The organism is Paenibacillus farraposensis (assembly GCF_020736845.1).
GTDB classification, from domain to species: domain Bacteria; phylum Bacillota; class Bacilli; order Paenibacillales; family Paenibacillaceae; genus Paenibacillus; species Paenibacillus farraposensis.
Genome location: NZ_JAFFQR010000095.1, coordinates 48731 through 104988, shown reverse-complemented (window position 1 = coordinate 104988; position 56258 = coordinate 48731). Strand labels below are relative to the sequence as shown.

At 42.5% G+C, this 56258-nt stretch carries 76 protein-coding genes (1 of these 76 cut by a window edge); 67 read left to right on the top strand and 9 right to left on the bottom strand.

Annotated features, from left to right (window positions below):
* From JO375_RS15475 to JO375_RS15465, 3 genes are all read left to right on the top strand, one after another.
* On the top strand, window positions 1-1912 hold the 3' portion of the coding sequence (locus JO375_RS15475) for a glycoside hydrolase family 48 protein (RefSeq protein ID WP_229525304.1). 1085 nt of this gene lie to the left of the window's left edge; 1912 of the gene's 2997 nt are visible here — the last part of the coding sequence; its start codon lies off the left edge, out of view; it ends in the stop codon at window positions 1910-1912.
* Window positions 1913-2152: 240 nt separating this feature from the next.
* Window positions 2153-2656, top strand: a complete 504-nt coding sequence (locus JO375_RS15470; protein ID WP_229525303.1) for a ferritin — start codon at window positions 2153-2155, stop codon at window positions 2654-2656.
* 106 nt (window positions 2657-2762) lie between these two features.
* Complete coding sequence (locus JO375_RS15465) at window positions 2763-3737, top strand: aldo/keto reductase (RefSeq protein ID WP_229525380.1); 975 nt, start codon at window positions 2763-2765, stop codon at window positions 3735-3737.
* Between the two features lie 267 nt (window positions 3738-4004).
* Here JO375_RS15465 and JO375_RS15460 read toward each other — a convergent pair whose 3' ends face one another.
* The 3 genes from JO375_RS15460 to JO375_RS15450 form a co-directional block, all read right to left on the bottom strand.
* Window positions 4005-5228 (bottom strand): tyrosine-type recombinase/integrase, encoded by a 1224-nt coding sequence (locus JO375_RS15460; RefSeq protein WP_229525302.1) that lies wholly within the window; start codon window positions 5226-5228, stop codon window positions 4005-4007.
* A 93-nt stretch (window positions 5229-5321) separates the two neighbouring features.
* Window positions 5322-5792: an ImmA/IrrE family metallo-endopeptidase gene (locus JO375_RS15455; protein ID WP_229525301.1), complete on the bottom strand. Its 471-nt coding sequence runs from the start codon at window positions 5790-5792 to the stop codon at window positions 5322-5324.
* 20 nt (window positions 5793-5812) lie between these two features.
* Window positions 5813-6157 carry a helix-turn-helix domain-containing protein gene (locus tag JO375_RS15450; RefSeq protein ID WP_229525300.1) on the bottom strand — a complete coding sequence of 115 codons (345 nt, stop codon included), beginning with the start codon at window positions 6155-6157 and terminating at the stop codon, window positions 5813-5815.
* Between the two features lie 444 nt (window positions 6158-6601).
* Between JO375_RS15450 and JO375_RS15445 the strand changes: the two genes are divergently transcribed.
* A complete protein-coding gene (locus JO375_RS15445; RefSeq protein ID WP_229525299.1) occupies window positions 6602-6892 on the top strand; it encodes a helix-turn-helix domain-containing protein in 291 nt (96 codons plus the stop codon).
* Window positions 6893-6906: 14 nt separating this feature from the next.
* On the top strand, window positions 6907-7374 hold the full coding sequence (locus JO375_RS15440) for a hypothetical protein (RefSeq protein ID WP_229525298.1): 468 nt from the start codon (window positions 6907-6909) through the stop codon (window positions 7372-7374).
* Here JO375_RS15440 and JO375_RS15435 read toward each other — a convergent pair.
* Window positions 7346-7717, bottom strand: coding sequence for a hypothetical protein (locus tag JO375_RS15435; RefSeq protein WP_229525297.1), 372 nt, complete (start codon window positions 7715-7717; stop codon window positions 7346-7348). The two genes, JO375_RS15440 and JO375_RS15435, sit on opposite strands and share 29 nt — an antisense overlap.
* 83 nt (window positions 7718-7800) lie before the next feature.
* On the opposite strand from JO375_RS15435, the gene JO375_RS15430 reads away from it, so the two are divergent.
* From JO375_RS15430 to JO375_RS15375, 12 genes are all read left to right on the top strand, one after another.
* Complete coding sequence (locus tag JO375_RS15430; protein WP_229525296.1) at window positions 7801-8940, top strand: ParB N-terminal domain-containing protein; 1140 nt, start codon at window positions 7801-7803, stop codon at window positions 8938-8940.
* Window positions 8921-9352 (top strand): ORF6C domain-containing protein, encoded by a 432-nt coding sequence (locus JO375_RS15425; protein WP_061829357.1) that lies wholly within the window; start codon window positions 8921-8923, stop codon window positions 9350-9352. The genes JO375_RS15430 and JO375_RS15425 overlap by 20 nt, the downstream gene beginning before the upstream one ends.
* A 105-nt stretch (window positions 9353-9457) precedes the next feature.
* Window positions 9458-9826, top strand: a complete 369-nt coding sequence (locus tag JO375_RS15420; protein WP_229525295.1) for a hypothetical protein — start codon at window positions 9458-9460, stop codon at window positions 9824-9826.
* 5 nt (window positions 9827-9831) lie between these two features.
* Window positions 9832-10215: a hypothetical protein gene (locus tag JO375_RS15415; protein ID WP_229525294.1), complete on the top strand. Its 384-nt coding sequence runs from the start codon at window positions 9832-9834 to the stop codon at window positions 10213-10215.
* Window positions 10216-10275: 60 nt separating this feature from the next.
* Window positions 10276-10947, top strand: a complete 672-nt coding sequence (locus JO375_RS15410; protein WP_229525293.1) for a hypothetical protein — start codon at window positions 10276-10278, stop codon at window positions 10945-10947.
* Window positions 10948-10969: 22 nt separating this feature from the next.
* Window positions 10970-11368 (top strand): hypothetical protein, encoded by a 399-nt coding sequence (locus tag JO375_RS15405; RefSeq protein WP_229525292.1) that lies wholly within the window; start codon window positions 10970-10972, stop codon window positions 11366-11368.
* 30 nt (window positions 11369-11398) lie between these two features.
* Window positions 11399-12406 (top strand): phage replisome organizer N-terminal domain-containing protein, encoded by a 1008-nt coding sequence (locus JO375_RS15400; RefSeq protein ID WP_229525291.1) that lies wholly within the window; start codon window positions 11399-11401, stop codon window positions 12404-12406.
* A gap of 4 nt (window positions 12407-12410) precedes the next feature.
* Window positions 12411-13367 carry a primosomal protein DnaI gene (dnaI, locus tag JO375_RS15395; RefSeq protein ID WP_229525290.1) on the top strand — a complete coding sequence of 319 codons (957 nt, stop codon included), beginning with the start codon at window positions 12411-12413 and terminating at the stop codon, window positions 13365-13367.
* Window positions 13368-13483: 116 nt separating this feature from the next.
* The gene (gene dnaN / locus JO375_RS15390; RefSeq protein ID WP_229525289.1) at window positions 13484-14617 is read left to right on the top strand and encodes a DNA polymerase III subunit beta; all 1134 of its coding nucleotides are present in this window, start codon (window positions 13484-13486) and stop codon (window positions 14615-14617) included.
* On the top strand, window positions 14614-15132 hold the full coding sequence (locus JO375_RS15385; protein WP_229525288.1) for a DUF1064 domain-containing protein: 519 nt from the start codon (window positions 14614-14616) through the stop codon (window positions 15130-15132). The genes dnaN and JO375_RS15385 overlap by 4 nt, the downstream gene beginning before the upstream one ends.
* Window positions 15083-15397, top strand: coding sequence for a hypothetical protein (locus tag JO375_RS15380; RefSeq protein WP_229525287.1), 315 nt, complete (start codon window positions 15083-15085; stop codon window positions 15395-15397). The genes JO375_RS15385 and JO375_RS15380 overlap by 50 nt, the downstream gene beginning before the upstream one ends.
* Window positions 15394-15621, top strand: coding sequence for a hypothetical protein (locus JO375_RS15375; protein ID WP_229525286.1), 228 nt, complete (start codon window positions 15394-15396; stop codon window positions 15619-15621). The genes JO375_RS15380 and JO375_RS15375 overlap by 4 nt, the downstream gene beginning before the upstream one ends.
* A 28-nt stretch (window positions 15622-15649) precedes the next feature.
* On the opposite strand, the gene JO375_RS15370 is transcribed toward JO375_RS15375, so the two are convergent.
* Window positions 15650-15832: a ribbon-helix-helix domain-containing protein gene (locus JO375_RS15370; RefSeq protein ID WP_229525285.1), complete on the bottom strand. Its 183-nt coding sequence runs from the start codon at window positions 15830-15832 to the stop codon at window positions 15650-15652.
* Window positions 15833-15980: 148 nt separating this feature from the next.
* Here JO375_RS15370 and JO375_RS15365 point away from each other — a divergent pair, with 148 nt between their 5' ends.
* The 7 genes from JO375_RS15365 (at window position 15981) to JO375_RS15335 (ending at window position 19712) form a co-directional block, all read left to right on the top strand.
* Window positions 15981-16304, top strand: a complete 324-nt coding sequence (locus JO375_RS15365; protein ID WP_229525284.1) for a hypothetical protein — start codon at window positions 15981-15983, stop codon at window positions 16302-16304.
* A gap of 71 nt (window positions 16305-16375) precedes the next feature.
* On the top strand, window positions 16376-16564 hold the full coding sequence (locus JO375_RS15360) for a hypothetical protein (RefSeq protein WP_229525283.1): 189 nt from the start codon (window positions 16376-16378) through the stop codon (window positions 16562-16564).
* Window positions 16561-16743, top strand: a complete 183-nt coding sequence (locus JO375_RS15355) for a hypothetical protein (protein WP_229525282.1) — start codon at window positions 16561-16563, stop codon at window positions 16741-16743. The genes JO375_RS15360 and JO375_RS15355 overlap by 4 nt, the downstream gene beginning before the upstream one ends.
* A gap of 62 nt (window positions 16744-16805) precedes the next feature.
* Window positions 16806-17477, top strand: coding sequence for an HNH endonuclease (locus tag JO375_RS15350; protein WP_229525281.1), 672 nt, complete (start codon window positions 16806-16808; stop codon window positions 17475-17477).
* Window positions 17478-17547: 70 nt separating this feature from the next.
* On the top strand, window positions 17548-18228 hold the full coding sequence (locus tag JO375_RS15345; protein ID WP_229525280.1) for a DNA-methyltransferase: 681 nt from the start codon (window positions 17548-17550) through the stop codon (window positions 18226-18228).
* A 33-nt stretch (window positions 18229-18261) separates the two neighbouring features.
* Entirely contained in the window at window positions 18262-19266 is a 1005-nt protein-coding gene (locus tag JO375_RS15340) for a DNA-methyltransferase (protein ID WP_229525279.1), read from the top strand.
* A 41-nt stretch (window positions 19267-19307) separates the two neighbouring features.
* Entirely contained in the window at window positions 19308-19712 is a 405-nt protein-coding gene (locus tag JO375_RS15335) for a hypothetical protein (protein WP_229525278.1), read from the top strand.
* 66 nt (window positions 19713-19778) lie between these two features.
* On the opposite strand, the gene JO375_RS15330 is transcribed toward JO375_RS15335, so the two are convergent.
* Window positions 19779-19979, bottom strand: coding sequence for a hypothetical protein (locus JO375_RS15330; protein WP_229525277.1), 201 nt, complete (start codon window positions 19977-19979; stop codon window positions 19779-19781).
* A gap of 167 nt (window positions 19980-20146) precedes the next feature.
* Here JO375_RS15330 and JO375_RS15325 point away from each other — a divergent pair, with 167 nt between their 5' ends.
* The 35 genes from JO375_RS15325 (at window position 20147) to JO375_RS15145 (ending at window position 48132) form a co-directional block, all read left to right on the top strand.
* Window positions 20147-20407, top strand: coding sequence for a hypothetical protein (locus tag JO375_RS15325; RefSeq protein ID WP_229525276.1), 261 nt, complete (start codon window positions 20147-20149; stop codon window positions 20405-20407).
* Entirely contained in the window at window positions 20385-20753 is a 369-nt protein-coding gene (locus tag JO375_RS15320; RefSeq protein WP_229525275.1) for a hypothetical protein, read from the top strand. Before JO375_RS15325 ends, JO375_RS15320 begins: the two co-directional genes overlap by 23 nt.
* Window positions 20754-20957 (top strand): hypothetical protein, encoded by a 204-nt coding sequence (locus JO375_RS15315; protein ID WP_229525274.1) that lies wholly within the window; start codon window positions 20754-20756, stop codon window positions 20955-20957. It abuts the gene before it with no gap.
* A complete protein-coding gene (locus JO375_RS15310; RefSeq protein ID WP_229525273.1) occupies window positions 20954-21148 on the top strand; it encodes a hypothetical protein in 195 nt (64 codons plus the stop codon). Before JO375_RS15315 ends, JO375_RS15310 begins: the two co-directional genes overlap by 4 nt.
* The gene (locus tag JO375_RS15305; protein WP_229525272.1) at window positions 21145-21453 is read left to right on the top strand and encodes a hypothetical protein; all 309 of its coding nucleotides are present in this window, start codon (window positions 21145-21147) and stop codon (window positions 21451-21453) included. The genes JO375_RS15310 and JO375_RS15305 overlap by 4 nt, the downstream gene beginning before the upstream one ends.
* Before the next feature lie 124 nt (window positions 21454-21577).
* On the top strand, window positions 21578-22216 hold the full coding sequence (locus tag JO375_RS15300) for a hypothetical protein (RefSeq protein ID WP_229525271.1): 639 nt from the start codon (window positions 21578-21580) through the stop codon (window positions 22214-22216).
* Window positions 22217-22531: 315 nt separating this feature from the next.
* The gene (locus JO375_RS15295; RefSeq protein ID WP_229525270.1) at window positions 22532-23011 is read left to right on the top strand and encodes a DUF2975 domain-containing protein; all 480 of its coding nucleotides are present in this window, start codon (window positions 22532-22534) and stop codon (window positions 23009-23011) included.
* 10 nt (window positions 23012-23021) lie between these two features.
* Window positions 23022-23240, top strand: a complete 219-nt coding sequence (locus tag JO375_RS15290; protein ID WP_025716897.1) for a helix-turn-helix domain-containing protein — start codon at window positions 23022-23024, stop codon at window positions 23238-23240.
* A gap of 359 nt (window positions 23241-23599) precedes the next feature.
* Window positions 23600-23854 carry a hypothetical protein gene (locus JO375_RS15285; protein WP_229525269.1) on the top strand — a complete coding sequence of 85 codons (255 nt, stop codon included), beginning with the start codon at window positions 23600-23602 and terminating at the stop codon, window positions 23852-23854.
* A 262-nt stretch (window positions 23855-24116) separates the two neighbouring features.
* Complete coding sequence (locus JO375_RS15280) at window positions 24117-24356, top strand: hypothetical protein (protein WP_229525268.1); 240 nt, start codon at window positions 24117-24119, stop codon at window positions 24354-24356.
* 73 nt (window positions 24357-24429) lie between these two features.
* Window positions 24430-25719 (top strand): terminase small subunit, encoded by a 1290-nt coding sequence (locus JO375_RS24815; protein WP_322098742.1) that lies wholly within the window; start codon window positions 24430-24432, stop codon window positions 25717-25719.
* A complete protein-coding gene (locus JO375_RS15260) occupies window positions 25655-27079 on the top strand; it encodes a DEAD/DEAH box helicase family protein (RefSeq protein WP_229525378.1) in 1425 nt (474 codons plus the stop codon). The genes JO375_RS24815 and JO375_RS15260 overlap by 65 nt, the downstream gene beginning before the upstream one ends.
* Before the next feature lie 67 nt (window positions 27080-27146).
* Window positions 27147-28079, top strand: coding sequence for a nucleotide-binding protein (locus JO375_RS15255; protein ID WP_229525267.1), 933 nt, complete (start codon window positions 27147-27149; stop codon window positions 28077-28079).
* 127 nt (window positions 28080-28206) lie between these two features.
* A complete protein-coding gene (locus JO375_RS15250) occupies window positions 28207-29562 on the top strand; it encodes a phage portal protein (RefSeq protein ID WP_229525266.1) in 1356 nt (451 codons plus the stop codon).
* Window positions 29563-29715: 153 nt separating this feature from the next.
* Window positions 29716-30771 (top strand): 3-oxoacyl-ACP reductase, encoded by a 1056-nt coding sequence (locus tag JO375_RS15245; protein WP_229525265.1) that lies wholly within the window; start codon window positions 29716-29718, stop codon window positions 30769-30771.
* Between the two features lie 3 nt (window positions 30772-30774).
* Window positions 30775-31776, top strand: a complete 1002-nt coding sequence (locus tag JO375_RS15240; protein WP_229525264.1) for a hypothetical protein — start codon at window positions 30775-30777, stop codon at window positions 31774-31776.
* A gap of 66 nt (window positions 31777-31842) precedes the next feature.
* Window positions 31843-32241, top strand: coding sequence for a hypothetical protein (locus JO375_RS15235; protein ID WP_229525263.1), 399 nt, complete (start codon window positions 31843-31845; stop codon window positions 32239-32241).
* Window positions 32238-32804, top strand: a complete 567-nt coding sequence (locus JO375_RS15230) for a hypothetical protein (protein WP_229525262.1) — start codon at window positions 32238-32240, stop codon at window positions 32802-32804. Before JO375_RS15235 ends, JO375_RS15230 begins: the two co-directional genes overlap by 4 nt.
* Window positions 32805-32814: 10 nt before the next feature.
* Window positions 32815-33390 (top strand): hypothetical protein, encoded by a 576-nt coding sequence (locus JO375_RS15225; RefSeq protein WP_229525261.1) that lies wholly within the window; start codon window positions 32815-32817, stop codon window positions 33388-33390.
* Window positions 33387-33965 (top strand): hypothetical protein, encoded by a 579-nt coding sequence (locus tag JO375_RS15220; RefSeq protein ID WP_229525260.1) that lies wholly within the window; start codon window positions 33387-33389, stop codon window positions 33963-33965. The genes JO375_RS15225 and JO375_RS15220 overlap by 4 nt, the downstream gene beginning before the upstream one ends.
* Window positions 33962-34396, top strand: coding sequence for a hypothetical protein (locus JO375_RS15215; protein WP_229525259.1), 435 nt, complete (start codon window positions 33962-33964; stop codon window positions 34394-34396). The genes JO375_RS15220 and JO375_RS15215 overlap by 4 nt, the downstream gene beginning before the upstream one ends.
* A 10-nt stretch (window positions 34397-34406) precedes the next feature.
* Window positions 34407-34637, top strand: a complete 231-nt coding sequence (locus JO375_RS15210; RefSeq protein WP_229525258.1) for a hypothetical protein — start codon at window positions 34407-34409, stop codon at window positions 34635-34637.
* Window positions 34638-34681: 44 nt separating this feature from the next.
* Entirely contained in the window at window positions 34682-35470 is a 789-nt protein-coding gene (locus JO375_RS15205) for a hypothetical protein (protein ID WP_229525257.1), read from the top strand.
* Between the two features lie 67 nt (window positions 35471-35537).
* Entirely contained in the window at window positions 35538-35876 is a 339-nt protein-coding gene (locus JO375_RS15200) for a hypothetical protein (RefSeq protein ID WP_229525256.1), read from the top strand.
* A 106-nt stretch (window positions 35877-35982) separates the two neighbouring features.
* Window positions 35983-36162 (top strand): hypothetical protein, encoded by a 180-nt coding sequence (locus JO375_RS15195; protein ID WP_014599919.1) that lies wholly within the window; start codon window positions 35983-35985, stop codon window positions 36160-36162.
* A gap of 89 nt (window positions 36163-36251) precedes the next feature.
* Window positions 36252-41654, top strand: coding sequence for a transglycosylase (locus tag JO375_RS15190; RefSeq protein ID WP_229525255.1), 5403 nt, complete (start codon window positions 36252-36254; stop codon window positions 41652-41654).
* The gene (locus JO375_RS15185; RefSeq protein WP_229525254.1) at window positions 41655-42209 is read left to right on the top strand and encodes a phage tail domain-containing protein; all 555 of its coding nucleotides are present in this window, start codon (window positions 41655-41657) and stop codon (window positions 42207-42209) included.
* 12 nt (window positions 42210-42221) lie between these two features.
* Complete coding sequence (locus JO375_RS15180; protein ID WP_229525253.1) at window positions 42222-42632, top strand: phage tail fiber protein; 411 nt, start codon at window positions 42222-42224, stop codon at window positions 42630-42632.
* An 18-nt stretch (window positions 42633-42650) separates the two neighbouring features.
* Window positions 42651-43790 carry a pyocin knob domain-containing protein gene (locus JO375_RS15175; RefSeq protein WP_229525252.1) on the top strand — a complete coding sequence of 380 codons (1140 nt, stop codon included), beginning with the start codon at window positions 42651-42653 and terminating at the stop codon, window positions 43788-43790.
* On the top strand, window positions 43787-44167 hold the full coding sequence (locus JO375_RS15170) for a hypothetical protein (protein ID WP_229525251.1): 381 nt from the start codon (window positions 43787-43789) through the stop codon (window positions 44165-44167). The genes JO375_RS15175 and JO375_RS15170 overlap by 4 nt, the downstream gene beginning before the upstream one ends.
* Window positions 44164-44304 carry an XkdX family protein gene (locus JO375_RS15165; RefSeq protein ID WP_229525250.1) on the top strand — a complete coding sequence of 47 codons (141 nt, stop codon included), beginning with the start codon at window positions 44164-44166 and terminating at the stop codon, window positions 44302-44304. The genes JO375_RS15170 and JO375_RS15165 overlap by 4 nt, the downstream gene beginning before the upstream one ends.
* A gap of 32 nt (window positions 44305-44336) precedes the next feature.
* A complete protein-coding gene (locus JO375_RS15160) occupies window positions 44337-44966 on the top strand; it encodes a phage distal tail protein (RefSeq protein WP_229525249.1) in 630 nt (209 codons plus the stop codon).
* 8 nt (window positions 44967-44974) lie between these two features.
* On the top strand, window positions 44975-47119 hold the full coding sequence (locus tag JO375_RS15155; RefSeq protein WP_229525248.1) for a phage tail protein: 2145 nt from the start codon (window positions 44975-44977) through the stop codon (window positions 47117-47119).
* Between the two features lie 64 nt (window positions 47120-47183).
* A complete protein-coding gene (locus JO375_RS15150) occupies window positions 47184-47780 on the top strand; it encodes a copper amine oxidase N-terminal domain-containing protein (protein ID WP_229525247.1) in 597 nt (198 codons plus the stop codon).
* A gap of 100 nt (window positions 47781-47880) precedes the next feature.
* The gene (locus tag JO375_RS15145; protein ID WP_229525246.1) at window positions 47881-48132 is read left to right on the top strand and encodes a hypothetical protein; all 252 of its coding nucleotides are present in this window, start codon (window positions 47881-47883) and stop codon (window positions 48130-48132) included.
* Here the strand turns inward: JO375_RS15145 and JO375_RS15140 are convergent, their stop codons facing one another.
* Entirely contained in the window at window positions 48133-48309 is a 177-nt protein-coding gene (locus tag JO375_RS15140) for a hypothetical protein (protein WP_229525245.1), read from the bottom strand.
* A 155-nt stretch (window positions 48310-48464) separates the two neighbouring features.
* Here JO375_RS15140 and JO375_RS15135 point away from each other — a divergent pair, with 155 nt between their 5' ends.
* The 5 genes from JO375_RS15135 to JO375_RS15115 are packed head-to-tail and all read left to right on the top strand — an operon-like array spanning window position 48465 to window position 51571.
* A complete protein-coding gene (locus JO375_RS15135; protein ID WP_229525244.1) occupies window positions 48465-49271 on the top strand; it encodes a BRO-N domain-containing protein in 807 nt (268 codons plus the stop codon).
* A 59-nt stretch (window positions 49272-49330) separates the two neighbouring features.
* The gene (locus JO375_RS15130) at window positions 49331-49552 is read left to right on the top strand and encodes a hypothetical protein (protein WP_229525243.1); all 222 of its coding nucleotides are present in this window, start codon (window positions 49331-49333) and stop codon (window positions 49550-49552) included.
* Window positions 49553-49573: 21 nt separating this feature from the next.
* Complete coding sequence (locus JO375_RS15125; protein WP_229525242.1) at window positions 49574-50050, top strand: phage holin family protein; 477 nt, start codon at window positions 49574-49576, stop codon at window positions 50048-50050.
* The gene (locus JO375_RS15120) at window positions 50028-51017 is read left to right on the top strand and encodes a GH25 family lysozyme (RefSeq protein WP_229525241.1); all 990 of its coding nucleotides are present in this window, start codon (window positions 50028-50030) and stop codon (window positions 51015-51017) included. The genes JO375_RS15125 and JO375_RS15120 overlap by 23 nt, the downstream gene beginning before the upstream one ends.
* 2 nt (window positions 51018-51019) lie before the next feature.
* On the top strand, window positions 51020-51571 hold the full coding sequence (locus JO375_RS15115) for a phage holin, LLH family (RefSeq protein ID WP_229525240.1): 552 nt from the start codon (window positions 51020-51022) through the stop codon (window positions 51569-51571).
* 388 nt (window positions 51572-51959) lie between these two features.
* Here the strand turns inward: JO375_RS15115 and JO375_RS15110 are convergent, their stop codons facing one another.
* Window positions 51960-52997 (bottom strand): restriction endonuclease, encoded by a 1038-nt coding sequence (locus JO375_RS15110; protein ID WP_229525239.1) that lies wholly within the window; start codon window positions 52995-52997, stop codon window positions 51960-51962.
* 250 nt (window positions 52998-53247) lie between these two features.
* Between JO375_RS15110 and JO375_RS15105 the strand changes: the two genes are divergently transcribed.
* The gene (locus tag JO375_RS15105) at window positions 53248-53481 is read left to right on the top strand and encodes a hypothetical protein (protein ID WP_229525238.1); all 234 of its coding nucleotides are present in this window, start codon (window positions 53248-53250) and stop codon (window positions 53479-53481) included.
* Between the two features lie 20 nt (window positions 53482-53501).
* Here JO375_RS15105 and JO375_RS15100 read toward each other — a convergent pair whose 3' ends face one another.
* The gene (locus tag JO375_RS15100) at window positions 53502-54707 is read right to left on the bottom strand and encodes a hypothetical protein (RefSeq protein ID WP_229525237.1); all 1206 of its coding nucleotides are present in this window, start codon (window positions 54705-54707) and stop codon (window positions 53502-53504) included.
* Between the two features lie 254 nt (window positions 54708-54961).
* Between JO375_RS15100 and JO375_RS15095 the strand changes: the two genes are divergently transcribed.
* Complete coding sequence (locus JO375_RS15095) at window positions 54962-55390, top strand: NucA/NucB deoxyribonuclease domain-containing protein (RefSeq protein WP_229525236.1); 429 nt, start codon at window positions 54962-54964, stop codon at window positions 55388-55390.
* A gap of 172 nt (window positions 55391-55562) precedes the next feature.
* Window positions 55563-56258: Kelch repeat-containing protein (locus tag JO375_RS15090; RefSeq protein WP_322098741.1), on the top strand; the 696-nt coding region annotated here is incomplete at its 3' end.

Genomic DNA, 56258 nt, shown 5'->3' with positions numbered 1-56258 from the left:
CCAAGGCTACCAGAACGTGGTGGCGGCATACGCATTATCCGACAAGGATGGCGGTTTGGTTCCAAAATCACCAACTGCAGGACAGGATTGGGGCACCTCGCTGCAACGCCAGCTGGAGTTCTACACTTGGCTGCAATCCGATGAGGGAGCAATTGCAGGCGGAGCGACGAACAGCTGGGATGGTGCCTATAAAGCATATCCTGCTGGCACAAGCACTTTCTATAACATGGCTTATGTATCAGCTCCTGTATATCATGATCCGCCGTCCAACAACTGGTTCGGCATGCAGACTTGGCCTATGGAGCGTGTTGCGGAGCTGTATTACATTTTAGCGAAAAAAGGCGACACTTCTTCCGAGCAGTTCAAGATGGCCAAACAAGCTACGGAAAAATGGGTTAAATGGTCCAAGGACTATGCATTTGTCAATGAACGCCCTATGACTGATGCCCAAGGCTACTATCTGGATGCACAAGGCAAACGTATTCAGAGCAGCAAAAATGTAAAAGTCGCTACCAAGAAAGCCCAAGGCGAATTCTGGCTCCCAAGCAACCTCGAATGGAGCGGACAGCCGGATAAATGGAACGGCTTTGCTAAATATAAAGGCAACAGTGGACTACATGTAGTAACCAAAAATCCGGTACAAGATGTCGGGGTATTGGGTAGCTATGTGAAGGCACTCACTTTCTTTGCTGCCGCAACCAAGGCCGAAAATGGAGACTTTACTGAATTGGGCAAAGAAGCGAAGGGTCTGTCCAAGTCCTTGCTGGATGCCGCATGGAACTATAATGACGGCGTAGGTATTGCGACGAAGGAAACACGTGAAGAATACTACCGCTACTTTACCAAAGAAAACTACATTCCAAACGGCTGGAGCGGTAAAACAGGACAGGGCAACACCATTCCTGGCAAAGATACAGTACCTTCCGATCCTTCCAAGGGCGGCAACGGTACGTATTCCAGCTATGCAGATATCCGTCCTAACATTGTGAAGGACCCTATGTGGTCCTATGTCAAGAATAAATATGAAAACTCATGGAACAAAGAAACGAAGAAATGGGATAACGGCGTGCCTGAATTCACTTATCACCGCTTCTGGTCCCAAGTTGATATGGCAACTGCTTATGCTGAATATGATCGACTAATTAATGGCGGCGGAACTACTGAACCAACGGCTCCTAAAGCTCCGAAGAATCTGAAGGCAACCGGTGGCGATGCTGAAGTTACACTGAACTGGAGCAAAACGTTTGGCGCAGAGAGCTACACACTCAAACGTTCCACTACAAGCGGTGGACCTTATGAAACAGTAGCAACGGTGACAGATGTCACTTACAAGGATACAAATGTAGTGAATGATACAACCTATTATTATGTAGTCAGTGCAACAAATTCCTTGGGTACCAGTGAGGATTCCCAAGAAGTTAGCATCACTCCAACTGCAGCACCTGTACCAGCTACAGGAGATTTGGTGGCAATGTACCGAGTGGGCGATACCAATGCAGGCGACAATCACATTCGTTCAAGCTTCCGTATTGTGAACAAGGGCGAGGAAGCTGTCGATTTGCAAAATGTCAAGCTGCGGTATTATTACACGATCGATGGCGATAAAGCACAGGAATTCCATTGTGACTATGCACAGATGGGCAGCGGCAACGTCACAGCCAAGTTTGTGAAGTTGGATACGCCTGTGGCCGGTGCGGATTATTACATGGAAGTCTCCTTTGGCCCCGGTGCGGGAAGTCTGGCGCCAGGACAGGATACTGGAGAGATTCAAACACGTGTAAACAAATCGGATTGGAGCAATTATAACGAAAGTGACGATTTCTCTTATGATCCGACCAAATCGTCTTATACAGAATGGGAGAAAGCGCCTTTGTATGTTAATGGTAAGCTCGTTTGGGGCTTGCAGCCTTAATATTGGTATGATCGTTCTGTGAAGAGTGGCCTACTTTTTTCATCGCAGAGATGTAAAAATGAACCAGCAAGCTCCGACCCTCCGGAGGCTTGCTGGTTTCTATTTTGGGCCGGTTATGGGCTTGCGGCAATTGGACCGTCATTTTCCCTGTCATTTCTCAGGCAGCGTGTATTCCCGTAGGCACTCTTGTGTTACACTAAGTACGCTACATATCAAATAATGACCGAGGTGACCTGAGACATGAATGACAATTTGGTACAGGCTCTGAATGAGCAAATGAACTTTGAATTTTACTCCGCTCATGTGTATCTGGCGATGGCCGCTTATTGCTCCAGTGAAAGTCTGGATGGATTCGCAAACTTCTTCCTGGTACAAGCGGAGGAGGAACGGTTTCATGCGATGAAGCTGTACAAATATATTAATGACCGCAGAGGGCGAGTTACGTTGGCAGCATTACCTGAGCCTAAAAATAGCTACGAGTCCATGTTGGACGTATTTGAGCACGGCTACAAGCATGAACAGCAAAACACACAGAAATTTTACCATTTGGCCGATTTGGCTCTGGATGCGCGAGAGCATGCAACGATCCATTTCCTGAAATGGTTTATCGATGAACAAGTTGAAGAGGAAGCTCTGTTCGATGGGGTTATCCAAAAGCTCAAGCGTATTGAACGAGACAGCAACGCTTTTTACATGCTGGACAGTGAGTTTGCCAAACGCAGCTTTACAGCCCCTGCGGAATAACAGAGCCTGTACAAGTTTTATTTAAATTTGTACAGTTTCCCAAAGAGTATGAATGCCGTTTACAGCCAAGGTACAACGATCCACAGGAAAAGGACTGATGAACAGGGTGAAATATAATCGCTTGGGAAACAGTAGGCTTCAGGTGTCCGAACTTGGCCTTGGTACCAATTCTTTTGGTAAAAGAGCTGACCAGAAGACTTCGATGAATATCATCCATGCTGCACTCGACCAGGGAATTAATTTTATAGATACCGCCAATATTTATGCTGGTTCGGAATCGGAAAGAATTATCGGGCAGGCGCTGGAAGGTAGACGGCAGTCTGTCGTTCTTGCCACCAAAGCAGGCCTTCCGAAGCACGAAGGACCGGGGGGGAGCGGCTCTTCCCGCCATCATCTGATGCAGGAGCTTGAGGGCAGCTTGCGCCGTCTGAAGACTGATTATGTCGATCTGTACCAGATTCACACATTCGACCCCTACACCCCGTTGGAGGAAACGCTATGCACACTTGATGATATGGTCTCCGCAGGTAAAGTGCGTTATATCGGTGCTTCCAATTACACGGCCTGGGAAATGATGAAGGCGCTGGGGATCAGCGAAGCGCAAAATCTGGTGAAGTATGTCTCGATTCAGTGCAGCTACTCCCTCGCCGACCGTACGCCGGAGATGGAGCTGCTCCCGCTCTGCCTCGATCAAGGAATCGGAATCATTCCCTACTTCCCGCTTGCCGGAGGCATTCTCACCGGCAAATATGCTGGAGGTGGTGCTGTACCTGCCGGCTCCAGAGCCGAAACCGATCCAAACTTCAGCCGCTTCCTTAGCCCTGAGCGAATTGAACTTGGAAACCAAGTAAATGGAATCGCTGAAGAGCTGGGCACTTCGCCCACGGCGCTGTCATTAGCCTGGCTGATGAACAGGCCCGCCGTTTCTAGTGTTATTGTTGGGGCCACGCAGGTAGAGCAGGTGCAGCATAATCTGCTCAGTGTCTCCGTGCATCTGGATGCACCAACGCTGGACAAGCTGGAGCAAGCCAGCCTTTCCTTCCGCAGCGGCGAGCCGTTTGCGTTTTACCGTTTGCCGTAGGCAAGCATGCGTATAAGCCGAAAGCGTACCAGTAGGGGTACCCTTTCGGCTTTTTGTCATGAGCATGTTGAAGCATTTATTTTCCGGGTCAGGCCGAGTTTAGGCCAAAGCGAAATCGTGTTGTATATACTAGGCTCCAATCTTTCGCAAGATTATTGTTATTTTAAATATATTTAGCCAATAGGTAGTTATATAGTCAAATTGCCTTATATGGCAAGAGTTTTCGGGGTTATGGATTCGAGCGAGTTACCCGCAAATTACCCGCATCTAATTGTTTATTGCCCATTCAAAGTCATCAGCAATCTCAAATTGCCTATTCTTTGTGACGTGGAGATAGATCAGTTCTGTAACTTTCGAATTGCTCTTATGCCCGATTCGTGCCTGGATCTCTGGGAGTCCAACTCGCGGATTAGAAGCGAGTAATGATACGTGAGTGTGGCGTAAACTGTGTGGAGTAAGATTTGTCGGCAACTCAGCTTTCCCAAGAACCTTTCGCATAAAGTTGCCCATTCCTGTAACCTGAACTGGGTATCCTGGAAAAGTGGGACACCAGAAAACAAAATTATCCTTCGGGTTGAATTTTTTTGCGGATAGACGTTCATCCTTTTGCCACTCCTGCAATAATCTGAGAGCCTTGGCTACGGTGTCTCCAAAGCTTACGATACGTTCACTCTGTTCATTCTTTGGGGGAATAAAGGAATACTTAAGAACGCTTGTACCGTATATCTGTTTGTTTACATCAATCGTTCTTTTCTCCATGTCAATATCCTCCCATTGAAGACCTGCGGCCTCGCTGATCCGCAAGCCGGTGTAGGACAACACAACGAAGAAAGCCCACATGTTGGTTGTAAGCATGAACCTGGCTAATTGAAGAAATTTCTTTAACTCGTCCTTCTCAAGAAACTTGGGGAGGACTTGTCTTTTTTCTCCGATTTTACGTGCTGTTTTTCGCTCTTTGGGAATAACCGCATCGGCAGTCGGATCGAATTCGATCAAGCCATTGCGCTTAGCGTGTTTAAACATAAGTGATGCTGCCGTATGGATTACAGTAATAGTGTTGCGGCTCTTTCCTTCCTCTTTCAGCCTATACAAAAAATCCTGATATTGGCTTGTTGTTACGTCTTTGAGCGCAAAACCACCGAATTGCTCCAATACTACACTTAGCCCGTAATCGCGGCTCCTGATTGTGTTTTTCGCAGGCTCGCTCTCGATGATGTACGCCTTAAGCCATGTCTTACTCCAAGTACTTACCGTTAAGTCGTCTGTGTATTTCAACTTTTTCTGTATCTTTTTCGCTTCGATTAATATCCCAAAGTCAACTGCCTCCTGAATCGTGTCAAACCTGGGCGACTCTGTCTCTTTGCTGCTTTTCTTTTCCTCCCCATCAACGAATTTGGTAGTGGGAATGTAGTAGCGATAAGAATACTTGCCATCACGTTCTCTGACATTTGGGGGTAACTTCCTCTTGGTGGATTTTTCCTTATTTTTCACAGCTATGACTCCTTTCTTCTGGGTATTACAGAACATACGTTCTGTTTTGGGGTATATTTAAACAGCCTTGCGGCTGGAAAGCGCAAGATTACATTACTCGTACATTTCAGCGACCACTAACGGATCGAAGTAGATTATGTAATTATTCCACGTGGTGTAAATTCCGTATTTGTTACGATAACGGTCAATGCTGGCTTTCAAAAAATCCTCGGTTACATCCAAGTACTCCGCGATTTCATACCGTCCTTTAACCCGAGTGTGAAATGCCTGTACAATTGCAGACAGCGGGACAAGCTTTTCATATCCCCATTGCCTCGCCCGTAGTTCTTGCTGTTGATTCCCAATAATGGACTGATCTACTATGTTACCTACGGTTAAGTGATAATGCCCTAGTTCCTCGGCCAAAACACATTTACGCTCCCGCTTTGACTCAATGCTTTTGTTGAGTAGTATCATGTCAGATGTACTTGATTCAATGAATATCCCCTTTAGCCATACTGGGAGCGTCGCCTGGTCATCCAAAATAATCGGAACCTCTTGCTTTAATTCCTCATAGCTAATCATTCATCCATCTCCCGATGTAATCACTTATCGTTTTTTGCGAGAGCAATTTTCATAGCTAGTTTAATCTGTGCGAGCTGCTCCTCTGTTAAGGCCCCTTCATGTCCAATTTTGTGCGCGGCAAGCGTTAAAATTTCGCTTTCAGACAAATTATTACCGGCATTAGTTGGCTTACGGCCATCTAATTCTTCTGCCTTTATCCCCAGGACGGAACATATTTTCAAAACATTATCAATTGATGCATTGACTAAATTACGTTCAATCATTGACCGGATAGTGGTATACGGTACGCCTGATTCTTTTGACAGGCTCATTACGGTGTAGCCTTTTTCTTCAATAATCTGTAGAAGGTATTCGCCTCTTTTCAATCAAAACACCATCTTTCATAAATTAACTTACGGTATATCGTAAGTTGTTTACTATTTTAATTCATTCTTACCCTATTGTAAATAAATTATTACGACGTGTTGTAACTTTATGTTAAAAAGGTATTGACTCGTTACTATATATCGTATATTATCAACTCAAAAGTTACGATTTGTCGTAACTAATTTATGAAAGGAGGAACTAAGATCAATGTACCCAAACCTTGCCGCTGAACTAGCACGAAAAGGTCTAAAGCAAAAGGACATAGCGCCCATCTTGGGTATCCGGCCTGCCACTCTGTCCAGCAAGCTATCTGGGAAATCGCCTTTGCTCCTAGATGAAGCTTTCACAATCCAGAAGACCTTTTTCCCGAACAGCTCATTAGACTATCTATTTGAAAAATCCGATTCAAAGACCGCTTAGAGAGAAAGGAAGGCTCAAGTGAAATGTCTACTATCGAACAGACTATCGTTGCATTCCTATCCGAAGCTATTAACCAAGCAATAGAGCAAGGTTTTTCACTGCAACGTCCAGATGAAGATAATCCTAAACAGCCGAATTTACCGCCCACGCTCGACGTCTTGGACGTAGCTCGGCATCTAAAGGTTAGTAAGTACACAGTGATTAACCGAATTAAGCAGGGAAAGTTGAAAGCCTATAAACAGGGAAGGCATTGGAAAATTAAAAGAGAGTGGCTTCTGGAGTATGAAGAAGGATTGATTGAAAACAAAAAATAGAAAGGAGAAACAGTATGACTACACCCAATATTGATGTAATCAAGAACAAGCGCATTACGGTCATGACAACACAAGAATATCCAGAAGGTGACGATCTTGCATATGATATTCTTCGTTTACTTAATAAGCATCAAGTATCGTGCTTGAAAGCAGAGCGCATTCTTGAACAAGCGAAAGAATACGTTAAAGAACACGCTCAACTCAATGGTTATAGCTCTCATAATGCCGATTCGATTTTAGTGGGACTCAATGACAAGGAACAAAAGATATTGAATGTTTTTGCTGAATTGTCGAACAAGATACCCTCTATGACTGATATGAAAATGATCAAAGAGGTATCTTCGATGGATGCCCCTTGGGAAAGAATAATTGAATTAATCCGGAAATGTTTCTCTGACTACAAGCCAAGACATCCAGAAGATAGGATAAGAACTTTTGGATATTGTAAATCCTTTATTTTACTCCATCTTTCAAAAAACTAAAGGCAACTATCTGATCGCTATAGACAACTAATTGTTCATACTCAATGGAGTTATAACCAGAAAATGGTGATACAACAACATTGTTCAAGACGATGAAGTTATATTGTAGCGCTTCACTCGATTGTTGTTCTTCCAAGTAAGCGGAATATTCTGCGATTGCTACTCCCATAAGATCATTTAAATCGTTGAAACTGTCTTTCTTTTTAGGTGCAATAGCACCTTCTATTTTTCCGAAAGTTGTCACGATACTTACGCGGCAATCGCCTTGATTTATTAGGCTTGAAATTTTACTTAATGCATCAACTTTGAAATCCAGATGCTCTTTAATAGGACGAATAACCAAGATAACACTCTCCTTTATAAGTTATGTTTCTAGCACTAATATTCGACATTTTTATTCAATAGCCTTTAGAGAGGAGAATCATTTTGCTAATCGATATAACTCAAATCAAAGTCAGCGATCGTATACGTAAGGACTTTGGTGGAATTGAAGAATTGGCCCAGGATATAGAACAAAACGGACTTATTAACCCTATTGTAGTAACACCAGATTATCAGTTGATTGCCGGAGAGCGTCGTCTAAGAGCGCATCAGTTTCTTGGCCGGAAAGAAGTAACGGTCAGAGTCATGGAAATAAAGGATTTTGAACATCAACTCCAGCTTGAGATCAGCGAGAACGAACATCGCAAGGAATTCACGTTTAGTGAGCGAGTCGAGTGGGCGCGGAGATTGGAGGAAGTTGAACGTTTAAAGGCCAGAGAAAGGATGGCTGGCGGTAAGGAAAATTTACCTGACCAACCAACTGGACAAGTACGGGACATTGTAGCAGACCAAGCGGGCTTTGGTTCTGGTCGGCAGTATGATAAAGCGAAATTTATCGCTGAAAATGCCACGCCTGAGATTATCCAGCAGCTTGATGAGGGATTGATTAGCACTCACAAGGCATTTGTAGAAACCAAAGCTCGGCTCGAAGCTGCTGTGCGTGAGGCAGAGGAAAGAGCAGAGCAGGCAGAGCGGGACAAGCTTGAGTTACAGAGACAGTACAAAGATGCCATTCCTGCGGATCAACTTGAGGATGCCGTTTCTGCGGCTGTAGAGCGTCATGAGGAAGAAACAGGCATTTTCATTCGTCAAAAGGAAAAAGAGGCGGAAGCGCAGCTCAAGCTGCGCGATGAATATTGGAAAAACAAAATCAATGAAGATTTAGAACTGGAGCGTTTAAAAGTCGAGCAATTGAAATCTGGCTACCAACAGAAGAAAGAAGAGTTGGAAGCTTTGAAATTACAGAAGACAGATGACTTCGATGAACAGCAAGCGGAATTGAAAATGAAGAAGCTTCGTTCTGAGTCCAATATCAATGCCTTGCAATTGAATAACCACGTCAAAAGATTTCTTGAAACGGTCGGAATCACTTCATTCATGTTAGGTGCAATCGGAGCTGCAAACATGGGTGAGAAAAAGCGCTTGGGGGAAAGCCTTGATATGTTGCAAAGTTTTATAGACCAAGTTAGACCAGCCGTAAACGGCAGAAAGGTGGTAGAAGTATATGACATTGATAAACAATAATCAACAACCGGATTACATGATGCTGGTGGAAAAGCAGCTTCAACTTACAGAATCTCAAGGGGTTGCCATTCGCGGCTTGTGGGACGGAATGAAGAAGATGCAGGAGGATGTTACTGGAAAGGTTGAGGAAGTCCAGATGATGGTCCAGGAGGTTCGTGACAGTGTTACGCTCACAGATGCCGAATGCTATCAGCTACAGAACGCAGTAAGAATCAGATCCATTACTCTCACAAAAGATCGTTATAAGGAGACAGATGGAAAATTTAACGAAACGGTCGGAAAATATCGCCGCATGATTTGGAGTAAGTTGAAAGTTTTGTTCTCAGTTGCGAAGTACAGTCACATCCGGCGCATTGATTTTGATGATTCCATTTACTTCGTTAAAGACTTTCGTCCAGAAGACTATATCTAAGGGGTGAATGATTATGACTCTACCGGAATTGGCTCGTATCTGGTTCGAAAATGAATTACAGCATGCCATTATCGTTCGTAATATTCGGCGTGAGGCGAAATCAAAATGAGTGACCAAACACAAGTTATCTACTCAATACCAGTCGTAGATGATGAAGGTCAAAAATTTACTTTGGATCAACCAGCAGATTCACTTATATCCGCTGTACTACTCATGCATCGCTGGTTAAATTGTCAACATTCAGTAGATATTGAGATGCTAGAGTTGACTGAACAGGATAAGAAAAAACTTGCTCTCCAAAAAGAAAAAGAACTTACTGAACAAAAGCTTCAGGCAATTTATAAAACTCAATATGCAATTACGGATAGTCCATGGCCTAATCATGTGTGTATTCAGAAGATGAAACCTTTGAAGGAACAAGAAAGACAGTTAAAGGCTAAATTATCCGAACTTGAAGCGGAGATATGGAGCTGAGAGAGTTGGACAAGCAAAAAGAAAGTAGGGCGTTGAGAGCACAACTGCGGGAATTATACGAGGACAGCATTGACGCTGTTAAATTTGGATTACCGAATAACGAAATCCAGGCTCAAATAGACTTGCTTACAACTCAGTTGCATGAGCTGGAGAAATCTATGGGTAAGAACGAAGAATACGAGGGGCTTGAGATTCCTAAGCTATCGGGATACAAAATATCTGGCAAAGGGATAGGTATCTGCGAGTATTGTGGGAAAGAAGTATTTCCAGAGCAAAAGTTTCCCGTACCAAAAGAAGAAGGACTTTTCTGTAATTACTACTGCCGTAGTCGCAATAGAAAAATCAGAGAAGCCCTTACAAACAATCGTGCTACCAACACGATCATTTAAGAAACATTTCAACGGCAGTATATCATGAATTCTAAAAAATGAAAATAGGAGTGTAATAATATGGATTTGAATAATATGGTAAATCAGGCGCTAACGAATATTCATAGTGAGGGGTTAGTTGAAAAAATCGTCAGAAATAAGCTTGAAAAAACAATTGAATCTATTGTTGATGATATTTTTAGTTCCTATGGAGATTTTGGGAAGCAATTAAAAGAACATGTAAAACAACATTTTTCTATCAATCTTGACGTGTTGGATTTACCGTCTTACAACACATTAATCGCGCAAGTAATTAAAGAAAAACTGGATGAGATTACTCATATACAGGGTGTAGAAAAATTGAAGGAACAGATGGATAGAATGCTTGCTGATGTTAAGCCAGAGTATAAACTATCAGAGCTTATCAACGGCTGGAAAGAAAGTGAAAACGAAGATAATGAATATGACGACAGTGATGAGTTCTCCCTTCATATTGAAAAAGATTATAGTACGTGGATTCACCTTGATCCAGAACCGAATAAGGGGAAGTATCAATGCAAATATGGAATGCTTGTTCGTGATGATGGTACATTATTTTGCCTGAAAATAGATGATCGTGAAATTAAATCAAAAGATATGATGTACGGCTTGCATGGAATCGCAGAGGATTTATTCAAGATTTATGCTCATGGTTCTAAATTAGTTATTGATGAGGATGAAATAGACCTCTATTACGAAAATAGCGATTGCTAATTTTAGAGCGGAGTGATCCTGTTTGGAACTTGAACCTTATTTTAAAGACATTGATAGATTAAAAGAGTTGGCAAGTGAGTTGTCGGAGGATAATCCGGCAGCTCTCCTTAAAAAAATAGAATTGCTTACACAATGTCACGAACTAATTGGAGAAGTATCAGGGGAATGTGACAGGCAATATAAACTGATACATGTTCAAAGGGATATGGAGTATGCAAAAGCCTATATAAATGCATCAAGGCCTAAGAAAGAACGGGCAGAGCTTGACACGATTGAGATACGAATGATTGAAGCAGAGGCGTATGGGATGTCCATGAAATACAGAAATGAGTTTTTAAGCCTTAGAGAAACTATTCATGCACTCAAATTGAAAATGAAGGTCAATTTTGCAGATGGATCAGTCAGGGGGAGATATGGTTGACCAAGTTTACAGTACGGTTAGGTGAAGAAAATGGCTGAAATTAAATGGATCAAACTCAGTACTGGCATGTTTGACGACGAAAAAATAAAAATCATCGAAGATATGCCCGAAGCTGACACGATCATTGTTATATGGCTCAAGCTAATGACTATGACTGGCAGATCCAACATGGGCGGTTACATCATGCTGACCGAAACTATTCCATATACAGAGGACATGTTGATTTCAGTGATCAAGAGGCCGCTGCCAGTTATAAAAATGGCTCTATCCATCTTTGAAAGATTTGGGATGCTGGAAGTATCTGAGCAAGGAGCTTTCTTTCTGCCTAACTGGGAGAAGCATCAGAATGTAGATGGAATGGATAAGGTCAGGGAACAAACTAAAAAGAGGGTTCGAAATTACCGGAACAAGCAAAAGCAGCTTGATTCAGGTGAAAACGATCCTCATGTTACAGGTAACGCTACAAGTAACGTTACAGTAACGGGCGGTAACGAAACAGATAGAGAACTAGATTTAGAACAAGAAAAAGAAAGTAGTTGTTGTTTAACGCCCGAGGCTGAAATCAAATCCGAAGATGAGGGGATACCGTCTTCCCGGCAAGGTGCCGTTCCTGCCACTCCTGAAACAGACACTGACTCTGGACAGGACGAAATATCATCTGCGGAAGTAGATTACCGCAACGCCGTTGCTAACAAGTACCTTCAACGCAGGGGCAAAGGCCTTGAAATCTCAATGGCTGACGATCTAACTATTTCTGAACTCCAAGCAGACGGAATATCACTATCAACAGCTTTGGATGGTGTAGATCAGGCCTTTGATAACTTCAAGCCCCAATATAAGCGCCACGAAATAGGCAGCATGCGATATTGCGCCAAAGTAATTTATGCACTACACGAATCTCGCTCAGCAACTACGGAGCAAGATGGTACAGAAGAACAGAAACCAGTTGAAGACATTGACCCTCAACCTGATGAACAGTATACCGAGGATGATTTACAAAAAATGCTTGCCGAGCTAAGGCAAAAACAGGGAGGTTAACAGCATGGAGAGCTTTCGGCAAGAATTAAAGGCACTAATACCATCTCGTTTTTTTGAACGCCAAGCTGAAATTATCCAGCGCATCGATAACCACCCTGAAGTACAACGGTTACGAAAGGAGTACCCTGATCGGACAGCAGACTTAACAAGTCCAAGGCACTACAGGGATATATCGCAGCACCTTTCATACTGCGATGCATGCAACGCTTGTCCCGGCTTAAACGCCTGTCAGAACGAACAGAAGGGGCATAGGAGCGTCGAAGAACCGAATCCTACCCAATTGGACGAGTTGGTATTCCGGCTAAGGAAATGCAATTTGTTAAAGGCCTACGAGAAGCAGCAAGGCATCGGTCAGAGAATCAAGAGCCACTATATACCATCGCACATTCTGGATGCCACCTTTGACGACATTGAACCTGATCCGCAGCGGTTGGCTGCGATTACGGCGGCAGTGAAGTTCTGTAGCACGTTCGTTCCGGGGGAAACGACAGAAGGATTGTACCTGTATGGTCCGATGGGGGTAGGTAAGAGCCGGATCGCAGGAGCGATTGCTCAAGAACTTGCCAAATGCGACGTAGATGTTCTCATGGTCTATGTGCCGGATTTTCTGCTGGAAGTCAAAGATGCTATTGGTTCCAAGACAGAGACCGTTGAGAATAAGCTTGACTCTCTCAGAACGGCTTCTGTACTGATACTTGATGATATTGGAGCCGAGACCTTGACCGTTTGGACAAGGGATGAAGTAATAGGGCCAATACTCCAGCGACGCATGGAGCGGCTACCGATAATCTACACATCCAATTTGACCATCAATGAATTGAGACATCACTTGGCTAATGTAAAGGATGCCAAGGAGATGGACAGAAAGCAGCATGAGAAGAAGGCGGAGCGGATTATTGAACGGATTGAGCCTTTTGTAAAAATACTGCCGGTGGGTGGTAGAAATAGACGGAGGGATTAAGGGTATGTGTAGAACTTGCAGCGGCAGTAAGGTGGCATATCAGTTCAAAGGCTCCATCGTAATGCTGGGACCTTGCCCGGAGTGCAATCCTAATGCGAAAAAGGAGGATAAGCCTTATGAATATAGTAGTGGACAGCGCTCTATTAGCTGAGGCTTTGGAAGATGCCAGCAAGGCAATTTCATCGAAAAGTATCATGCCGATACTTGGTTGTTTCTTGCTTGAAGCCAATCACGAGGGATTAACTGTGACAGGAACTGATGATAGAGCAACGATACAGTCATATATTTTCGAGGAGCATGTTCAAATCGAGCGGACTGGAAAGGTAGTTTTGCCTAAATTGTTCTTAGAAATGCTCAAGAAAATTAACGGGGAAGTCCGAATTGAATCTAAGGCCAGCTTGAATGTAATTATCACATCACGGAATAAAGAAATCGAAATGGCTGGATTAGATCCAGAAGAATTCCCTTCTCCTCCTGCGATTGTTGAAAATGAGCATATCGAAATCGCAGGAAAAGACTTGAAGGGATTATTCAAAAAGGTTGTTTTTGCAGCAAATATTGATGGGAAAGACATGCCGATCATAACAGGAGCCAATGTTTATCTCAAAGATGGGAAAGTAGGAATGCAAGCTACTAATCGGCATCGGCTATCAAAAACCGAAAAGGAAATTGTATCAGGCGAATTCGGAAATGCTGTAATTGAAGCAAGAGGTCTTGTGGAGCTTCAAAAGATCATAACAGATAAGGATAATGTAGAATTCGGATTCTCAAAGTCTGATGATGGCCAAGTGGTATATGCATTTGCACGGACGGAGAGGTTCACATTTTATTCCCGTGTTCTTGAAGGTGTCTATCCAGACACGCAGCGGATGAGTGCTGTGCCTGAAGGTATTACAAAAGTTGAGGTGAATAAACAGGAATTCTTGGATTCCATTGAACTTATCTATACTCTAGCAAAAGAAGAAAAGAGCAATATGATTAGACTCGACATTGCCGAAAAGGAAGTAAGTATTCGAGGTAAAGGTAAGCAAACGGGCAAAGCGAGTGAGAGTATTGTTCCTGTCAATTTTACTGGCCAGAACTTTACAATCTCTTTGAATGCCAAATATGCAATGGACGCCTTGAAAGCTTTGGATGGAGAGAAAGTAATGCTTATCTTTTCTGGGAAAATGCAGCCTATTTTCTTTTTAAGTAGCGAGGACAAGCAAAGCGTCCATGTGGTGCTGCCGTATAGGACGGAATATTCATGAGTAAATATAATGCTAAAAAGGTAATTTTCACAGAGGATGGAACATTATTCGAGGAATGGATCGTAAAAAGGTACAAACTGGATGTAATAGGCACTCGTTTTGATAGCAAAGCAGAGGGAGAGTATTACCAAGAGCTCCTTCAGCAGCGCAAGTACGGAGAAATTAAAGACTTCACTTGCCACCCTAAATTTATCCTGCAGGAAAAACCAAAAGTGACCTACACCGCTGATTTTCTGGTGACTGATCTGGATGGTACTCAGCGAGTAGTAGATATCAAGGGTGTGGAGACATCGACATTCCGTGTCAAACTGAAACTATTCCAAGCAAAATATCCGACTTTGCGCATAGATATACTCATTAAAAAACGAGGAGAATTCATTCCGATCAAGCAGTTCAAGAAAGAAAAAGCGGATCGGAAACGAGCTATCAATAAACTTTTAAAACAAGCAGAAGGAGAGAGGAAAAATGTCAGAACTGGTCGGAATGCAAGTCAAATTCACCGTGTTAAAAAATGAGGATATCAATAAATACCTTGATGAACGTGAGAAAAGTGATCTATCTCGTATTCTGTGGAAGGTGCAGGAGCTGCGGCTTCTGGACGGCAAGCCTCCACTTAATACGTATCTGGTAGTTAACACCGATGAAACATATGCGGCTGATATTGTCCACATCATGAAAGCTAATAACCATTGGGGGCCAGTTAATGACCCTAATCAGGCAGAGATGAAGTATGACGGAGATATGCTTATTCTACCGGAAACGGAGGAGGCGATTAAATGAAGCACTCTCAAAATGAAATTGAACGTCCTGAAGTAACACAACGGATCATAGAATTGCTGGACAAACAAAATGAGAAAGGTCTAAAGAAGTACGGAACAACTATTGATCTGGTATCAGATATGGCCTACGACTGGAAGCTCATGGCGTTGGAAGAAGCGATTGATCTTATTCAGTACCAGCAGAAAGAAATCATACGACTTGAAAGGCTCCTTAATCCGATCTAAGTAGAAATCAAAAAAAGGAGCATAGAGGTTATTCCCCCTCTTGCTCCAATCTCTCTTGTTTATGCTTTTCTAACCCTTTTGAGATAAGCATTCGAATGGCTTCATTGCGATTACGCAATTTTTTATCGTGCCAGAATTCTTTTATGTCCTCAACCATTTCATTAGGAAAGGTTACTAATATTTGCGTATTTTTATCCTTATCTACTGCCATAGCACACCATCCTTTCAATTTGGATTATAAGTTATATAACTTGTATTGACAAGCAGCAAACACTAGATTATATTAGATATATAAGTTATATAACTTAGTGAGATTACGGCGTAGGAAAATTTTCCTGAATTTAACGGAGGGAATAAATATGAAAAATTACGGCATAGCAGCAGTCATGAGAAGGGAGTTAGAGAAAGTCCTTTCTAAAGACTTGACCGCTGAACAAACCAAAATTTTGGATCAAGCAGAGAATCTTTTCAAACAAGTGTACCAAACAGGATTTAATGAAGCTCGGTTAATTGGCGGAGAAGAATGGAGTAATAATGCTTGCTTAGGATACGCCATTCTTGGTGCAAGAAAAATGAGGTACAGTGAAGAACAGACCAAAAAACTTATCCGATCCATGTATAGCCAATTTGATCTTACGTCCGTTGGAGAAGCCATAGAAGTATACAACAAATCATCGTATTGATAAAAAGTGCAACACTGTATTCGAACGAGCAACATTGTACTGGAACCAAAAACGTAATGGAGGTATGTGGTATGACGGAACAAGAAGCAGATGAGTTCACTACAGCGCTGTCCGAACGTTACGTGGAGATACAGAAAAATAATTCTCATAACAACGAATTATTGGGCATTTGGAAAGATGCTATTAATACCTTACCACCAGAAATGAAACATGATTTTAAAGAAAAATATAATCGCTGTATAAGGGAGAGTAGTTCGTGAAAAAGCTCGACTTAAATAAGCTCGAAGATGAGCCTATAGAGATCCAGCAGGCCGTGGCCTTCTATGCATCCTATACAATAAATGAAATTCGTGTAACAACGGAAGAAAAACATAAACATTATATCGTTTTAGAGAAAGCAGGATTGCTTGAACCCCTAAAATCCGTAGTGGAGCCGTAGCGGTTTAGGCTCAAAATATAAGCATAAGCACAGGAAATACAAAGGAAAGGTGGTGAGGGAGAATGTCCCATCAAACATTTTGGAAGCCCGAGAAAAAGGTGAAGCAAAAGAAGGCTTACAGTAGTCTTGGGCAGCGGAAAAAGGATAAAAAACCAATTCCGGAATGGAAGAAGGACATCCTTGCTCACCACAAGTCGCGTCCGTCACGGGCTGATCGAGCGGAATTTCCACCAGAAGTAGTTGCTGAATTAATAGAAGAAACACAAGGCCTCTGCCAATGTGGTTGTGGTCGTAAATCTACTCAAACCCATCATGTTATGCCAAGGGGCAGAAGCGGACGCGGTGTAAAGACAAATGCGATGCGTGTCTGCGATATCTGTCATGATCGGATTCAAACGAACGAAGAAGAGCTTCAGGGATGGATAACGACCTATTCTTTGATTTACGGGCCTAGATTCTGGTTTGACGAACAAGATTGGGAAGAGTATAACCGCAAGCAGGCGGCGCAGAAGCGTGTAGAAGTCCAAAAGCAGGAACGATTGGAATCTATAAAGCCAGTCATGGAATTACTCACTACAGCGGCGGGACGTACATTAAAAAGCAAAGAAATTCGGTTGCTAGAGTCTATGGATACTAAGCAAATGAGCGTGTTTAGCGTCATGATATCCGATGCCTTGAACAATTTCAGCAAACCAGCTCCATCTTATGGTTACGGAGAGCGCTTTGAGGATTAAATATATAGCCCCCAAGGGCAGAGAGGACATAACACAATTTAGGCCCAGGGGATAAGAAGGAGGGAACAGCATGCTTAACCAAATCATCCATGCTGATTGTATGGATATATTTCCAAGCGTTAAAGATCAGGGAGTTGACTTGATTGTCACTGATATACCTTATGGAGCCGTAACAAAAAACGGATCGGATCGGGCTAAATATGACGGTCAGTTGCGCAAGGTGGACAAGGGTGATGCTGATTTGGTTACGTTTGACTTAATAGAGTTTTTAGAGCAATGCGCAAGAGTAACAAGCGGGTCAATATACATTTTCTGCGGCATAGAACAGGTGTCTACAGTATTCCAATTTTTCGATAATCACAAAGACTTTATGGTACGCCAGTGCGCTTGGAAAAAGACTAATCCCGCGCCATCAAATGGACAGCATATGTGGCTGTCAAGCATGGAAAATTGTATTTTTGCTAAACGTCGTAAGACAAAATTTAATCAGCTTTGTAAATCAGCCGTGTGGGATTACCCTACAGGACGTAGCAAGATACACCCAACCGAAAAGCCGTTAGAGCTAATAAAATACCTTGTCCAAAGCTCCACGGATGAAGGGGATACCGTATTTGACCCTTGTGTTGGTAGTGGGACAACTGCCGTGGCAGCTAAGGTCCTTGGACGCAACTATATAGCCATTGAGATAAACGCTGAGTATGCAACTGCGGCAATAAACCGCATCGAACAATTAGAATTATCGCTATTTTAGGAGGGACAGCCCTCCATAAGGGGGATACAAGGGATGATATTACAAGGCAACAACATAGAGGTAATGCCTACGCTTCCAGCCGGATCATTCCATACATGTGTAACCAGCCCTCCATATTGGGGGCTGCGAGATTACGGTCTGGAGCCATCCTATTGGCCAGAGGTAACTTACACACCAATGCCCGGCCTACCGTCCATAACGGTGCCGGAGTGGACCGGATGCCTTGGGCTGGAGCCGACGCCCGAAATGTACATCGCTCACATAGTGCTCACCTTTCGGGAAGTATGGCGCTTACTTCGGTCAGACGCGACGCTTTGGCTAAACCTGGGGGATACCTACGCAGGTAGTGGTAAAGGAGCGTGGAAAAATAAAACGGCTCAAAAAGAGGTTTATGTAATTGAACCTGGCGCTGCACTTACGAAAATCCCTAAGGTTCCATCTGGTTTAAAAAACAAGGATTTAGTCGGTATCCCTTGGCGTGCTGCTTTTGCTTTACAAGCGGAAGGATGGTACTTACGGATGGATAACATCTGGCATAAACCGAACCCGATGCCAGAGAGTGTCACGGATCGCACAGCCAAAGCCCATGAATATGTTTTTCAACTGAATAAGTCAGAACGATATTATTTTGACCATGAAGTTATTAAAGAGCCGTTGGCGGAATCGAGCATTTCAAGGCTGGCACAAGATATTGAGAATCAACGCGGATCCGACCGGGGGAATGGTGGCGCGAAGATAAACGGGGCAATGAAGGCAGTCGGGAGCGGGGAAGCGCGAAACAAACGGTCTGTATGGACTGTTGCAACTGCCAACTTCTCAGAAGCTCACTACGCTGTGTTTCCTGAGGAACTAATCGAGCCTTGTATACTTTCTGGTTCTCCACCAGGAGGGCGGGTGCTGGACCCGTTCGGAGGTAGGGCAACGACCATGAAAGTTGCCTATGAAAACAATCGTCAATGTACTGTAATTGAGATGTCAGCAGCAAATGTAGATATAGCAACACGGTATACAGCTATTATACAGCCATCACTATTTTAAGGGGGATACACCCCCTACTACCTTTGAAGGAGAGATATCACATGATTAGACCATCAAGCATTGATCCAGACAAAACATTTATCGGCAAGAGCGGACTTATGAGACGGGTTAACAAATTCAGAGTATGCGGCGTTGATGGGTCTGGGCCGATCGGAGACGTATTCTACACACCCATCGACCGGAGCGGTAAGGAAGGCAAGGAAAAGTCATGCTATTCCGGTGATTTCGCAAGATGGGCCGTGAGTGAAGTGAATGCTCAGGAACCGTTAAAGCCTGGTGATCAGGTTGTAATGCACACCTGCTATGAAGCCCGTAAGGAAAAGTACAAGGACAAGGTCTGGACCGTAAAATCTGAGCCTTGGGACTTGTGTGGTTCAGAAGTGATAAACCTGGAAGGCTACAGCGGCGGATTTGCTACGGAATATTTGAAGAGGGTTGAGGCATAACAGCCTTTACCCCCCCATACTCTAAATTCCTTCAGAGTTATAAACTACTTGCAACTACCAATTCAATTATAACTGGGAGAGGTATTCTATACCTTCCGTAATTACAAAAAATCCCAAAACTATAAATGTAAAGTAAGCAAAAAAAGTTAGAGCTTTTAGTGTCGTTTTTGGGATTCTTTTTTTTGCTTCTGGATCACGAGTGATTATAAAAGCTCTGAATGCAGCATAAAGCGGAATACACATAAGAAGTCCTGTTAAAAAGTTCATGTTTTAACTCCTAATTTTTTGAATTTAATTTTATCAGATTTAATAGAGGTGAACAACATGTTAAATGAAGCGGTAGCTGAATTGTGTTGAAATAGAACGTATAAAGAACACCCTCTTGGAGTGTAACCACCAATACAATACGCTACAGGCGTGGAAGGATGATAGATATGAAAAAGGTATTACTGACTGTTATGGAGACATTGAAATATGAACGTGAAATCGTAGTAGAAATTCCTGACGAAATGACAGATGAGCAGCTAGAAAAAGCTTTGAATAAGGCAGAACAGAATTTTGGAGGAGTGAGCGATTTCCTCTATGACCTAAAACCGTACGGAATTACCAACTCCAGCGGGTTCGACGAAAGCACAGATTCGCCAGCAGACATGGAAGCTGAATGCACTGATTATGAGCGCATTGACGAGGATTAAACCAATACAGGGAAGGATGATAGATATGTTGGATATGACAAACCAGCAGCTTAACGTAGCTTTAGCGGAGCTTACAGGCTTTCCTGCGGATAAATTAACACCAAACTACTGCAATGACCCTGCCGCCTCTCTGGAGGTACAGGCAAAGGCTATAGAGGTAGATGCAGAGGGGTATGTAAACAAACTAACTACTATTGTGGACGCATGTATTTTCTGGAGTAGCGATTGTTGTATGGACCCCATAGGTGTCACATGGTTGATGACAGCAACGCCAAGAGAGAGGGCAGAAGCTGCTTATATGACATTATCCAGTCAGGACCTACACCCACTAAGGGAGGATATATAGATGGCAAAGACAGTGATAGTCCATAGATTCTATGCAGGAGATAAATGTGTGTTGATGTCTGAATGGTACGAGCCATTGTCTGTAGATCAGCTCAAGGAAAGAGCTCAGCAGGCCGCTGAATGGGGATATGGTGATCCAGATATCGTTACAGACTCTACAGGTCGTCTTGTAAGGCTTAAAGAGGCTGGGGAGGAACAACAATGACAGATAAACCTATTTTCGAAAAGGGAGAACAAGTCCAGCATAAGACACGAAAACTTCATGATGCCAGCTTTGTAGGCTGGTCAAAATCAGGTAAACGAATAGGCGTAAACCATAATTTTGTATGGCCTTACGGAGTAGGATACAAGACAGATTATTTTGATCCTAAGAATATTGTGAGGGATTCGATATGACAGATAAACCAGAGGAACGTGTTAATTTAGCGATGACGCGAGAGGGTTTCGAAGGACTTATGAATCAAATTACTAACTTCCATCATTTCTACGGACCGAAGCCAATCTACGATTCACCTGAAGCACGCAGTCGCTGCAAATACATCAAATATGTCCGTCCTAATTGGGATATGCGAGATGGTAGATGCTTTTCAATCCGTTTTGATCCGTGCGGAAAAGAATTTCATAGTGGATACGGTGAAACAGTACCGCTTTACGATCAAATTGTGGAATGGTTGAACAGTTCAAGGGAGAACACCCCATGATAAGAGCCTATACCTCTATATTAGCAGCAGTACTGTTATATGTGGGTGTAGTCAGTATAGATAGGTATATGTTGATTTAGCAGATTATGCCGGATACATTTAGTTTTGCAAGGAGTGAACAAATATGGATAACGAACAGTCTGTAATTATACGAAGCAAAGAAGATGATTCTACCGATACTCAGAAGATAATCCAGGTAAATTTTTTCGATGATCTTGAACAAGATGATATTCGAAAAACAAAATGGTTGCTGGGCAAATACGCTGATCTAGTCGATGTGATAAAAAATTATGAATATTCTCTCCAACAGATTGAAAATGGAATGTCGGCCTATGATATACTCGCGGCTGAAGGATCGGTTGCTAAACGGGTAACTGGGCAAGAATTAACGGCAGATGTGACAGCTAATACGGTTATCCTCAAGGATCAGCGTCATGTAAACTATAAATTTTATAAATTCATCACAAATAACGTTAAATTTGCAGTAAACAATATGCGCGACAAGCATGAAGGATTGATTGCCAAACTGTTGTTTCTAGATGGCATGAAATATCTCAAAGCTCAACAGTACATGAAAAACGGTTATCGCCGTGATATTCCGAGTATTTCAGAAACTACTTTTGCGGACAAGCGGCGCAGAGCCATTGCCAATATAGCAAACAGTCTGAAAATAAACCGCACTTTGGATCTTGTGGTTATAGACTACGGGAGAGGTCGTAACCGGGAAGGTGAAATTGGACTCAGGATGCCAGAAGTAAATTAGACCGTAAGGGCTTAAGCCTTTGCGGTCTTTATTGTAGGTATCAGAAGAAAATAAAGTTCTAGACTGAAAAATAAAGTAATAGTCTTGACGATGCTTCATTAAGCTAACAGGCAGTTTTGTTGAACAAGTTTTAAATTTAACATTTTAAAGTAAGAGCATTTCTTTGTAATGAGAAATGCTTATTATTTTTTTGCTTAAAATAAAAAGGATATTCAATTAACAATAAAAATACAATAAAAAACGATGTTAATTTATTGTAAAACAATAAATTATGTGTTAAAGTCGTTTTACAATTAAATTAGCGAGGTGCTCTTAATGAAACGGAGAACAACACTCTTGAAGGTAGCTGTTATTCTTATTGGAATCCCAATTCTTGCTTTGTGCATATTTTTAGTGCCTAAGATCGGGAATTTTGCTGGAGAATTGTATCCAGATATCGCTTATATGAAATCTCTCGTTTTAATCGATATGTACGCGGCAGCGATACCTTTTTACTTTGCTCTGTATCAAGCTTTTAAACTTTTAAGCTATATTGATAAGAACAAAGCGTTCTCGGAATTATCCGTAAAGGCTTTAAAGAATATAAAATACTGTGCCATCACAATCAGTACCTTGTACCTGCTAGGTATGCCACTCTACTATCTCATGGCGAGGAGAGTTGACCCTCCAGTTATCACAGTCACCGGATTGGTCATTATTTTCGCTTCTATGGTGATCGCCGTTTTTGCTGCTGTTCTCCAAAGACTTTTACAGGAAGCTATAAATATAAAATCAGAAAATGATTTAACGATCTGAGGTGAATAACATGGCGATTATCATCAATATTGATGTGATGTTAGCAAAACGAAAAATGAGCGTAACGGAGCTTGCGGAGAGGGTTGGAATTACTATGGCGAATCTTTCCATTCTGAAAAATGGGAAAGCAAAAGCGGTTCGTTTTTCAACATTAGAAGCGATATGTAAGAATTTGGATTGTCAGCCAGGTGATATTTTAGAGTACAAAAGCGACGAAGACACTCAATAAAAACAGACAACAAATTTATTGAACTAACGGAGACGTTAGTTCAACATCGAAGGGGCAGCCGCGCGGCTGCCCTTCACTCAGCTAACGGGAAACGTTAGTTTAATGGAACAGCGACAGTCTAGGACTTTATTTCCTCGTCCTTGGTAGTCGCTGTTCCAATTTCTAAGGCCAGTCTAAAACTTATTTTATGGAGTCTAGGGGTATGACAATTCGAAAGGTCGCATGGAATAAAGACACTCAGCCTAATACTTTGGTTTCTGCTGACAGTAGGAACTATGTAAATCCGTAGTAGGTACGGAGTAGAAAGGATTTACACTTTATTCAGGAACAAATTAAATCCATTCTAGGAGGCAATAAACATGGCACATAGTTACGCTTACTTGGACAAGGAAAAAATTCTCCATCTACATCCATTGGAAGATGAAGCAGTTAAGCATGGCAAGTATGTGGGTACAAATTTGGATTACGACGAAAGTGGTTTTCCGGTTATCGGCGGCGAAGGTGTAGTTTACTATGTAGACAAAGACACAGCTTATGTAAACGGCAATGAACATGATGGCAAACAAATTGCTGTACCAAGCGGCCTTAAAGCACTAGCTGGTCAACTTCTGTAATTGTTCCAAAACTAAAACTAAATTTGAGACAAGGACTCAGAGGGTAATATAAACCCGAAGCAAGAAGGATGTCCATTGAAGGCCTATTCCAGGTATGGCGGATTTGCGGTAACCGCATGTTATAAATTACCGATCACTACAATAGGAGCAGCGTAAAATCGCTGCTCTTTTTAATTTTGAATGAAAGGCTGTAATGTTATATAAAATTCTGCATCCTTAATGTCGATACAATCGTATGGAACAATATAGGAGATGAATTTGAGTGAAGAAGAAGATAAGGGATGTACTAATTTTCTATGTAGTTGTACCATTATTTTTAACAGGGTTTATATGGTTCCCCCTTGGTATGAATTATTTGCATTGGACAGAAATGAAAAATGAATATCATATTCAAGAGGGTTACTGGGAATTCTTCGGACGAAATTGGTATAAAAAGTCTTTGACGATATCTTGGGACTATCGAAGAGAATATGAAGAAAGACAAAAGAAAGCTGCAGAATAGCGGCTTTTTTATTTTGTTCAGGAAACTTTTCCTTAGCTTTAGATACATTATCAAAAGGGGTGAATAATAAGATATGGGACGAAAGAGAGATCCGAAACGGGATGAAGCATTCGATTTATACAAAGCCAGTTCCGGCAACATACGTCTCACAGATATAGCCTCTCAACTTAGTGTATCTGAAGGTACGGTAAGAGGATGGAAGGCAAAAGATAAGTGGGAGAATTTAATTGCTGGAGAAGCGGAACATATGGGACGTTCCAATGAAAATGGAGCGCCTTATAATAAAGAAGCTCTAAATGAAGATGAAGAACCAACATCATATTCGGATGAGCTTTTTCTAAAAGCTGTCCAAATTGTAGCCGAGGCCAAACAAGCCTCGGTTTCTTTGTTACAGCGGAGAATGAGAATAGGATATAGCAGAGCAGCTCGATTAATTGATGAAATGGAGCGGCGCAAACTCATCGGTACATATCAAGGTGATAAGCCAAGAGAGGTATATGCTACCCCGCTTACAGTTGATGCGCTCTCTAAAGAGCTAAAGGTCGCTACTCCAGAAATACGGAACGTTCCGAAAAAAACACTGGAACGCTCTGATAATATGGAACGTTCCAAAAAAGTTCAGAGCGCTCCAGTAGTTGTTGAAGAACCTGAGCCGGAGATTCCTGATGAAGATGGATTAACGCCTAAGCAGAGGATTTTCACGTATGAGTATCTTCGAGACTTCAATGCAACGAGGTCAGCCATTGCGGCGGGATACAGTAAGAAAACTGCTTATCAGATTGGTTTCGCTCTGTTGAAGAAAGTTGAAATTCAAAACATCATTCGGCAGCATAAAGAATCTATGATCGACGAGGTGGGTTTGAATGCTCAGCGAGTTCTAATGGAATATATGAAGATTGCGTTTGCAGACATTACGGACTATGTGGAATTCGGTCAAAAGGAAGAGGATGTTCTTGGCTTAGAAGGAGACCCCGTGTTTGATCCTGACACTGGAGAAACAAAGAAGTACAGATACAATTATGTCGCTTTTAAAAACAGTGATGAAATTGATGGAACGCTAGTTTCAGAAGTCAAGCAGGGTAAGGACGGAGTGAGTGTAAAGCTACACGACAAAACCAAGGCCTTGGAAGTGCTTACTAAATATATGGATTTGTTGCCGGATAATCATAAACGAATGATTGAAAACGAAAAACTCAAGATGCAGCGTGAGAAACTTGAGCTTGAAAGGGCAAAGGTCACGGGTGAAGGCAATACAGAAGACGATCTAATTGATGATTGGGTAGAGGCGGTGGTAGGTGATGAAGACGAAGGACTCACCGGAGACGAAACGGAGGCTTCAAGCATTCAAGAAACGGATTCCTGAGTATCGTAAGAATCCTATATTGTTCTGTCAAGAGATGCTTAAATTCTATCCTGATGATTGGCAGGCAAGCACTCTAATGGATTTAGCTAATAATCCGCGCGTTTCAGTACGTTCAGGTCAGGGCGTAGGAAAAACTGGGCTGGAAGCAGCGACGGCCCTTTGGTTTCTGTCCTGCTTCCCTTATCCAAAAGTGATTTGTACAGCTCCTACAAGACAGCAGCTACACGATGTGTTATGGGCCGAGATAAATAAATGGCAGTCCAAAAGCCCAGTGCTGAAAAGAATCCTTAAATGGACTAAGACCAAAATCTACATGAAGAACTATGAGGAACGCTGGTTTGCTACAGCACGGACTGCTACCAAACCTGAGAATATGCAGGGTTTCCATGAGGACTATATGCTTTTCATTGTGGATGAAGCATCAGGCGTTGCCGATCCAATTATGGAGGCTATCTTAGGTACATTGTCCGGTGAGTTCAATAAAATATTGATGTGCGGCAACCCGACAAAAACGTCGGGTGTTTTTTATGATTCACACAATAAAGACAGAGAGGATTATAAAACACGTAAAGTATCCTGCTTGGACAGTCCGAGAACCAGCAAGGATAATATCGCTATGCTCAAAAGAAAATACGGAGAAGGTAGCGATGTATGGCGGGTACGGGTTGAAGGGGAATTTCCGCGTGGCGAATCAGATACCTTTATTTCCTTGGAGGCTGCTGAATTTGCGAAGGATGAGGTTCGGATTGAACATTCCGGTACTAAGCTTTATGTAGGCGTTGATGTGGCGCGGTTTGGTGATGATGAAACAACCATGTATGCACGTATGGGCGGCAAGGTGATAAAGACTCATTTCCACCACAAACAGGATACTATGACAACCACAGGCTGGGTATTGCGCCTGGTTGACGATGTAAAGGCCGGACGATCAGAAGTGGATGAAGTTGAGATTCGTATAGATGATAGTGGAATAGGTGGAGCTGTAACAGATAGATTGAATGAGATTAATGAGGAAAAAAGTCTAGGCTACACCATCATTCCAGTTAACAATGGATCAGCAGCGGAAGACGACCATTATGGGAATCTAGGTGCTGAACAGTGGGGATATGTCAAAGAAATGCTTGAGGCTAACATGAGTAATTATGTTCTTGGCAAACCGGGAGATTTACAGTTGCCAGATGATGAGAAACTTATAACGCAGCTCACTTCCCGAAAATGGCGGATGGGTAGTAATGGCAAGATATTCTTGGAGCGTAAAGAGGATATGAAAAAACGAGGCCTTCAATCTCCAGACAGAGCAGATGGTTTTATTTTGGCGTTTGCAAATGTTCAAACTGAATCCGGTTTTGCGTTTGGTTGAAATTTATGGAAGAGAACAAATGATAGTTATATAATTAACAACATAAATATATTATTTGGAGGACTTCATGAAACCGAAGCTATTTATTGGATCTTCAGTAGAGTCAAGAGCAATTGCTTACGCTGTACAGGAAAATTTAGATTATGATGCAGAATGCACCGTTTGGACCCAAGGCGTATTCGATTTGTCTGTTACGGCATTGAGCAGCTTAATTAAACAGGCTTCTATTAGTGATTTTGCTATATTTATTTTCAGTTCTGATGATATAACTCAAATGAGAAATAAAGCTAACCCTACAGTTAGAGACAATGTCATTTTTGAGACAGGACTTTTTATTGGGAAGATTGGAGTTGAACGTGTTTATTTTGTATCGCCTTCTGAAAATCAAGACCTCCGCCTTCCCACTGATCTACTAGGAATTTCTCCCGGCCGATTTGATAGTGCACGAGATGATCTTACGGCAGCGCTTGGTTCATTTTGTAACCAGGTTCGAAGAAAAATTGGGGAACTTGGAGCTATTAATCCATATAATGAAACTACAGAATCCAAAGAAGTGAAATATGATTTTGAATATACCGAGGCTTATAAGAATTTGGACATAAGTCTTATTAAATCAATTAAGGAAACGCTTCCTATTAACGGTTCTATTAACTTCATCAGGACTCATAGTTTTGAAGGTTCTTATCGAAGGGATTTACTTGATGATTTGAGGAATTTCCATCAAGATGGAGATAATGCAACAATGGAGTTTGTAAATCCAGAGCTTGAAGGATTAAGGAAACAGTTATACCAAGACGTAAATAAATTTTTATTTCTTTTGGCTAAAAACACTTGGGTAAATAAAATGAATTCTGATTATTCTAGTGTGCCGAGTGATTGGGAGGAGGAACAGCCCGAACGTTTTAATCAAGTGATCAGTGAAATCCATGATACTGCGGAAAGCATTTGTTCAACTTATGACCTTTTAATTAGAAGGTCGAGATTACTTCTTGCGGTATAGGCATAAATCCGTAGTAACACCGTAATAGCTCAATGATATTATTTAGACATAGAAATATGAACGAATACTGGAGGCAGGAAAAATTTCCTGACCTCCTTTTTTGTTGCGTCAGAAGGGAGGTACAGATTTGGGTGTAAGACAGTGGCTAATTAACTGGCTAGCAGCAGGAAGGCCGAAGAACGAACCTGATCGACAGACCGAAAGCTATCCGTTTCCTTTCGGTATTATGATGAGTAAGGGAAGTAACCAGCCAGCGCCGAAGAGAACACCGACCAACTTACGAACGTTATCGGAATCCCCGATTCCACGTAGAGCAATTAACGTCATCAAGAACGGAATCACAAAGTTGAACTGGTCCGTAGCTGCTATTGACGAAAATGATACTGAGAAGTACCGAGAGATATGTAAGATTATCGAACGGTCATTACTAAAGCCGAATCCCGGTGACTCATTCCGATCATGGATTGAGCAAATAGTCGAAGACATGCTTGTATGTAGCGCGGGTTCATCGGAAGTATTAAAAGCTGGTGACCCTCTCAGGCCATTTAGGATGTACCCTGTAGATTCTTTCTCTGTTGACTTGTATCCCGATTGGGATGGAAAAGAGAATTCTTATCGCTATGCACAACGAGTCCACGGGCAATATGTTCATTTAAAGTCCTCCGACCTAATGTATATAAGAATGAATCCGAGAACTAACACACCATTCGGCCTTTCACCGCTAGAAACGGTTTGGGAATCAGTTGAAAGCTTTATATCAGCGCACCGATCAGCTGGGAAACAAGCTTCGAATACTGTGATCAGGAAGCTGATTAACCTTGGTAAAAATGCTGATAGTAAGGCTGTAGCTGCTTTCCGTGCGTATTGGGAAAATGAAGTGCTAGGCCGTGGTCTTAACCCTATCATAGGTGGCGAGAATCCAAGTGTACTGGATTTGGGGGCTACGGATGATAAGGCGTTATTTCTTGAATGGCAACGGTTCTTAATTGAGATTGTTGCTATTGCTTTTGACATATCTCCTAAGAAACTGGGGCAGACAAAAGATGTGAACCGAAGCACCGCAGACAGTGAAGACGATGACACGAATGAATCTATCCAGTCTATTGCTGAAAACATTGTGGAGCATATCAACAATCACATTATTGACGGGATCTTCAAGATGGGTGGGGTAATTGAGTTTAAGTTCCATTATGCTACTTCATTGAAGGACCAGAAATTAAAAGCCGATATTGATGCGATTTACCTTGACCGAAGAACTGTGACACCAGATGAAGTACGTGATGGTCTGGCGCGTAAAGCATTGCCTAATAAACATGGCGAAGTATTATTACAACCAGGTAATACCGCAGCTATTGATTTGAATAAAACTCAGGAAGAAATACAAGGAGAGAAAGACAAGCTGTTAAGCAATCTTCCTGAAGATGATCCGCCAAACAATAAAGACAAAACAGAAAAGGATGAATCTGACACCGCTGAAGAGTAGGTGTTTTTATTTTGCTCTGAGAGGCGGTGAGGATGTGTTTACAAGGTTTGTTTGCGGTGTTGTTAGACTGACATATCCCAGGTCATTGCCAACACCAAGAAACCGAGCAGAGCGCAGACAACAGAAATATCACGGAGGGAGGTGAGAATCTAAATGCTTAAAACGTTGAAAATGAGCAACCAGCGGATGCGCGTTCAGGACTTCAAGTTATCCGAAGAAGGAGGCCATCCAAACAAGGCTCCTTTCAAATGTGCTCTTTTCGCAGTTGACCAACCAAGTGATGGCTCACCACATGGTGCAGGTGGGAAACGTATTCGTATTTCATCAAGTGTTTGCGACCAATATCTTCAAACCTTCGTGGGTATGGCCTTGAATATTGACTATGCCAACGGTATGGCGGACCATGACCCGCGCTTTAAAGTCGCTGTAATTGACAAGGCTTACCGTTCGCTTGATGGCTATGCATGGATTGATGGATACATTTACGCAAAGGATTTTCCTGATGTGGTTGCGACTATTCGTTACTACAATGGGCTGGCGGCAGAGTATAACTGGAGCGAATACCAATTCGGAGCATCATTGGAGATGGAAGCCGCAGTACAGGATGCAACGGATTTAGAAAATGTATTAGATGTGATTGAGTTTTGTGGTACAGGAGCAGCTATTCTGTTAGCTGATGCCGCTGCCTATAAAACAACGAGTTTTGCTGCTCGTAATACGAAACATAACAAGGAGGATGTCGATATGACACCGGAACAAATAAAAGCGATGGAAGACTCCATGAAGGCGTTGCAAGATGGTATGTCCGCTATAACTGCGAGTGTACAAAGCGTGGTCACAGAGATGGGAGCAATTAAAACAGATATCACCACCATGAAAGCTGCAAGTGAAGAAGCCGAACAGAAGACTGCTGAAGAACAAACTGCTGCTGACCTAAAGGCAGCTCAAGATAAAGTGGACGCTTTAGAAAAGGAATTGAAAGAGTTAAAAGCAGCGGGTGCGCCTCCAGCAGAGCCAGAACGCAAAACATTCAGCGCGTCCGCATTATTGTCCAAGTATGGCAGTAATGCCAATCTTGCAGCTGGGGCGGAAGCGAATGATTACAAAACCTTCTGCGCTTCCGTCGATGCTCTTAATCTTCCAACTTCCGAATCTTTCAAACTTAAAATGCAGGCTAAAGCACAATTTGCCGAAAAGGAGAGTGTGTAATACATGAATAACCGTGTTGGAGTAGCGCAATTTGTTTCAGTTGCAGCGGCAGCTCAATTTCAGGGACCGGGCGCAATTATCACAGACGATTTCCAAAAGGAAATTACGGACGTATTGCGCCGCACCTCCATTTTGGATGGGCGTTTGAATTATGTTCCAGCTACAGGCGATATTTCTACTTATTACGAACAAAACACTGTGAATGGCGGCGCGTTCGTTGACCCTCGTAACCCTTCAGCGACAGCAACCGGAAATCAACGTACGCCACATGGTGTGAAGATCAAAGCTCTAACGAACCAAGTTAACTTTGGACATTATGATGTAACGCTGGGCCAGCAACAAAACAACTTTCCTGAATTGAAAGCCAAGGATCTAAACGACATGCTGAATGCCATTGGACTTACGCATGGTAAAGCACTTTGGAGAGGTAATGACACAGGTTTGGCTGTTCCAACGACTTTACAATATGTAGGGCTTGCAAGTCAGATTACAAACACTTTCACAGTTGGGGCAACTGCATCAATCGTGTCTGCTATCCGGGCGAAGGTAGCTGCGATGGTAGCGAGTGAACTGTACGAACTTATGCCAACAGCCATTTACATTCACCCAATTGCACACCACTACTTGGAAGAAGAAGAACGGAATGCCGCAAACAATGAAACGCAAATCAGCAACCTCAAGAAAACGACCGTTGCTGGCTTGGAAGTATTGGCTATTATGACGGCTGCAGGTCTGCTGCCGATCATTCCTGAGCCATTCATTCCTTCAGCGGTTAATGCAAAAACGGCAACAAACACTGACTATGGTATTGCCATCGTGACAGAGCCGATGATTGAGTATCACTATGTTGGTGAGAAAGGTATCTACCTCTTTCAGTTGGGTACAACGTCGAACCTCCAAGAACAGTACGTTGGTATCAAATACGGTGCTCCAGTAGCAAAAGGTCCAAGCTATGCACATGCTTACGGCACAATTGAACGTCCGACGATCACGGCGGTATCCTAATAAATTTTAAAGTCAGGGGACGGTTAATGTGACCGTCTCTTTTCATTTTGAGAGGAGATGATTCAGTTGGCAAAATCGAATCTGGATAAGCTTAAAGATGCTATTGCTGATAGTACTTCATTGTTGAATCAAGCTGAGATTGGAGAAAGCGGAGGGCAATATCCTCAACAATCGGCAGATGCATTCAAAGAAGCTGTTGCAGCGGCAGAGGTGTTGGTTGGCACTGAAGGCGCTGAGCCGAGCCGGTTCGACGCTCAAACAACAATGCTTAATGATGCGCGTAGCTCCTTTCTATCCACAAAGATTCCTGCAATTCGCAAGGTAACGCTTCGCGGCGCACCAAGCCAGCGCAAGGGCGCTCACACTATACATTTTAAAGATAGTATTGTGAGTTTTGCTGATGGAGAAGCCCAATTGCCCGATGAAGTCGCGGACGAACTAGCTAAAGCTGGATATGTAGAATGAGTCAGTATCTTGAATTAACGGATACTGATTTTGTCCCTATAGGAATTAAACTAACTATGCCGCTGATAACACGAGCATCTGCCATAATCGACGGAAGGTGTAGGCGTGAGATTGGAATCAAAACTTACACTGAACGAATACCTCTTACGGATCAGCAGCGAGGCCATTTGTCCTATTATCCTGTTGTAGAAGTAAAGGAAGTAAAGGGGAGGCCGAAGCAGGGATTGTTGGGCAATTTCTTTGGTCCGCCAGGATTCGAAACAATCACTGACACCAGCACCATTGATATCGACAAGGATATTGGCACTGTCTGGTGTGGCTCCTCTCCTTTTGGTTCAGCTTATGCAGAATTGGAAGTAACGTATACCAGCGGTTGGGAGACGATACCTGATAAGGTCAAGGTGGCATGCGGCCTAATCATCGGACAACTTGTTGCTAATCCAAATTCAAATGTGAAATCCAAAAAGGACTTTGATTACAGCATTGAATACTTTGGCAACAGCATGATTACGCCAGAGATAGCCGATCTTCTGTCTGAGTTTGAACATAGGTCATTTAGGTAGGTGATGCAAGTTGTTCTATGAGTTCTCACACCGCCATACGCCGTGTGTGGTGGACGGAAATGAAGATGTAGTGATTCTATCAAGGGAAACCAAAGCGACGACTGTAATGGGCAAAGAATACGTCTATAACGGTGTATTCTCGCCCGAATCACTCATTAATCGTGGTTCTTTGGTGCAGACAGAGGACACGTTCCTGGTTCTTAGCTTAAGAAGAACAGTAGATCAGGACAACTACTGTTCTTTGGTTAAAACAAATGCGGTGGTAGAGGTGCAAAGATACCAGCAAGCTTATGATGCAAACGATAATCCGGTGGGCGATGCTGAATTTACATCGGTCGCTGCTGATGTTGTTTGCTTTGCACAGTATGTTACAGCACAATTAAGACAACAGGAACCGGGTTTGCTGCCGAGTACAGCATTCATCTTGCAGTTACAGACGACAGTTGATATAAAAGATCCTCAAGACTCAAGTTTGTCTGCGCCTGACCGGATTGTAATGGGCGGGAAGACATATCAGGTAGATGTGGTGGATAGGATCAAGTCTCCTAATCTGCTGCATGTCCAGCTTTCAGAGGATCGACGATGATTATAGGTTATGATGCAGCTCGGGCTGCTAAAGATTTGGAAAATAAGCTGGCTGTTGAAATTACCGGATTAACGAAGTTGGTCATGCTGACAGCCAAGAGCGGCATACGGTACTATCCGGCAGTTCGGGACCACTTGGAAATGCATATGTTTGTGCTTGCTAATCAGATGATTTCAGGCGACATTACAGCGGATTTCTGGCAAGCATGGCTTGAGCAATTCGGTAAAGGCTCCAAGATGGCAGATAGCAGCCAAAACCCCGGTCTTATAACTTACATGAACAGCAAAGCATGGAACCGCCTGAGGTCCAAAGGTGATCGTATTATTGTAGGTCGTTCCCGTGGTAAGTATCGAGCAATAGACGGAACTAAGAGGGAATCTGGCGGTGGGTATGCTGGAGTAGACTTGGAGGAGCTTGCGGAGCGAGGCGATATTGATGCGTCATTCAAAGCTACACCGCCGACTTACTTTTTGCGTATTGCAATCCAGTCAAACCGAAAACGCATTTTGGATGGTATTAGCCGTGTAATAACTGAGTTTCCGTATCACAGATACTTCAAGGAGGTGCGGGAGTGAGCCTACAACTTATTGATGCTATTTATAACAATTTGAAGGCAGATACTGAGCTTATGGCAATGTTGAAGCTCACTCCTTCTTCACAAACTGAAGAGGTTACGAAGCGACTCACAAGAGGGTTAGAACCGGAGATAACTATAAGTAGGGATACAATACCTCACATTTGTATGTACGTTATGCCAGGTCGATTCGCTACTAATCCTTTGGTGTTCGAGGGGAAATTTTGCCTTGACTTCTATGGAAAAACAGCGCATGAAGCGCGGTTGCTGTTTGAACGTTCTTTCAAGCTTTTACACGATAGGAGACTTATTATCCAGGGTTTCGCTTCATATCTATGCGTGCTGGCTTATGATTCTGATTTCGCAACTGGCATACAGGGAGCCAAGGGTTACAAGGCAATTTTCGATGTAGATTATATACGAATGAATTGAGGTGAGGAAGATGGCAGAAGAAGTAGCTCAACAGACGGTACAGTCAGAGCAAACACCGCAAGCGCCGGTTAATATCAATAAACCTTTGTCGGAACTGGAGCAACTGATTACTGAGAAGATCAACCTTGGTAAAAAGCTGGGTATCATGGGGGATTTGGAGCCGATTCAGGGTTACAGTGACACCGGCGAATATCGGCGCATCGTTGAAATTGATAAACGTTTATGGGAACTGGTCAAATAATCTGATCAGTTCTTTTTTATTGGATTAAAGGGAGGAATAAGTTCATGGAACCATTAGTATTTGATGGAGTCGGTACAGTCCAGGTATATGAGACTGGCGGAAAATTGAAGTTTTTGGATGATAAAATCACGAAAGTAACATTGCAGCTTCAATTCGATTGGCAGAAGGTAATGGGCGGTGACAGTGGCTACGCATTTCACTACACCGCACAAGATTTGGCGGACAAAGCCAGCATTGAAATTCCGCGTTATTCGGACATTCTTGCAGAGCTTTCACAGGGTGCTGAATCTGAAAAAGGCACAGTGAACTTTGACGAGACAGAACAAGGATTCTTAGACGCTACTAATGGTTATACGTTAAAAGCTCCTGCCAAATTCGGAGGTACATTAGTTGCTACCAGTGACAAGGTGTACTTGAAAGATAAAGACACTGGAAAGCTGACGGAGCTTACCCGTGCTGCGGCTACCCCTACAGCAGAACAATATGTCATTACTGCGGATGGAAAAATCACATCTGATTCTGCCAATGATGGTAAGCAAATCGTGGTGACGTTCAAATGGAAGAAAGAAAATGCCACTCGAAGCATGTTGAGCGGAAAACGCCGTCCTAAACCGTTTAAATTGGTTCATCGCTTCTCGTTGGTAGATGATCGGGATGGTAAAGAGGTTCCTTGCCAGCTTACCATTTGGAAAGCACTCGGCGGTGGTACACTAGACGTGTCTCAAGAACGTAAAAAGCCCACCAGTAACACGCTGTCCTTGGAAATTATGGAGCCAGATATTACGCCGGAGAACCCTAACGGATATGCAGTAGAAATCATTTTCGGTATCTAATCAATAATTAAAACCAACCCTCTACTCAATAAGGTAGAGGGTTACATACATTGAGGAGGAAAATTTGATGACAGACAAACAGTTGGACAAAACGCTTAATATAGGTTCAGAAATTCGGTTGGCAGAGGGCATCAAAAAGCACGTGAAGATCGGGACCATTGCACTGATCCGGCAGGTTCGCGAGGAAATGGATGGTGTAGTACACAAGTTTTCCTTTTCGATTGGTCGAAAGAAATGGGAAGCTACCGATGAACGGGAAGCTGTTGACTGGCCTAAAGTGGAGGAAACGTACAAAAAAGCATTTAACCTTGTTCTGGTTGAGGAAATAACGGAAAAAGAGTACGAACAGATTGACCAGGACGGTATTGCAGAACTGGATAATTTGTTAGACCGATTTCTATTCTGAGTCGTTTCCTCCAGATGAAGAGTCAGATGATGAAGAAGAGCAGGAGGAGTCTAATCCTGCCGAGAATGATCATGAAACGGACTGGTTAGAACTTTGGGCTTTATGTGTGAGCAATGGTATTTCTGATTCAGAATGGCCTAATATGACTATTCCGAAGATCAGAGCTTTAATGAAAGCCAAGAACAGAAACCGGGAATTTGAAATCATTCTTCACGGTGGCAATGTGGAAAACAAAAAGCCGAAGAAGGTCAAGACATTATCTGATCTTGGTTTCTTCGCTAAGTAAATTAAGAGGCATCCGCAATCATGCAGGATGCCTCTTTTTCTGTATTTAGGTCAGGAAAATTTTCCTGGACCATTTGTGAGGTGAGTTAAGTGGCAGACTTAAATAAAGATGTAGTAGGTGCGCGAATAAGCTTGGATACAAGCAAGATTTTACCTGCTTTCAAAATTATAGATAGCGGGGCTAGAGCTAACGCCGAATCGTTCAAAGTGTTGAATGCTGAATTGGGTATAAGTGAAAAGAATTTCAAGTCTCTTGCCAGTAGCGCGGATAAGTTTGCTCTTTCCGCAGAGGATAGACGGAAGAAAATTCTTGCTGAGTCAGAAGCACTTGTAAAACAACGTACAGCACAAGCCGAATTAAATATTGCTCGGAAGAACCAATTGGACCAGGCTAATAAGATAACCGACGAAAAGCTAAGAGCGCAACAAGCAATTGTTAAAAAGCGCGAGGATGCAATCGAGCAGCAGGAACGAGAACATCTGAAACGGATGGAAGCTTTGCAAAACAAGGCTGCATTAACCGGACAGAGAGTTTCTAAAGTTTCAGGGGCAGGAACTGACGACAGAACGCGTGAACGCGTCCTGATGGAGGAACAGTCCATTCGTTTGAAGTTATCTCAATTAGCAGAGAAAGAGGCGCAGCAGGCACGGAAGAATGCACAGGACTATGAAAAGTTTTGGGTGAACGCATTACGGGCCAGAGAGCAAAAAGAGGCACAAGTCCGTGAGAAAGTCCTTCAGGAAGAACAAAAGATCCGGCGATCTTTGAGCCAGACCGAAGCCCAGATGAAGCAGACTTTTAATAAAACTCCTAATTGGATGAGCCGAGTAGGAGATATGGCCACACATGCCCTTGTATTTAATACAGCGTATGCAGCTATGCATAAAACACAGGAAGCACTTGAAGAGGGATTAGTCGGTATCGAATCCAATATGGCTGGATACGTCCAGACGAACGAGCACTACTTCTTAGAATATAACGAAGGCACCAAAGAAATGGTCATGAACACAGAAAAGCTTCATGATGAGACAACAAAGTTTATCCGAACCGCGCATGATCTTGGCTCCGAGATTATGGATGTTACCGAATCTGCACGACTATGGGGGCGGATGTACAAGGATGCTGGCGTAGTACAGGAAATGGTACGCAAGTCTACAATGCTTTCTACTGTCGATTTGGTTTCTCTTGAAGACGCGACTAAATCTATGGAGTCGACATTTGCTCAATACGGCGTACAAATTAAGAACAGCAATGATGCTATGGTGCTGGGCGGACGAGTTTTGGATTCCTGGTCTAAGGTTGCCCATGACACAATGGCACCAGCACGTGACCTGGGGGCTGCGTTTGAGCGAACTGGTAAAATAGCAGCTGAAACTGGCGTTTCATTTGACTTTATGAATGGCTTGATTTCAGCCGGTATACGTAACACGGCGCTGAGTGGGGAAAACCTGGGCAACATGTGGAAAACAGTCCTGGGTACGATCCGTACAAATAAAGCCGTTGCAGAGATTGAGAGATTAGGAGTTCAAACAAAAGAAGTTGTAAATGGTACAGAACAGTGGAAAAAGGCAGAAGATATCCTGTTAGAGTTATCGACCAAAGTAATCGACAAAAACTATGACCTTACGAAATCCTACGCTGATATATCGCGCGGTGTATATCAATATGCCAAATTGGCCGCTTCCTTAAACGCAGGGGATATCTTACTGGGTACAGCAGCGTCTATCGGTTCTACCGGATCAACAATGGAGTATCTAAAAGTTCAAATGGATACGATTCAGAGAAAAGCTGCTCAGACCAAAGCCTCTTTGTTAGAGATTTTCAACAACGCAGGAGACGACGGGCTTCGACGCATGATTAAAGATGTGTTGGATGTAATTGATCAGCTTTTAATTGGACTTACCAAAGTTCCAGCAGGGGTATTTGAAGGGACAGCAGCTATTGGTGGATTATTGCTCGCTTATAAGGCGTTAAGCGGTCCAATAATGAACGTAATTACTGCTGTTAAAGTCCTGACAGCGGCTAAGGTAGCTGAAACAGCTTCTGTAGCAGCCAATACAGTAGCCAATGAAGTGAATATTGTTTCTACTGAGGGATCGATCTTATCTACTGTACAACGTACCGCCGCGACACAGGCGGCTTCTGTGGCAACAGCCGAAGCGATAATTACTACAGAAGCAATGACAAAGGCTCAAGCGTTGTCAACTGTAACCATGGCAGGAGCGACAGCAGGATTGACGCTATTGGCTGGCATCATTGCTGTAGTGGCAATGCAAAGCGGCAAGGAAGAAAAAGCTGCACGCGAAAGAATCCAAAAGCTGAAAGATGAAGACTCGGCTGCACAACAAATGATTAGCCAGTATCAACGACAGGTAGAACTTTTACCGAAATTGGTTAATGCACACCGTTCACTTGAACAATCATTAAAGCTAAGTAGTGGTTCGGTAGAGAGAGAAAACAAGGTGAAAAAACAGCTTGAAGAGGTTTCCAAAGCATTAGTAATTACTCTTGGGAAAGAAGGAGCAAAACAACTTGAAGCGGCGAATTATACTGATGAAGCCGTACAAATCCAAGTAAATGCCTTAAACAAACTTATTGAGAAACAGAATGAAGCAAGAAAAAACGTCTTGTTAGATCAGCAAGCTCAACTATTAAAGGAACAAGCTGAAAAGACAAAAGCACTAGCTCAAGCCAATAGGGAACTAGAATTAGCTAGAAAGGCTGCTACAAATCCTTCTGGACAATTTGCAGCCACTTCAAAAGATGATATCGTTTATGCGGCTTATGAAAAGGCCAAAGAGAAAGTGGAAAAATTGAATCAAGAAAACAACAAGCTCACTTTATCTATAACGGAGGTAGGCGTGGCATTAGGTCAGGCAACAGTAGAAGCTGACCAATTTGCCGGGAAGGCTGAAACAGCAACAGAAAGTGTTAAATCTCAGGAAGAGGCCCTTGCTGATTTAAGAGAGCAGATTCAGGGTAATGGCAAGGCTATTTCTGAGATGAACACTGTTTTAAATGATCTTGCCAATAAACAGTCCATGAACGCAGAAGCTGCGGCTGAATTAATTCTCAAATACCCTCAATTAGCTTCAGAGATTTACAAAACATCTGAGGGATGGGCTTTCGAAAAGAATGCTCTCGAAGTTGTTCGCAAAGCTAAAATACAAAAGGCTATAGATGATCTAAAGTCAGAAAAAGCGTCCAGTTTAAGTACAAAACTTGAGTCAGATGATCGTATCGCAGTTTACATTAAAGAGGCTGGAGCGATTAAAAGTCTTGCTGAGTTAAAAGCTAGATTGAATGGAGTTATGGCTCAAAGTTCATTAGAAGTTTTTAATAAACAAAAAGAACTAAACAACATGACCGGAGTGAAATCTTTCCTAAATGCTCCTTTTCAGAACCAGTTAAATCAAGATAAGAACAACATGGAGCAAAGCAAAAAAGATATAGGCGAAATATATAGCGGATACGAGAAAGATATGAAGCAGTATGACACTCAGATTAATGCTTTAACCAAGCTATATAATGATCCTAAATTTGGCGTGAGTTCTTCTGGTTCAAAAAAATCGAAGGGGAGCGGGGGCAAAAAAGGCAAGAGTGATGCAGAACGTGCAGCTGAAAAAGCAGCTAAGGACGCATCTGCGGCACGAAAAGATAGTTATGATAACGATCTTGATAACTTTAAGTACATCGCTGAACGAAATGAATGGTCTATAAACCAGCAGATTGCAGGATACAAACGACTGGCTCAACGACATAAGCAGTACCTATCGGAAGATAAGGATGCAACGAAGCAATGGAGCCGCGATGTTCAGAAACTGAATGATTCAAGATTTCAGGAAGACGTGGAGAATCTTGAGCGAAGAACCGAGCGAATGCGGCAGGCCAATAAACAGGAAATTGAGATGGTTAAAACCAGCTTGGACTTTTACAAAAAGGAACAAAACAAAAATTATCTTCCTCCTGCTAACCGTAGAGAGATTGCCAAACAAATCTATGATTTAACCGTCAAATACAATGAGCTTCGCTATCAAAACAGTGAGAAGTGGATTGATAAAGAGACTTCCAAAATGGAAATGGCGGGACAAAGCAAAATTGCTATTCTGAAAATGGAATACGATGCTTATATGCGTATGAGTAAGGCAAAGGATCGTACCGCCGAACAGAGTTTTGAATTGCAACAGAAGATTTATGAGAAACGTAAAGCTCTGGAAGATGAGTTCCTGTCCGACTTCCAAAAACGAATCAATTACCAAAAGAGTATGGAAGCCATATCTGTTTCTGATCAGCTTAATGCATGGACAAAAATGCAGGCTCTTTACAAAGAAGGATCAGAACATCGAATGGAAATTGATGTACAGGTCCATGATTTGAAGAAGCAACTATTGGAGGACCAGAAGAAGGCTGTTACCGAAGCTTCTAAAAAGGAGAAGGAGGCACTTGAAAAGACTCGGGACGAGGAAGTAAAGCGTATTGAGGCAGAACGTGATGTTTTTATCGAAGCTCAGGACGCTAAAATCAAGGCCATAGATGACTTCCTTGCTAAAATGCAAACAGCCAATGAGGATGAGGACTATGATCGCGCTATGGCTGAGAAACAAGCTCGTCTTGCCTTGCTTCAATCTGCTGTTGGACCTGAGGGAATCGCGGAGCGAAAACAGGTTGAGAAAGACATAGAGGATATGCAACGGGAGCATAACCGCACGTTGGCTAAACGAGGGCTGGAAGATCAGAAGAAAAAACTTCAGGATGAAAAGGCCGAGCGAGAAAAGGATTACAATGACCAGATTGAAGCTGCCAAACAGCATTATGATCAGCTTGCTGAGAAATACGATGAGTATTCAGATGGAGTTGAATCCAAAGCTGAAGATTTGAAAAATACCCAAATCTCAAAAGAAACCGAGAAGAACGTGGAGATTTTGCGTCAGTTGGATCAGTTTATTGCTGACTATCAGGCTAAAATGGCTGAAATCAATGCCACTTCATTGTCTGCATCCTTTGATACCAGTTCCTCAACCTCTGAAAAAGACAGTGACCTAGCACGATATAATTCCAACATTGATAAATGGTATTCGGCAGGCACCGCCGAGAAAGCAAAACTACATGAGGAGAATGCTGCTTTGCGGAATAAGTATGGCATCAAGAAGGACACAGGAAAGCTTCAAAAATTCCATTCAGGCGGTGTCGTTCAAGGGGATAGGAGCGCGGAAGTTCCGGTCATTGCTCGCGCAGGAGAAATGTACCTGAATGATCAACAGCAGAGCAACCTGTTCAAAATTATCAATTTCAAAATGCCAGCGCTTAATTTCTCCTTGCCAGACTTTTCTATGCCAATGGCTTCGGGTGGTACAAATCCGCAGCAAATCAGCAACCAGTTCGTAATAAAATCAGGCGATACTTATATTGAAGACGAATCCGCAGCAAAGGTATTTTGGACCGAACGAGATAACTTGGTGCGGAGGTTGCAAGCGAGGGGGGGTAAATCCTAAATGATTGATGCTACAGCAGATGGGAAGTCTTTTAAATCCATTGGGTTAGGACTTAAAAAACACAACATACCTGTGCTGCCACCAACAAAAGATCATTCACTGGAAATAGCCGAACGAGATGGAGAATTGGATTTTGGCAGTACCTACGGAGCACGGACTATAAATTTGGAATGTGTCATCATGGCAGATGATACAACCCTTGATTACCATAGGAGAGTCGCCCAAGTGGCGGCTCTTTTTAATGCCAAAAAAGGGGATATCGTATTCACGTTTTCGGACTTACCAGGAAGGCGATATATCGGACGCTATGCCGGAACATTGGATATCGAAAAAATACTTTGGGATGGCGAACTGACTATCCCGATTAAGATGGGTGAGCATCCGTTTCCAGAGTCGGAGGAGAACATAAAAGAGGTCATTATCACACAGTCTCCACAAACGGTGTCAGTTATTTCTACCGGGGATGAACGTGCGAGTCCTGTAATAGTGCTTACCAACATCGGAAACAACGACATACGGAATTTTCGTATAGCAAATGAGTATCAAGTAGAATAGGAGGTCTTTATATTGGCAGACATATTACTTAGTAAATCGAACTGGTGGAAAACGGCCTGTATTAATGCGGCTTTACGTGGCCTTAACTTTGCATCACCACAGACGCTGTATATCGCCCTGTATACCAGCAGTCCAACAGATGCGGATACAGGGCAGGAGGTAAGCGGTGGAGGCTATACGCGCCGTGCTGTGACGTTTTCCGAACCCGTTATTGCGGATCGGCGTGCTGTTACTTCCAGCGTAGGGGATGTCTCTTTCCCTATCGCTGGAGCAGATTGGGGCTTAGTCACTCATATCGGCATTCGCACAGCTGCGACTGGGGGAAACTTAGTATATCACGGAGCAGTTAAAACGCCGCGCACAGTGCAGACGAACGATACGTTGCGATTCATGGCTGGACAAATCAAAATCGACGAAGGGTAGGTGTTAAGCGTGGAAAAAATGTATCCACCAGTTGCAAATTCTCCAAAAACTGAGCTTGCAGAGTTAGTCACGGATACGCAGACCGAAATTACGGTCGCCAACGCCGCTGTGCTTTTACAGGGAGAGGGGATTGCAGTTTTGGGTAACGGAGATGTTGCCGAAACGATTACGTATACATCCGTAGAGGAAAATGTACTTAAAGGCTGCACACGCGGTTTTGAAGGCGTAGCACGTGCTTGGCCTGTCGGTACACGGGTTGCCCGGAACTTTACAGCCTACGATCATGTTGCCTTTAAAGGAAATATTGAGGAGCTAGGCAAGGAAGTTGCAGATGCTGCTGCTGTGGCTGCTTCGGCCATCCCTGCAGTACAAAAAGGGGTAGCCAGCGGGGTGGCTACGCTGGACAAGGATTCAAAGGTACCTGCTACTCAATTGCCGATCAGCACAGCCACAAACAACACAAGCTCAACCCAAGTTGCTGCAGCGTCTGCTGTAAAGGCTGCGTATGACTTGGCAAATAGCGCATATCGCTATCGAGGTAATGTACCAACAAACTGGAATGATGCAACCTTATCAGGTAACTACAATGTGGCTCTTTCTGCATGGACAGGTTTTTCGAACTATCCACCTGGAGCCTATACCTATGGCAAACTTGTGGTGAATTACGACAGCGGTGCTATTGTTCAAATGTACTTTTCACATGATAATCCGGGGCGGATATATACACGTATCTCTTTTGCTGGTCTTGATTGGAGAGAGTGGACGGAAATTTTCATGACTCGTGGCGGTTCTGTGTGGGGAACGATAGATAGCAAGAACGCCATTCCGTTAGCTATCTATCGTCCAGGGTATAAATCATGGGCATTACACAAATCGGATAATGGCCGAGTTTATATATCTCCATCTAACACGATAGATGGTACTGACTGGAATTTTGGTAATGGATTATGGATAGAAGAGGGTAATATAGGTTGGCAAGGCGGGGACCTGAACACTTTAAAGTCTGCATCCAGTAACCTGTACTCAGGAAACGGGAGCCCCGAAGGGGTTGTGAGTGCGCCTGTCGGTTCTCTATATCGCAGGTGGGACGGTGGAGCGAATACCACGCTATATGTTAAACAATCAGGTAGCGGGAATACGGGGTGGGCAGCGAAATGATAAAAGAATGTGTAGTATTAAATGACGAGGTAATCAACATCGGGCCGTGGGATTATAAGCGCCAGCAAGTCCTGATGTCACCAGCAGAGTATAACGACGAGGGAAAGATCACGAAAGAAGCTGTGTACGAAGAACAGACCATGAATCCTCTACCTGAAGGGGCAACTATCGAAGAACGGGAAATTGAAGTTGCACCAGATGGCGGTCTGATTGTAAAGGGTTCTGCACAGCCGACCAGTGATGAACTTCTTGGGCAGCAACTCGCAGAAATGAAAATTCAAACCATGCAGCAAACTCAACTTTTAGCCAGCATGGGCGCTGAACTGGCAGCTACAAAATTGGAACTAATCAATTTGAAAGGGGCTAATCAATCATGACATTTTGGACTCTTGCTTTTAAGTGGAACTGGGTAACGGCAGAGAAATTGAAGGGTGCAGTCAAAACGGAGGCTAACCCTTGTGGAGAGATTACACCGGAGGAATATAAGACCATTACAGGCTTGGACTTTGTGTAGGAAAAGTTTCCTTAGCAAGTTAGGAGGACGCTATGTTTAATGGTGGATTTAATAGCCTTGGTTTTAATACAGGAGATGTAGAAGGGAATATTATTGACCTCTCTGCATCTCTTTCTGGTTCCGGGCAAATGTACTCACGGAAGGTGGAGACAGCTGGAGCAGAAAACGATAACGCGTTCAATCTTATGTCGTTTAATGTGGACGAGCCTGGTACCATAACAGAATACATTTTAGAGTTTGTGCTGGATATGACAGCTACTGCTGATCTATCCGGCGAAGGCCGAGCGGAAATGGATTTTGTCCGGGAATACGCTTTGGAAGCCGTGCCCATGAGTGGGCACGGACGTATGACGGATGCTGAGTACATCCGGGAAATACTTGTGCAGGCTGTACCCATGTCCGGGGAAGGAAGAATATCGGCGGAACTGTCGAAATTCCATACCGACTACATTGAGTTCACGGATGTTTTCCGGCCGGGAGAGGTTATTGTGATTGACTCGGGTAAGTTCAAGATCACTCGCAATGGGCAAAACGTTTCTCACTTGTATAACGGTGATTTCTTCGACCTAAATCTTGGAAACAATAATCTGACCTGGACGGACCCGGAGACAGGTCGGACGGTGCTGTGTCGTATTACGCATAGAGATAAATTTTTGTATTGAGGTGACTTATGGTGAATCCAACCATGCAAGTATTCGATAAAAACATGAGACGCGTTGGAACGCTGGTAGATTCTTACGACATTCAGCGGCGGCGCAGGATCAACAGCGACTATGAATTAACCTTTATGGTCCCAATGACCAGCGATGACTACCGTGAAAAAATAGCAATCAAGGGCCACGTTCGAGATGAGCGTGGTCAATTTTATGTCATTCAGTCTCGGAGTCGGTCACGGGAAGGTCGAAAGCTGACTGCAAATATCTATTGTAATCACATCATGTTCAAACTTAACGATTACAAGTTTCCATATGCTTCATACATTTCAGAAGCCTATGGTATCCATATCAATCAGCTTACAGACTTGATTACGGCTGCTACAGGGGGACGGTTTAAGTTTGTTATTCACGACACATTTGATTTGCACGATGTTAAGGACTTTGGGCGGGGCAATTGTCTTGAAGCGCTTAACAAGATCATTCAAATGTATGAATGCGAGGTCGAACCTGACAATTTTACGATCAACCTAAGAAAGAAAATCGGAGCCGACAACGGTTTGCAGTACCGGCTTAAAAAGAACATCGTATCCAGTTCATTCAAAGACAAAGGTGAATCACTTGTGACACGTATGTTCGCGCAGATGAAGGATGGACGGACGTTTATCGGTATGGATGCGTCTAGACTGACCGACGAGGAGCGGAGATTGCTTTCCGGCGTACCAGGAACGATTGTAAATGAAAAGCTGACGGTGAACTATTTGATATCTCCTTATGCTCAGTATTGGGCCAGCGATTCGGTTCCTTTTTACGATGGGGAAATCATAGAGCAGGATATTGAAGAACCGGAGGACTTGCTGAAGGCCACTCGTAAGGCTCTCAGAGAGCAGGAGGTTGTTTCTCTTGAGCTAACTGTTTCGACAGCCGACCTATTCAAAATTGACAACACCGAGCCGGAGCCACACTTGGGCGACACAGTGATGTGTATTGATCCTGGAATGGATATGAATAAACTCAAGGCACGAATCACGGAGCTGACTGAATACCCATATAGCCGAGACAAACATTCAGAACCTACCATTTCTAATGTCAATTTACGTGACTATGCGGATATTATTTCTGACCTAGAGCGGAGTAAGAATATTGTTAATAACTCATTCAGCAATGGAAAGATTCGGACAGAAGTATTTGAATCCTTTGCCAAACAGGCTGTAATTGATATTAACAATAGTAAAACGGAATTGATTTACCCACCAGAGGGCGGCATTCTAGCTCAAGAGAAAACGAATCCATTAGAACAAGTTCGATTGACTTCAAAAGGAATAGGTATTTCAACAGACGGATGGAAGACAATTCGTGCTGCTATAACTGCTCGTGGAGTATTGGCAGAACAGATTATTGGACAACTCGGTAGCTTTGTGTCATTAGTAATTGGTAGCGGTAATAACGTAACCAAAATCAATACCAACGGAATCAGTGCAGGAAATGACGACTATACTATTGCACCGTTCAGGGTAGACATGCAGGGCAATGTAGTAGCTAGATCAATCAAACTCACAGGTCAGATCGACAACTCAGAAATGAATGCTTCAGATATTAGGGCTAGTACAGTTAATGCAAGTACAATACGTGGTAGTAAACTAATCGGTAATGAAATAGAAGGCGGTATTATTACAGGGGCTTTGTTTAGAACGGCTAAAGAAGGCCGCAGGATTGAAATAAACTCTAATGGATTGACCGCTTATAATTCATCTGGCGGTGAGGCTATTTCTTTAGGTCAATACGCCAATGGAGCGGCCTTACTATTTATGGACAATGGTTCGCCGAGAGGGAGTATTTTTGGAGACTCAGACGGATTTCATGTAGGCAATATGGGCGGGGTATATATTAAGTCTACTGATGATATGGTTTATTTTCAAAATGAGGTTAATTTTACTGACGCTACTGTAAGCGGGCTTAAGCTTGGAGTTGAAAATATTGAAAATCTCGGGGATACAATTAGAGAATTGAGGAACGATGTTTATTCATTGAGAGGTGATATGTACGATGATGTGATTGTGAACGCTACATTTGATCCATCATCAAGAAATTTAAAACTGTTTAGTCGAACAAGGACAGTTGCAACTGTTAAAATTCCTACTGATACTAGTTCGACAACATAATGTTTACTGCACCTCCTACCGATGGTAATATTAGGGTATATATACTATGTAGGAGGCGCGGTTCATGAAGAAATGGTCTTATTTACTCAGTGGTGTATTAATCGGCGCGGTTGTTGCTACGGCTAGCAGCGCATTTGCTGATCAAATCAAATCTTTAGTCGGAGAAAAGGTAGCTGGGGAATATTCAGTTAAGGTAAATGGAAATTCTCTTTCTGAAAATGCCATTGTGGTAGACGGAAAGGCACATGTACCTTTACGAGCTGTAACCGACTCATTAGGGGCAAATCTAAAATTGGACGGAAAAACAATTCAAATAAGCACAGATTCATCTACTGATACAAAGACAACTTCTTTGTCAGAAACTGAGGGAGTGATAAAAAAAGAAGGACAGTATGCGGGTTGGAGCATAGCAAAGTTGGAACAGAGGAAATCTGATTTAGAAAAATATATTTCAGAATCTGAAAGCAGTAAAGAAAAACTGAATCATGAACTTGAGATTGCTGATAAATTGTCAAAAACATCAGTAAGTTCTTCAACATTAGCCATTAGAGAATCAAATGTGGATAAAACAAAGAAGGAATTAGACAGCATTGAGAGCGCTATAGCTAAATATAAGACTGAACTAGAAGAAATAAATAAAGCTATAGCGGCATTGAAATAAAATCAGTAGTAACCTAGTAATAAACAAATTATATACTGTATAAACAAAAGCCCTCTTAAAATGGAGGGTTTTTACTTTTGCATAAAGGTGGAATGGTTATATGGAACTTAAGTCTAATGTAGAAAACTCTTCACCGGTTTATAGAAGTTCTATTCCAATCAATAAAGCTATTCGCGTGCATGATGAACGGACAGCAGAATGCGTCAAAGAAGTGTTGGCGCTTTTGGGATCAAAAGGATGTACAGTCGGGCATGCCATTTTTATTCTTAAGAAAGCCCAAGAAGCTGCGACCGACTGTACGATCATGCAAAATGAGTACACAAACGATTTTATAGACTCTTCAAGTCGATAATCACATGTTTATGCCGCCAAAGCCAAACATTGATTTGGTACTAAAAGATTCTTCAATTCTTGAATAGATTTCCTGATAAACCTTTGAATAGTCTTCTGGTTCTGAAAGTTCTGTGATGGTACCTGACTTTTCAAGATATAGCATCGTCAGATCGTGGATAACATGTTCTCTCTCCAAAATATCACCTCCTGTGTATTTGTGTTTTCGCCAAAAATAAATGTTTTCCTTTAAATCCGTAGCATTATAGCAACAAAATCAATTTAAGATATAAGTATGAAAGCCTCTGATAACTCAGGGGCTTATTTTACGTTCAAAGAAAGGTGAGATCAGTAATGGATATACTTACAATTCACGGAATAAGAGGCTTTATTGATGGAAACGGTACGGCAAAATTGAATTTAGAAGATATTTCTCACGGGTTGGGTTTTACTCAAAGAGCTGCAAGCGGAAATGAGGTAGTACGCTGGGAGCGAGTGAATAAATATTTGGCTGAGTTTGGGTTCATCCCCACTTGTGGGGACGCTGATTCTTCCCAACAAGCTGGGAAAGGGGATTACATCCCCGAGAACATCTTTTACCGCTTGGCGATGAAGGCAAGAAATGAAGTAGCTGAAGCTTTTCAGGCTAAGGTGGCAGATGAGATCCTGCCTTCCATTAGAAAGACCGGAGGATATGTAGCGAACGAGAATGCTTTTATCGAAACCTATCTCCCTTTTGTTGACGATCAGACCAGAGCCATGTTCAAACAGACTTTAGCGGTCGTGCGACAACAAAACGAAGTAATCAAATCCCAACGTGAAGAAATTGAATATAAAGAGACCGTCATTGTCGGACTGGTTGACGATATCGACCTTGCTGCTAAACGTCAAATCCTAAACAGAGTTGTTCGTAGAGGCGGCAAAAAATATCAAGAACGTTGGCGTGAGTTGTACAAACAATTCGAGATGAAATATCACATCAATTTATTTACTCGGTTGGAACGCTATAACGAAAATAACAAGCCGAAGCTGAAGAACAAAATTGAATACATCGACAAAGTGATGGGAAAGATTCCAGAGCTCTATGAAATTGCAGCGAAGCTGTATGAGAATGATGTGAAAGAACTTGCTCAGGAACTATATGAATTGAACGGAAGATAATCCAGAGGACACTTTTTAAAGAAGGTGTCTTTTTTATTTGCTCAAAGGAGGTGAGGGAGTTGGCAAAGATAGTATCTACTTTGGAGGCACATTTGGACTTAACAAGACCAGTAGAGGAAATTACACAGGTTATTTCTGCTGTGATTGCTTCACAGCCACATAAACGTAAAGAAATACTTGAGGGACTGGATATAGCTGTAGGAAATGCATTAGCAGAGATTCAGGCTCAAGAAGAAAAAGATCAGAAACCAAACGATGATAGCTCAGGAAAAGTTTCCTGAACGGAGAGAGGAGAGCAAGTAGTGAGCCAAATAAAAATGTTTGGCAGTACCGTATGGACCGCAATGGTCGGAGCAACGGAAAAGGAGGCGGCGGCAGGGGGATGGTCTGCGCTTGTTGGACTGCTGGTTACGTTCCTGGGTGGGTGGGATAAACCGCTAAAGGTGCTGCTTATAATGATGGCGTTAGATTATATTTCTGGTGTTGCAGGTGCTTTTAAAAATAAGAAAGTGGACAGCGACGTGATGTTTTGGGGCGGTATCCGTAAGGCCACGGTGCTGATGGTAGTGGGATTGTCTGCACAATTGGACGATTGGTTACAACCAGGCGCACCGATCTTCCGGACGGCGGCAATCTATTTTTATGCCGGCCGCGAAGGATTGTCATTAGCCGAGAACCTCGGGGCTTTGGGAATCCCATTACCGTTTAAACTTAAAAGTTTCCTGCAGCAGTTAAAAGACAAGGGAGATGGAAAAGATGCAACAACGAAACAGCCGTAATGCACAAGGCATTGACGTGTCCCATCATCAGGGGAATATTGATTTTAAAAAGGTAGCTGCGGACGGCATATCATTTGTTTTTATAAAGGCAACACAGGGCAAGACGTTTCGCTCCAAGACGTTCCTCCAATTTGTGGAGGACGCAAAAGCAGCTGGTCTGCTGATAGGTGCATACCATTATGTGGACGATTCGGCTACTACACCGGAAGCGGCCCGACAGGAAGCAGCAAACTTTGTATCTGCAATTAAGGACGCTGGAGGCATTCAGGTTTTCGATCTACCGCCTGTTATGGATTATGAGTCCAATAAGTCCGGTTTGAGCAAAGCGGTAATTACTACCGTAGCCAAAGCATTTTTGCAGGAAGTTGAGCAACTTACTGGCGTGCAGCCTATTGTGTACACATACCCGTCGTTTATCGGTAATTTCAGCGGACTAAACAATTACCCGCTATGGATCGCGCGTTATAGCGCCTCGCAGGTTCCACCGGATGCGTCCGGCTGGACAAGTTGGGACTTTTGGCAGTATAGCGATGGGGAAAACGGCGATACGTTGCCGAGCGGAAAAATGCGAGTCAATGGCATCACGGGACCAGTTGATCTTAACGAATACGCGGGAACTGAGGACGAGCTGCGGGAGCGATTTACGAAGCAAGCTGTTGTACCGGAGAAGGAAGCTGTCGCCACTGGCTCTTTTGTTGCAAATGGTAAGCAGGTGGGCAAAACGCTGCTGTTTGATGGCAAAACCTATGTACCGCTGCGGACGCTGGCTAATACCCTGGGACTGCCGTTTAAGTGGGACAACACGCGCAAGGAAGCCTGCTTAAATGGGACCAAACTGCAATCTGTCCAGCTAGTCGAAGGCGTGGCTTACGTGCAGCTCAGACCTATTGCGGAATCGTACAGTGCTGTAGTGTCCTGGGATTCGAAATTAAAAATCGCAGCTTTGAAAACGAAAGGGGATAAGTAATCATGCAAACTATTATCGAAACCGTACATCCATATGTAAGTACCATTGCTACAGCAGCTATAGGTGTGCTGACAACCATCATTTTAGCCGGCTTAAACACAGTTAAGGTAAAAGTAAATACATGGCTAGAGGCGCGTACAACGGCGGCACAGAGGGAAGTAATCCATAAGATAGCAGGAGAAGGTTTTGCTTTTGCTCAAACAGCATTTAAGCAGGCTGGAGGAGAACGTAAGCTTCAGGAGGCTTTGCAGTATGCTACACTCCGTTTGGCTGAACAAGGTGTTACAGTGTCAGTTGTGGAGTTGCAAGCGGCTATCGAAAAGGCGTATCTGGACTATAAATCCAAACAGAAGTTAATCCCGTCACAAACGGAACCCAAGATTAGTATCGAGGAAGCTTCTCAGGCAGCTGCTAAAGAGGCTGTATCTGGTCTGGCTGCAAAGCTTAATGATTTTTTGGCCCAAGCTACCACAGAGATAACCAATAATGTTCCTACTCAGGTGCAATCTAAACCTGAGACCATTCTAGAACAAACGCCTGTTGCTACTGAATAAAATAAGGCTGCAGCTTCAAAGTGAATTAAAAAGAGATACCCTGCTGGCACATACGAGCAGGGTATTGTACATACAATATTTTCAAAAGAAAGTATTTCGTTTTTACTAATGTGTTTGTATAATAATAACAAACGATCAAGGAGGAGATAAGTGTGCAAAAAGAAGTGCATAAATTGCATCCAATTTTGAGAAGAATTTTTCACTTATTTTCATACGCATCGTCCTTCATGATCACGGTCGGCTTCTTCTGGGCGATTCAGATTTACACATTTGGATTAATTCCAATGATTAGAAAGGCAACCTTACTTGGTGTTCCAATATTCTTTGTACTGAGTTTCATAATTGCAGTTTTTTTGGTTAAAAAGTTCATCAAAATAAAATCGCCATATTATTGACCTTTCGGCAGTTCTTCAGATACCGGAAGGTTTTTTAGTTCTTTTGGCGTAGTTACCTCCAATTTTGAAAGTACTTTTTGCATTTCCAGAAGTTTCATTTGCTGATTATCAGATTGCTTTCTGAATTTAAGCCATTTTTCAAGCAACCCATCCGAAGTGCTTTCTATTGATACGCTTTGCTCAGATTCTGTTTTTGAATAGTTTCCTTTATAACTTCCACCTACGATATAATGTAATACTAGACCTAGCCCTATTAAAACCAGGGGAGAGGTATAATAAATTATTTCTATTGTGCCTGGTGATTGAAGGCTTAGTTTTATGTCTAAGTTTTCTTCTTTGATTTCCTCTTGGGTAAACTCCTCGACTATAGGTAAAAGTTCCACTGGCGTATTAAGTAATTTAATCAAACCCAAATATGGAATGTTGTCTTTTTTCTTGACCTCCAAAACTAAATGAGTTTCATTACCTTTTACATATAATGAATGCAAGGTACGATCTATAAATGTATCGTAGGCTGTTGCATCTGTTATAGTATGATGAGAATTCAAAAGTTTATATAAATAAGGATCTATTTCGTTCTTCCTTACTGTTTTAATCCACCTTACTGTTCTTCTTTTTTGGAAAGGACACGCACCGTCTAAAATATCTTCATCATTTATTTCTGCTTCATACACATCAGTTTCAACAACACCAAAACTCAAAAAATTTGATGCGGCACTTGGAATTAAAACAATATCGTTTATCTTGATTTCTAGGCTAAATCTTTTTAACTGGCTCAAAATTCTCCCTGGTTGTTTCTCATCAGGATATTTTATTTTTATTAATTCTAAAAGTGATTCATTATATTCGTGTTTAGTTATTTCATTGAAATCCAGATCATCCCAACCAATACCGACAAAATTATCATGAAAGAATTCTTCATAATATTCACCAGACTGGGTTCTAACTAGCCAGTACCTTCTATTGGTATCAATGATAGGTACAGGTATACCTTCAATTTGCTTTACGAATGTTTCCAAATCTAAGTCCACTTATAGCACACCTTTGAATGTCCTCATCGGCTGAGGGTTTTGCTGTTTTTTATGATGAGACTATGTTACTATAACTAGAACTTAATGGCTATATGTGGAGTAGATGTTTACAAAATGTCCCATACTCTATATAATCGGTCTAACACATATGAAAGCATCGGTAGCACCCTGCTGGCTCAAGCCAGTGGGGTGTTTTTTTGTTTGCAGGAATTTACCATCATGCGCCGAATGAATTACTGAGGTGATCAGCATGAACCATACATATAAAGTGTTGAAATCGGATGTCGAACTATTGGCAGCTGCATTAAGCCAGGTAAGAGTATATGTAGTCCAGCCGTTGAGTGAGGATTTAATGGAGATTGTAGACTATGGTGGCCCCGTAGAAAAGTTTTCACCGGATTCCATTAAGATAAACGGTTCATATTTCTTCCGAAAGCAGTTTGAATTTAGAGTAGATGTGAAAAAGGACTCCGCTGGTATGTAACTATGGAGTCCTTTTTTTGTTTATTTAGTTGAATACTCACTTACTTCAAATGTAAGAATTTTATTGAAGATTACGTAGTCTTTACGGTTACTGAATGGACCTTTGTTGTTATTGTGTTTATCAATGGCAAAGAATGAAGGACCTCTACCAGCATCTTTAGCGTCATACCAAGCAATGAAAGCATTTAGTTCTTTCTTACTCAGATCGAATTCCTTATCAAATCCATTGTCCATCGTTACAGTCAGAATAGCGCGGTCGCCAGTTGGTTCTGCTGGTTGTTCGGTTCCAGGTTGTTGAGTTCCAGGTTGTTGAGTTCCGGGTTGTTGAGTTCCGGGTTGTTGAGTTCCGGGTTGTTGAGTTCCAGGTTGTTGAGTTCCGGGTTGTTGAGTTCCAGGTTGTTGAGTTCCGGGTTGTTGAGTTCCGGGTTGTTGAGTTCCAGGTTGTTGAGTTCCGGGTTGTTGAGTTCCAGGTTGTTGAGTTCCGGGTTGTTGAGTTCCGGGTTGTTCGGTTCCGGGTTGTTGAGTTCCGGGTTGTTGAGTTCCGGGTTGTTGAGTTCCAGGTTGTTGAGTTCCGGGTTGTTGAGTTCCAGGTTGTTGAGTTCCGGGTTGTTGAGTTCCGGGTTGTTGAGTTCCAGGTTGTTGAGTTCCGGGTTGTTGAGTTCCAGGTTGTTGAGTTCCGGGTTGTTCGGTTCCGGGTTGTGATCCGCTTTTAATTAAATTGAAAGGCTTCAGTTGACCATCCGTATCAATTGAATAAATAAATATATAACTATTTGTATTGTTCACAAATTCTACAGAGTGTTCTCCTTGAGCTAATCCTAATTTCTCATACATAATTTTAGACACTTTTATATTATTCGCTTTATTTTTATCTTCCAGTGAAAAATTATCAACTTTAACACCGTCTATAAAAACGTCAATACTATTTGAACCTGACCACCATGTGGTAGATATCAATCTCAATTTAGTACCCGTAAAATTAAATTTGAGGGAAGTTCCATAGCGTTCCCATGGTGAATTCCAAGTTCCTGGCCCTGAAGTATCTTTGAACCACTTTCCTCCGAGATATGTAATATTCGCATCATTATAATTATAACGAGTCCACCCAGCCTCTGCTTTATCAAGAGTGTCACCAACTGACGAAGCAAAAGTAATACTTTGGTTTACACTAAGGAATAACATTAAAGTCAGTAACGCGGAAACAAATATTTTCTTGAAAATTCTCATATATATTCTCCTTTATTATTTATTTGCTAAGATAGAATACTGCTATTTTGATATACATGTCCAAACAATAATGTCTATATATTCAAATATAAGTTTAAATGTGGATTTATTTTTTTATGACAATAGTAGTTACTCTCTTTGTCACTCTATATGTGACTAGGACCTTTTTTTTGCTTTGTGACAACATACGCGATACTTCGACACACCTCTCAATATAGTATTGGAAAAGATTTAAATTACTATGGAGGTGTCATATGATAAAAGGAATCGCGAGAGGATTAATTGTATTTTTATTGGCGGCTATTTTTTCTGTGCAAGGCGTCTATGCTGAACCTGCGGCAATAAGTCAACAGTCAGCAACTGGGTATACGCTGGAGTTCCCAAATTCACGATACCCTGAAACCGGAGCACACATAAGGGATGCCATTGCAGCCGGACATTCTGCGGTATGTACGATTGACCGCAACGGAGCTAAGGAGAATCGCAGGGAGTCTTTGAAGGGCTATCCTACTAAAAAAGGATATGACCGTGACGAGTGGCCGATGGCAATGTGCGCTGAAGGTGGCGCAGGTGCTGATATAAGATACATAAGCCCTAAAGATAATAGAGGGGCAGGATCATGGGTAAGTCATCAAATGGATAAGTATGCTGATGGCACAAAGGTAAGATTCATAGTGAAATAAAGATAAGGACTCAACCAGTATAGAGCTGGTATGAGTCCTTTTTCATACCCAATAAAAAATAAATATGCAAATATGTGGATCATATTTATAAATCTGAAAGTTTATGTTTAGACATGTCTTGAGGAATATATTACCTTAGTATCTGTTCAATACATTGCTAGGAGGAGATCAAGTGATAAGTAAAGTTAAAGCATTATGGAGTATTTTAATTGTAGTGATAGTGTTCATGAATATGTCAGCTATGGAGGTAAAAGCAGAAGCTGTAAGCGATGAATGGTCGATTAAAACGACTATAGAAAATCCTAAGGCGGTAAGTGCTGTTTCCGAATTGAATGGTAAGATATATATATTCGGTGGTTCTTCAGGATCAAACCCATATAAGGATGTACAAATTTATGATCCGAAGAATAATATATGGGCCTCAGGAAGTAGCATGCCTACGGCTCGTGATTCAGCAACTTCCGTTGCTTATGGAAATGATATTTATGTTATTGGTGGCTATACAGGTAATGCTTTAACCTGGACCGGAGGCTCCTCAGTAAATAATGTTGAAGTTTACAATACCCAGACAGATACATGGAGCGTTAAAAAAGCTATGCCGCAGGCTTTAGGTTGGTTGACAAGCGTTTTGTATAAAGGAAAGATTTATGTGTTTGGTGGGTTGACAACAGATACACGTTCAGTTGCTACTGTCCAAGTATACGATCCAGTTTCCGACAGTTGGTCTACAAAGAAACCTATACCGAATACAATTCATGGTTCCTCCGCAGTTGTACATAAGGACAAAATCTATCTTGTAGGAGGTAGACATATTGATAATTATTCAAATGTTACACTAAATACATTTTTTGAATATGATCCCGATAAC

Excerpts from the sequence above, each read along its gene's own strand:
- JO375_RS15335 (WP_229525278.1), top strand. The coding sequence starts at position 19,308 with ATGATTAGACCATCAAGCATTGATCCAGACAAAACATTTATCGGCAAG.
- JO375_RS15160 (WP_229525249.1), top strand. The coding sequence starts at position 44,337 with ATGTTTAATGGTGGATTTAATAGCCTTGGTTTTAATACAGGAGATGTA.
- JO375_RS15095 (WP_229525236.1), top strand. The coding sequence starts at position 54,962 with ATGATAAAAGGAATCGCGAGAGGATTAATTGTATTTTTATTGGCGGCT.
- JO375_RS15315 (WP_229525274.1), top strand. The coding sequence starts at position 20,754 with ATGGCAAAGACAGTGATAGTCCATAGATTCTATGCAGGAGATAAATGT.
- JO375_RS15410 (WP_229525293.1), top strand. The coding sequence starts at position 10,276 with ATGGATTTGAATAATATGGTAAATCAGGCGCTAACGAATATTCATAGT.
- JO375_RS15115 (WP_229525240.1), top strand. The coding sequence starts at position 51,020 with ATGCAAACTATTATCGAAACCGTACATCCATATGTAAGTACCATTGCT.
- JO375_RS15260 (WP_229525378.1), top strand. The coding sequence starts at position 25,655 with ATGAAGACGAAGGACTCACCGGAGACGAAACGGAGGCTTCAAGCATTC.
- JO375_RS15400 (WP_229525291.1), top strand. The coding sequence starts at position 11,399 with ATGGCTGAAATTAAATGGATCAAACTCAGTACTGGCATGTTTGACGAC.
- JO375_RS15200 (WP_229525256.1), top strand. The coding sequence starts at position 35,538 with ATGACAGACAAACAGTTGGACAAAACGCTTAATATAGGTTCAGAAATT.
- JO375_RS15240 (WP_229525264.1), top strand. The coding sequence starts at position 30,775 with ATGAATAACCGTGTTGGAGTAGCGCAATTTGTTTCAGTTGCAGCGGCA.
- JO375_RS15385 (WP_229525288.1), top strand. The coding sequence starts at position 14,614 with ATGAGTAAATATAATGCTAAAAAGGTAATTTTCACAGAGGATGGAACA.
- JO375_RS15445 (WP_229525299.1), top strand. The coding sequence starts at position 6,602 with ATGTCTACTATCGAACAGACTATCGTTGCATTCCTATCCGAAGCTATT.
- JO375_RS15380 (WP_229525287.1), top strand. The coding sequence starts at position 15,083 with ATGTCAGAACTGGTCGGAATGCAAGTCAAATTCACCGTGTTAAAAAAT.
- JO375_RS15375 (WP_229525286.1), top strand. The coding sequence starts at position 15,394 with ATGAAGCACTCTCAAAATGAAATTGAACGTCCTGAAGTAACACAACGG.
- JO375_RS15245 (WP_229525265.1), top strand. The coding sequence starts at position 29,716 with ATGCTTAAAACGTTGAAAATGAGCAACCAGCGGATGCGCGTTCAGGAC.
- JO375_RS15305 (WP_229525272.1), top strand. The coding sequence starts at position 21,145 with ATGACAGATAAACCAGAGGAACGTGTTAATTTAGCGATGACGCGAGAG.
- JO375_RS15165 (WP_229525250.1), top strand. The coding sequence starts at position 44,164 with ATGACATTTTGGACTCTTGCTTTTAAGTGGAACTGGGTAACGGCAGAG.
- JO375_RS15220 (WP_229525260.1), top strand. The coding sequence starts at position 33,387 with ATGATTATAGGTTATGATGCAGCTCGGGCTGCTAAAGATTTGGAAAAT.
- JO375_RS15255 (WP_229525267.1), top strand. The coding sequence starts at position 27,147 with ATGAAACCGAAGCTATTTATTGGATCTTCAGTAGAGTCAAGAGCAATT.
- JO375_RS15135 (WP_229525244.1), top strand. The coding sequence starts at position 48,465 with ATGGATATACTTACAATTCACGGAATAAGAGGCTTTATTGATGGAAAC.
- JO375_RS15300 (WP_229525271.1), top strand. The coding sequence starts at position 21,578 with ATGGATAACGAACAGTCTGTAATTATACGAAGCAAAGAAGATGATTCT.
- JO375_RS15455 (WP_229525301.1), bottom strand. The coding sequence starts at position 5,792 with ATGATTAGCTATGAGGAATTAAAGCAAGAGGTTCCGATTATTTTGGAT.
- JO375_RS15365 (WP_229525284.1), top strand. The coding sequence starts at position 15,981 with ATGAAAAATTACGGCATAGCAGCAGTCATGAGAAGGGAGTTAGAGAAA.
- JO375_RS15320 (WP_229525275.1), top strand. The coding sequence starts at position 20,385 with ATGAGCGCATTGACGAGGATTAAACCAATACAGGGAAGGATGATAGAT.
- JO375_RS15175 (WP_229525252.1), top strand. The coding sequence starts at position 42,651 with ATGTATCCACCAGTTGCAAATTCTCCAAAAACTGAGCTTGCAGAGTTA.
- JO375_RS15425 (WP_061829357.1), top strand. The coding sequence starts at position 8,921 with ATGACATTGATAAACAATAATCAACAACCGGATTACATGATGCTGGTG.
- JO375_RS15370 (WP_229525285.1), bottom strand. The coding sequence starts at position 15,832 with ATGGCAGTAGATAAGGATAAAAATACGCAAATATTAGTAACCTTTCCT.
- JO375_RS15330 (WP_229525277.1), bottom strand. The coding sequence starts at position 19,979 with ATGAACTTTTTAACAGGACTTCTTATGTGTATTCCGCTTTATGCTGCA.
- JO375_RS15290 (WP_025716897.1), top strand. The coding sequence starts at position 23,022 with ATGGCGATTATCATCAATATTGATGTGATGTTAGCAAAACGAAAAATG.
- JO375_RS15105 (WP_229525238.1), top strand. The coding sequence starts at position 53,248 with ATGAACCATACATATAAAGTGTTGAAATCGGATGTCGAACTATTGGCA.
- JO375_RS24815 (WP_322098742.1), top strand. The coding sequence starts at position 24,430 with ATGGGACGAAAGAGAGATCCGAAACGGGATGAAGCATTCGATTTATAC.
- JO375_RS15155 (WP_229525248.1), top strand. The coding sequence starts at position 44,975 with ATGGTGAATCCAACCATGCAAGTATTCGATAAAAACATGAGACGCGTT.
- JO375_RS15350 (WP_229525281.1), top strand. The coding sequence starts at position 16,806 with ATGTCCCATCAAACATTTTGGAAGCCCGAGAAAAAGGTGAAGCAAAAG.
- JO375_RS15345 (WP_229525280.1), top strand. The coding sequence starts at position 17,548 with ATGCTTAACCAAATCATCCATGCTGATTGTATGGATATATTTCCAAGC.
- JO375_RS15210 (WP_229525258.1), top strand. The coding sequence starts at position 34,407 with ATGGCAGAAGAAGTAGCTCAACAGACGGTACAGTCAGAGCAAACACCG.
- JO375_RS15285 (WP_229525269.1), top strand. The coding sequence starts at position 23,600 with ATGGCACATAGTTACGCTTACTTGGACAAGGAAAAAATTCTCCATCTA.
- dnaI (WP_229525290.1), top strand. The coding sequence starts at position 12,411 with ATGGAGAGCTTTCGGCAAGAATTAAAGGCACTAATACCATCTCGTTTT.
- JO375_RS15150 (WP_229525247.1), top strand. The coding sequence starts at position 47,184 with ATGAAGAAATGGTCTTATTTACTCAGTGGTGTATTAATCGGCGCGGTT.
- JO375_RS15310 (WP_229525273.1), top strand. The coding sequence starts at position 20,954 with ATGACAGATAAACCTATTTTCGAAAAGGGAGAACAAGTCCAGCATAAG.
- JO375_RS15470 (WP_229525303.1), top strand. The coding sequence starts at position 2,153 with ATGAATGACAATTTGGTACAGGCTCTGAATGAGCAAATGAACTTTGAA.
- JO375_RS15185 (WP_229525254.1), top strand. The coding sequence starts at position 41,655 with ATGATTGATGCTACAGCAGATGGGAAGTCTTTTAAATCCATTGGGTTA.
- dnaN (WP_229525289.1), top strand. The coding sequence starts at position 13,484 with ATGAATATAGTAGTGGACAGCGCTCTATTAGCTGAGGCTTTGGAAGAT.
- JO375_RS15145 (WP_229525246.1), top strand. The coding sequence starts at position 47,881 with ATGGAACTTAAGTCTAATGTAGAAAACTCTTCACCGGTTTATAGAAGT.
- JO375_RS15295 (WP_229525270.1), top strand. The coding sequence starts at position 22,532 with ATGAAACGGAGAACAACACTCTTGAAGGTAGCTGTTATTCTTATTGGA.
- JO375_RS15360 (WP_229525283.1), top strand. The coding sequence starts at position 16,376 with ATGACGGAACAAGAAGCAGATGAGTTCACTACAGCGCTGTCCGAACGT.
- JO375_RS15100 (WP_229525237.1), bottom strand. The coding sequence starts at position 54,707 with ATGAGAATTTTCAAGAAAATATTTGTTTCCGCGTTACTGACTTTAATG.
- JO375_RS15230 (WP_229525262.1), top strand. The coding sequence starts at position 32,238 with ATGAGTCAGTATCTTGAATTAACGGATACTGATTTTGTCCCTATAGGA.
- JO375_RS15205 (WP_229525257.1), top strand. The coding sequence starts at position 34,682 with ATGGAACCATTAGTATTTGATGGAGTCGGTACAGTCCAGGTATATGAG.
- JO375_RS15120 (WP_229525241.1), top strand. The coding sequence starts at position 50,028 with ATGCAACAACGAAACAGCCGTAATGCACAAGGCATTGACGTGTCCCAT.
- JO375_RS15420 (WP_229525295.1), top strand. The coding sequence starts at position 9,458 with ATGAGTGACCAAACACAAGTTATCTACTCAATACCAGTCGTAGATGAT.
- JO375_RS15325 (WP_229525276.1), top strand. The coding sequence starts at position 20,147 with ATGAAAAAGGTATTACTGACTGTTATGGAGACATTGAAATATGAACGT.
- JO375_RS15440 (WP_229525298.1), top strand. The coding sequence starts at position 6,907 with ATGACTACACCCAATATTGATGTAATCAAGAACAAGCGCATTACGGTC.
- JO375_RS15170 (WP_229525251.1), top strand. The coding sequence starts at position 43,787 with ATGATAAAAGAATGTGTAGTATTAAATGACGAGGTAATCAACATCGGG.
- JO375_RS15340 (WP_229525279.1), top strand. The coding sequence starts at position 18,262 with ATGATATTACAAGGCAACAACATAGAGGTAATGCCTACGCTTCCAGCC.